Source organism: Amycolatopsis sp. NPDC049159, from assembly GCF_040648295.1.
In the GTDB taxonomy this organism is placed as follows: Bacteria; Actinomycetota; Actinomycetes; order Mycobacteriales; family Pseudonocardiaceae; genus Amycolatopsis; species Amycolatopsis pretoriensis_A.
Genome location: NZ_JBEZDL010000006.1, coordinates 1 through 53,866 on the forward strand (window position 1 = coordinate 1; position 53,866 = coordinate 53,866).

The 53,866-nt window shown below is 73.1% G+C and carries 58 protein-coding genes and 2 pseudogenes (1 of these 60 cut by a window edge); 31 read left to right on the top strand and 29 right to left on the bottom strand.

Translation table 11 applies throughout. The features are described from left to right. Positions 1–240 precede the first annotated feature (240 nt). Positions 241–1,284 (bottom strand): DUF2235 domain-containing protein, encoded by a 1,044-nt coding sequence (locus tag AB0B33_RS12910; RefSeq protein ID WP_247022894.1) that lies wholly within the window; start codon positions 1,282–1,284, stop codon positions 241–243. A gap of 133 nt (positions 1,285–1,417) precedes the next feature. Between AB0B33_RS12910 and AB0B33_RS12915 the strand changes: the two genes are divergently transcribed. Continuing rightward, positions 1,418–2,026, top strand: a complete 609-nt coding sequence (locus AB0B33_RS12915) for an NAD(P)H-binding protein (protein WP_360770406.1) — start codon at positions 1,418–1,420, stop codon at positions 2,024–2,026. On the opposite strand, the gene AB0B33_RS12920 is transcribed toward AB0B33_RS12915, so the two are convergent. Continuing rightward, positions 2,023–2,922 carry a LysR family transcriptional regulator gene (locus tag AB0B33_RS12920; protein WP_247022896.1) on the bottom strand — a complete coding sequence of 300 codons (900 nt, stop codon included), beginning with the start codon at positions 2,920–2,922 and terminating at the stop codon, positions 2,023–2,025. The two genes, AB0B33_RS12915 and AB0B33_RS12920, sit on opposite strands and share 4 nt — an antisense overlap. A gap of 27 nt (positions 2,923–2,949) precedes the next feature. Here AB0B33_RS12920 and AB0B33_RS12925 point away from each other — a divergent pair, with 27 nt between their 5' ends. Then, positions 2,950–3,720, top strand: a complete 771-nt coding sequence (locus AB0B33_RS12925) for an inositol monophosphatase (protein ID WP_360770408.1) — start codon at positions 2,950–2,952, stop codon at positions 3,718–3,720. A gap of 65 nt (positions 3,721–3,785) precedes the next feature. On the opposite strand, the gene AB0B33_RS12930 is transcribed toward AB0B33_RS12925, so the two are convergent. Both AB0B33_RS12930 and AB0B33_RS12935 read right to left on the bottom strand, forming a co-directional pair. Further along, positions 3,786–4,151, bottom strand: a complete 366-nt coding sequence (locus AB0B33_RS12930) for a hypothetical protein (protein WP_360770411.1) — start codon at positions 4,149–4,151, stop codon at positions 3,786–3,788. 29 nt (positions 4,152–4,180) lie between these two features. Beyond that, positions 4,181–5,116, bottom strand: a complete 936-nt coding sequence (locus AB0B33_RS12935; protein ID WP_360770414.1) for a helix-turn-helix domain-containing protein — start codon at positions 5,114–5,116, stop codon at positions 4,181–4,183. 72 nt (positions 5,117–5,188) lie between these two features. Between AB0B33_RS12935 and AB0B33_RS12940 the strand changes: the two genes are divergently transcribed. Continuing rightward, positions 5,189–5,524, top strand: coding sequence for a cupin domain-containing protein (locus tag AB0B33_RS12940; protein ID WP_247022900.1), 336 nt, complete (start codon positions 5,189–5,191; stop codon positions 5,522–5,524). On the opposite strand, the gene AB0B33_RS12945 is transcribed toward AB0B33_RS12940, so the two are convergent. Then, the gene (locus AB0B33_RS12945) at positions 5,521–6,981 is read right to left on the bottom strand and encodes an aldehyde dehydrogenase (RefSeq protein WP_360770416.1); all 1,461 of its coding nucleotides are present in this window, start codon (positions 6,979–6,981) and stop codon (positions 5,521–5,523) included. The genes AB0B33_RS12940 and AB0B33_RS12945 overlap by 4 nt on opposite strands. A gap of 103 nt (positions 6,982–7,084) precedes the next feature. On the opposite strand from AB0B33_RS12945, the gene AB0B33_RS12950 reads away from it, so the two are divergent. Together AB0B33_RS12950 and AB0B33_RS12955 are read left to right on the top strand one after the other, a co-directional pair. Continuing rightward, positions 7,085–8,734: a DUF6461 domain-containing protein gene (locus AB0B33_RS12950; protein ID WP_360770419.1), complete on the top strand. Its 1,650-nt coding sequence runs from the start codon at positions 7,085–7,087 to the stop codon at positions 8,732–8,734. Between the two features lie 207 nt (positions 8,735–8,941). Continuing rightward, positions 8,942–9,268, top strand: a pseudogene (locus AB0B33_RS12955) (integrase core domain-containing protein); the annotation flags it as partial. Positions 9,269–9,281: 13 nt separating this feature from the next. Here AB0B33_RS12955 and AB0B33_RS12960 read toward each other — a convergent pair. Next, entirely contained in the window at positions 9,282–9,818 is a 537-nt protein-coding gene (locus tag AB0B33_RS12960; protein ID WP_360770422.1) for a helix-turn-helix domain-containing protein, read from the bottom strand. Positions 9,819–9,886: 68 nt separating this feature from the next. Between AB0B33_RS12960 and AB0B33_RS12965 the strand changes: the two are divergent. After that, positions 9,887–10,774: pseudogene (locus AB0B33_RS12965) on the top strand (NADP-dependent oxidoreductase); the annotation flags it as partial. A gap of 395 nt (positions 10,775–11,169) precedes the next feature. Here AB0B33_RS12965 and AB0B33_RS12970 read toward each other — a convergent pair. The 3 genes from AB0B33_RS12970 to AB0B33_RS12980 are packed head-to-tail and all read right to left on the bottom strand — an operon-like array spanning position 11,170 to position 12,781. After that, positions 11,170–11,319 (bottom strand): hypothetical protein, encoded by a 150-nt coding sequence (locus AB0B33_RS12970; protein WP_360770424.1) that lies wholly within the window; start codon positions 11,317–11,319, stop codon positions 11,170–11,172. Between the two features lie 32 nt (positions 11,320–11,351). Further along, entirely contained in the window at positions 11,352–12,008 is a 657-nt protein-coding gene (locus AB0B33_RS12975; protein ID WP_360770427.1) for an alpha/beta hydrolase, read from the bottom strand. An 11-nt stretch (positions 12,009–12,019) separates the two neighbouring features. Next, positions 12,020–12,781, bottom strand: coding sequence for a GNAT family N-acetyltransferase (locus AB0B33_RS12980; protein WP_360770430.1), 762 nt, complete (start codon positions 12,779–12,781; stop codon positions 12,020–12,022). Positions 12,782–12,836: 55 nt separating this feature from the next. On the opposite strand from AB0B33_RS12980, the gene AB0B33_RS12985 reads away from it, so the two are divergent. Beyond that, on the top strand, positions 12,837–13,409 hold the full coding sequence (locus AB0B33_RS12985; protein ID WP_360770433.1) for an ABATE domain-containing protein: 573 nt from the start codon (positions 12,837–12,839) through the stop codon (positions 13,407–13,409). Between the two features lie 151 nt (positions 13,410–13,560). After that, complete coding sequence (locus AB0B33_RS12990; protein WP_360770435.1) at positions 13,561–14,046, top strand: carboxymuconolactone decarboxylase family protein; 486 nt, start codon at positions 13,561–13,563, stop codon at positions 14,044–14,046. On the opposite strand, the gene AB0B33_RS12995 is transcribed toward AB0B33_RS12990, so the two are convergent. Both AB0B33_RS12995 and AB0B33_RS13000 read right to left on the bottom strand, forming a co-directional pair. Then, a complete protein-coding gene (locus AB0B33_RS12995) occupies positions 14,010–15,392 on the bottom strand; it encodes an MDR family MFS transporter (RefSeq protein ID WP_360770438.1) in 1,383 nt (460 codons plus the stop codon). The two genes, AB0B33_RS12990 and AB0B33_RS12995, sit on opposite strands and share 37 nt — an antisense overlap. Then, complete coding sequence (locus AB0B33_RS13000; RefSeq protein WP_360770440.1) at positions 15,389–16,849, bottom strand: aldehyde dehydrogenase; 1,461 nt, start codon at positions 16,847–16,849, stop codon at positions 15,389–15,391. Before AB0B33_RS13000 ends, AB0B33_RS12995 begins: the two co-directional genes overlap by 4 nt. A 159-nt stretch (positions 16,850–17,008) precedes the next feature. On the opposite strand from AB0B33_RS13000, the gene AB0B33_RS13005 reads away from it, so the two are divergent. After that, positions 17,009–19,369, top strand: coding sequence for a BTAD domain-containing putative transcriptional regulator (locus AB0B33_RS13005; protein ID WP_360770443.1), 2,361 nt, complete (start codon positions 17,009–17,011; stop codon positions 19,367–19,369). Here AB0B33_RS13005 and AB0B33_RS13010 read toward each other — a convergent pair. After that, a complete protein-coding gene (locus AB0B33_RS13010; protein ID WP_360770445.1) occupies positions 19,348–20,913 on the bottom strand; it encodes a cytochrome c biogenesis protein DipZ in 1,566 nt (521 codons plus the stop codon). The genes AB0B33_RS13005 and AB0B33_RS13010 overlap by 22 nt on opposite strands. A 126-nt stretch (positions 20,914–21,039) precedes the next feature. Between AB0B33_RS13010 and AB0B33_RS13015 the strand changes: the two genes are divergently transcribed. From AB0B33_RS13015 to AB0B33_RS13030, 4 genes are all read left to right on the top strand, one after another. Further along, positions 21,040–21,585, top strand: coding sequence for a TetR family transcriptional regulator (locus tag AB0B33_RS13015; protein WP_360770448.1), 546 nt, complete (start codon positions 21,040–21,042; stop codon positions 21,583–21,585). Positions 21,586–21,813: 228 nt separating this feature from the next. Then, on the top strand, positions 21,814–22,752 hold the full coding sequence (locus AB0B33_RS13020; protein ID WP_360770450.1) for an alpha/beta hydrolase fold domain-containing protein: 939 nt from the start codon (positions 21,814–21,816) through the stop codon (positions 22,750–22,752). Between the two features lie 33 nt (positions 22,753–22,785). Next, positions 22,786–23,238 carry a MarR family transcriptional regulator gene (locus tag AB0B33_RS13025; protein ID WP_360770452.1) on the top strand — a complete coding sequence of 151 codons (453 nt, stop codon included), beginning with the start codon at positions 22,786–22,788 and terminating at the stop codon, positions 23,236–23,238. A 51-nt stretch (positions 23,239–23,289) separates the two neighbouring features. Continuing rightward, positions 23,290–24,636, top strand: a complete 1,347-nt coding sequence (locus AB0B33_RS13030) for an alpha/beta hydrolase (RefSeq protein WP_360770455.1) — start codon at positions 23,290–23,292, stop codon at positions 24,634–24,636. Here AB0B33_RS13030 and AB0B33_RS13035 read toward each other — a convergent pair. Next, complete coding sequence (locus AB0B33_RS13035; protein WP_360770457.1) at positions 24,620–26,293, bottom strand: alpha/beta fold hydrolase; 1,674 nt, start codon at positions 26,291–26,293, stop codon at positions 24,620–24,622. The genes AB0B33_RS13030 and AB0B33_RS13035 overlap by 17 nt on opposite strands. 139 nt (positions 26,294–26,432) lie before the next feature. Next, positions 26,433–26,900, bottom strand: a complete 468-nt coding sequence (locus tag AB0B33_RS13040; protein ID WP_247022917.1) for a hypothetical protein — start codon at positions 26,898–26,900, stop codon at positions 26,433–26,435. A 131-nt stretch (positions 26,901–27,031) separates the two neighbouring features. Between AB0B33_RS13040 and AB0B33_RS13045 the strand changes: the two genes are divergently transcribed. Then, positions 27,032–28,054, top strand: coding sequence for an LLM class flavin-dependent oxidoreductase (locus AB0B33_RS13045; RefSeq protein ID WP_247022918.1), 1,023 nt, complete (start codon positions 27,032–27,034; stop codon positions 28,052–28,054). Positions 28,055–28,091: 37 nt separating this feature from the next. Here the strand turns inward: AB0B33_RS13045 and AB0B33_RS13050 are convergent, their stop codons facing one another. Next, on the bottom strand, positions 28,092–28,856 hold the full coding sequence (locus AB0B33_RS13050) for a polysaccharide lyase family 7 protein (protein WP_360770461.1): 765 nt from the start codon (positions 28,854–28,856) through the stop codon (positions 28,092–28,094). A 243-nt stretch (positions 28,857–29,099) separates the two neighbouring features. On the opposite strand from AB0B33_RS13050, the gene AB0B33_RS13055 reads away from it, so the two are divergent. From AB0B33_RS13055 to AB0B33_RS13065, 3 genes are all read left to right on the top strand, one after another. After that, entirely contained in the window at positions 29,100–29,561 is a 462-nt protein-coding gene (locus AB0B33_RS13055) for a hypothetical protein (protein ID WP_247022921.1), read from the top strand. A gap of 25 nt (positions 29,562–29,586) precedes the next feature. Continuing rightward, positions 29,587–30,204, top strand: coding sequence for a hypothetical protein (locus AB0B33_RS13060; protein ID WP_247022922.1), 618 nt, complete (start codon positions 29,587–29,589; stop codon positions 30,202–30,204). A gap of 126 nt (positions 30,205–30,330) precedes the next feature. Then, positions 30,331–31,023 (top strand): flavin reductase family protein, encoded by a 693-nt coding sequence (locus AB0B33_RS13065; protein ID WP_360770465.1) that lies wholly within the window; start codon positions 30,331–30,333, stop codon positions 31,021–31,023. An 83-nt stretch (positions 31,024–31,106) separates the two neighbouring features. On the opposite strand, the gene AB0B33_RS13070 is transcribed toward AB0B33_RS13065, so the two are convergent. Continuing rightward, positions 31,107–31,295: a hypothetical protein gene (locus tag AB0B33_RS13070; protein ID WP_360770467.1), complete on the bottom strand. Its 189-nt coding sequence runs from the start codon at positions 31,293–31,295 to the stop codon at positions 31,107–31,109. Positions 31,296–31,501: 206 nt separating this feature from the next. Between AB0B33_RS13070 and AB0B33_RS13075 the strand changes: the two genes are divergently transcribed. The 8 genes from AB0B33_RS13075 (at position 31,502) to AB0B33_RS13110 (ending at position 38,856) form a co-directional block, all read left to right on the top strand. Then, on the top strand, positions 31,502–32,416 hold the full coding sequence (locus tag AB0B33_RS13075; protein WP_360770470.1) for a 2-dehydropantoate 2-reductase: 915 nt from the start codon (positions 31,502–31,504) through the stop codon (positions 32,414–32,416). Positions 32,417–32,569: 153 nt separating this feature from the next. After that, positions 32,570–33,412 carry an ESX secretion-associated protein EspG gene (locus tag AB0B33_RS13080; protein ID WP_247022926.1) on the top strand — a complete coding sequence of 281 codons (843 nt, stop codon included), beginning with the start codon at positions 32,570–32,572 and terminating at the stop codon, positions 33,410–33,412. Between the two features lie 20 nt (positions 33,413–33,432). Then, complete coding sequence (locus AB0B33_RS13085) at positions 33,433–33,900, top strand: hypothetical protein (RefSeq protein ID WP_247022927.1); 468 nt, start codon at positions 33,433–33,435, stop codon at positions 33,898–33,900. Between the two features lie 8 nt (positions 33,901–33,908). Then, a complete protein-coding gene (locus AB0B33_RS13090) occupies positions 33,909–35,909 on the top strand; it encodes a hypothetical protein (protein ID WP_360770473.1) in 2,001 nt (666 codons plus the stop codon). A 4-nt stretch (positions 35,910–35,913) separates the two neighbouring features. After that, entirely contained in the window at positions 35,914–36,258 is a 345-nt protein-coding gene (locus AB0B33_RS13095) for a type VII secretion target (RefSeq protein ID WP_247022929.1), read from the top strand. Next, a complete protein-coding gene (locus AB0B33_RS13100; RefSeq protein ID WP_360770475.1) occupies positions 36,255–36,809 on the top strand; it encodes a YbaB/EbfC family nucleoid-associated protein in 555 nt (184 codons plus the stop codon). The genes AB0B33_RS13095 and AB0B33_RS13100 overlap by 4 nt, the downstream gene beginning before the upstream one ends. A gap of 230 nt (positions 36,810–37,039) precedes the next feature. After that, complete coding sequence (locus AB0B33_RS13105; protein WP_247022931.1) at positions 37,040–37,582, top strand: GNAT family protein; 543 nt, start codon at positions 37,040–37,042, stop codon at positions 37,580–37,582. Continuing rightward, positions 37,579–38,856: an MFS transporter gene (locus tag AB0B33_RS13110; protein WP_360770479.1), complete on the top strand. Its 1,278-nt coding sequence runs from the start codon at positions 37,579–37,581 to the stop codon at positions 38,854–38,856. Before AB0B33_RS13105 ends, AB0B33_RS13110 begins: the two co-directional genes overlap by 4 nt. Here AB0B33_RS13110 and AB0B33_RS13115 read toward each other — a convergent pair. Both AB0B33_RS13115 and AB0B33_RS13120 read right to left on the bottom strand, forming a co-directional pair. Continuing rightward, on the bottom strand, positions 38,842–40,062 hold the full coding sequence (locus AB0B33_RS13115; RefSeq protein ID WP_360770482.1) for an SGNH/GDSL hydrolase family protein: 1,221 nt from the start codon (positions 40,060–40,062) through the stop codon (positions 38,842–38,844). The genes AB0B33_RS13110 and AB0B33_RS13115 overlap by 15 nt on opposite strands. A gap of 410 nt (positions 40,063–40,472) precedes the next feature. Further along, positions 40,473–40,736, bottom strand: a complete 264-nt coding sequence (locus AB0B33_RS13120) for a hypothetical protein (RefSeq protein WP_247022934.1) — start codon at positions 40,734–40,736, stop codon at positions 40,473–40,475. Positions 40,737–40,963: 227 nt separating this feature from the next. On the opposite strand from AB0B33_RS13120, the gene AB0B33_RS13125 reads away from it, so the two are divergent. Then, positions 40,964–43,315: an alpha-L-fucosidase gene (locus tag AB0B33_RS13125; RefSeq protein ID WP_360770485.1), complete on the top strand. Its 2,352-nt coding sequence runs from the start codon at positions 40,964–40,966 to the stop codon at positions 43,313–43,315. Here AB0B33_RS13125 and AB0B33_RS13130 read toward each other — a convergent pair. From AB0B33_RS13130 to AB0B33_RS13145, 4 genes are read right to left on the bottom strand one after another with little or no spacing between them, the layout of a single operon-like run. Continuing rightward, a complete protein-coding gene (locus tag AB0B33_RS13130) occupies positions 43,312–43,947 on the bottom strand; it encodes an FAD-dependent monooxygenase (RefSeq protein ID WP_360770487.1) in 636 nt (211 codons plus the stop codon). The genes AB0B33_RS13125 and AB0B33_RS13130 overlap by 4 nt on opposite strands. Beyond that, the gene (locus tag AB0B33_RS13135) at positions 43,944–44,270 is read right to left on the bottom strand and encodes an FAD-dependent monooxygenase (RefSeq protein ID WP_360770490.1); all 327 of its coding nucleotides are present in this window, start codon (positions 44,268–44,270) and stop codon (positions 43,944–43,946) included. Before AB0B33_RS13135 ends, AB0B33_RS13130 begins: the two co-directional genes overlap by 4 nt. A 33-nt stretch (positions 44,271–44,303) precedes the next feature. Beyond that, on the bottom strand, positions 44,304–45,800 hold the full coding sequence (locus tag AB0B33_RS13140; RefSeq protein WP_360770493.1) for a glycosyltransferase family 39 protein: 1,497 nt from the start codon (positions 45,798–45,800) through the stop codon (positions 44,304–44,306). A 41-nt stretch (positions 45,801–45,841) separates the two neighbouring features. Further along, positions 45,842–47,134, bottom strand: coding sequence for a diaminopimelate decarboxylase (locus AB0B33_RS13145; protein WP_360770495.1), 1,293 nt, complete (start codon positions 47,132–47,134; stop codon positions 45,842–45,844). 81 nt (positions 47,135–47,215) lie between these two features. On the opposite strand from AB0B33_RS13145, the gene AB0B33_RS13150 reads away from it, so the two are divergent. Next, entirely contained in the window at positions 47,216–48,121 is a 906-nt protein-coding gene (locus AB0B33_RS13150; protein WP_360770497.1) for a LysR family transcriptional regulator, read from the top strand. A gap of 10 nt (positions 48,122–48,131) precedes the next feature. Next, on the top strand, positions 48,132–48,566 hold the full coding sequence (locus tag AB0B33_RS13155; protein ID WP_247022939.1) for a VOC family protein: 435 nt from the start codon (positions 48,132–48,134) through the stop codon (positions 48,564–48,566). Between the two features lie 41 nt (positions 48,567–48,607). On the opposite strand, the gene AB0B33_RS13160 is transcribed toward AB0B33_RS13155, so the two are convergent. The 4 genes from AB0B33_RS13160 to AB0B33_RS13175 form a co-directional block, all read right to left on the bottom strand. Then, positions 48,608–49,351 carry a DUF6338 family protein gene (locus AB0B33_RS13160; protein WP_360770500.1) on the bottom strand — a complete coding sequence of 248 codons (744 nt, stop codon included), beginning with the start codon at positions 49,349–49,351 and terminating at the stop codon, positions 48,608–48,610. A 2-nt stretch (positions 49,352–49,353) separates the two neighbouring features. Continuing rightward, positions 49,354–49,563 carry a hypothetical protein gene (locus tag AB0B33_RS13165; protein WP_360770503.1) on the bottom strand — a complete coding sequence of 70 codons (210 nt, stop codon included), beginning with the start codon at positions 49,561–49,563 and terminating at the stop codon, positions 49,354–49,356. A 161-nt stretch (positions 49,564–49,724) separates the two neighbouring features. Further along, positions 49,725–50,288, bottom strand: a complete 564-nt coding sequence (locus AB0B33_RS13170) for a hypothetical protein (protein ID WP_360770506.1) — start codon at positions 50,286–50,288, stop codon at positions 49,725–49,727. Then, on the bottom strand, positions 50,272–51,573 hold the full coding sequence (locus AB0B33_RS13175; protein ID WP_360770509.1) for an NAD(P)/FAD-dependent oxidoreductase: 1,302 nt from the start codon (positions 51,571–51,573) through the stop codon (positions 50,272–50,274). The genes AB0B33_RS13170 and AB0B33_RS13175 overlap by 17 nt, the downstream gene beginning before the upstream one ends. Before the next feature lie 164 nt (positions 51,574–51,737). Between AB0B33_RS13175 and AB0B33_RS13180 the strand changes: the two genes are divergently transcribed. Beyond that, the gene (locus AB0B33_RS13180; RefSeq protein ID WP_247022943.1) at positions 51,738–52,106 is read left to right on the top strand and encodes an STAS domain-containing protein; all 369 of its coding nucleotides are present in this window, start codon (positions 51,738–51,740) and stop codon (positions 52,104–52,106) included. Positions 52,107–52,158: 52 nt separating this feature from the next. Here AB0B33_RS13180 and AB0B33_RS13185 read toward each other — a convergent pair whose 3' ends face one another. Genes AB0B33_RS13185 through AB0B33_RS13195 form a run of 3 tightly spaced genes read right to left on the bottom strand, consistent with a single transcriptional unit; the run spans position 52,159 to position 53,137 of the window. Next, positions 52,159–52,422, bottom strand: coding sequence for a DUF4235 domain-containing protein (locus AB0B33_RS13185; RefSeq protein WP_247022944.1), 264 nt, complete (start codon positions 52,420–52,422; stop codon positions 52,159–52,161). Further along, positions 52,419–52,727: a DUF3618 domain-containing protein gene (locus AB0B33_RS13190; protein WP_247022945.1), complete on the bottom strand. Its 309-nt coding sequence runs from the start codon at positions 52,725–52,727 to the stop codon at positions 52,419–52,421. The genes AB0B33_RS13185 and AB0B33_RS13190 overlap by 4 nt, the downstream gene beginning before the upstream one ends. Further along, positions 52,724–53,137, bottom strand: a complete 414-nt coding sequence (locus AB0B33_RS13195) for a phage holin family protein (RefSeq protein ID WP_247022946.1) — start codon at positions 53,135–53,137, stop codon at positions 52,724–52,726. The genes AB0B33_RS13190 and AB0B33_RS13195 overlap by 4 nt, the downstream gene beginning before the upstream one ends. 111 nt (positions 53,138–53,248) lie before the next feature. Between AB0B33_RS13195 and AB0B33_RS13200 the strand changes: the two genes are divergently transcribed. Further along, positions 53,249–53,710, top strand: a complete 462-nt coding sequence (locus tag AB0B33_RS13200; RefSeq protein ID WP_360770513.1) for an SRPBCC family protein — start codon at positions 53,249–53,251, stop codon at positions 53,708–53,710. A gap of 85 nt (positions 53,711–53,795) precedes the next feature. Further along, positions 53,796–53,866: the beginning of an aldo/keto reductase gene (locus AB0B33_RS13205; protein ID WP_360770516.1), read on the top strand. It continues 769 nt past the right edge of the window; only the first 71 of its 840 coding nucleotides appear in the window; its start codon is at positions 53,796–53,798; the stop codon falls past the right edge of the window.

The following is a 53,866-nucleotide window of genomic DNA, read 5'->3' on the forward strand; positions in this document are numbered from 1 at the left end:
GATTCGATCGCGGACTTCAGGTCGTTCGCCGACTCCAGCAGCGAGATGCCCGAGTACGCCTTGGTCGAGTCCTTGGTCTCCGCGACCAACGGGTTCCCCATGGACGACCTCCGATGACCAGGCCGGACGTTTCGTCAAACTTTCAAGCAAGGTAACAGGAGCTGAACAGTACGTGTCCGCTCCGCTACCCGAATGCCCGAAAATCCGCGAACGTCGGCCCGGCCGGGCAAGGCCGTGTGCTCACACCTCCGTGATGCGCGGCGACTCGAGGTACTTCACGAGGTTCGGGGGCGCGTAGGGCGGCGTCATGGTCTCGTGGCGGTAGCGCGCGCACGACGAGAGCGACTCCGACGGCGGGTCCACCACGCCGATTTCGCGGTGGACCGAGCCGAACCACTTGTAGAGCAGGGTCAGCGAGTCGTGCAGCACGCCGAGGTCGTCGGCGGGCGCCAGGCCGTCGAAGCCGTCCGGGGCGAAGACCAGCCCGCACTTCTCGGCCCTGCTCACCAGCCACTGCCGGGCGAGCGCCGACAGGCCCTGCTCGGGGTAGCCGCCGCCGACGTCGGAGTGCGCCCCGGCGAACCAGACCTGCTCGCGTTCCTGGCCGTTCGCGTCGGGCGAGGGCTGCCAGACGGCCGGGCGGAACGCCTTGCGGTGCTCGTCCACGGCCAGTGCCTGGAAGGCCGACTGCACGATCGACGTCAGCTGCGTGTCGTGGAACTGCCAGCGCCGGTTCAGCAGGTTGAGCAGGCGGCCGCCGCTGAGCGGGATGCCCAGCGCGCCCACGGTGTCCCAGACGCCGATGAACCGGATCGGCGTCACGTCCTCGTGCGAGAAGCTGTCGCGGAACTCCCGCGCCGCGGGGCTCGCCGGGCCGGTCGCCGGATCCCGGTCCCGGTAGAGCCGGTAGGCCTCGTCGACGCGGCTCGCGTGCCGGGGGAGGAGCACCCCGCAGTTGCGGATCATGCCCACGGCGCTGCGGGCGGTGTAGGCGCCGCGGCTGAAGCCGAAGAAGAACAGTTCGTCGCCCGGCTCGTAGTGCTCGACGACGAACCGGTAGGCGTCCCGGACGTTGGCGGACAGGCCCCAGCCGAACGCGCCGCCGGCCAGCCGGTCCCACAGCCGCTTCCCGGTCCCGACGCCCTCGTGGTAGTGCACGAGCTGCCTCGTCCCGGCCGGGTCCACCGCGGCGACGGCGTCCTTGACCTTGACGACGTTCGTCGGTGCCTTCTGGGTGAGTGAGTTCCAGGTGCCGTCACAGCAGACGACCAGTCGTTTCGCCATCGTTGCCTCCCCGGCGCCGGACATGCGTGAGTCGCCGCCGGGTAGGAGCGCGTTACTCGATTGCGTATGGGTAACTCATTCCTTGCGATACTTGCACTTGATGTCAATCGCCCACGTCCCTAGCGTCAGGGGCATGAACCTCACCGTCCTCGCGGCGTCCGGCCGGACCGGCCTCGAGCTCACCCGCGAAGCCCTCCGGCGCGGCCACACCGTCACCGCCGTCGCCCGCGACCCCGCCCGCATCGCCCTCCCCGACGGCCCCGGGCTGCGCAAAGCCGCGGCCGACGTGGCCGACCCGGCGAGCGTCGCCGCGGTCCTCGACGCGGACTCGGTCGTGCTGTCCGGACTCGGCACGGACCGCGCCGGGACGCTGCTGGCCGGGGCGGAGGCCGTGATCGCCGCCGGGCCGAAGCGGATCATCTGGCTGGGCGCGTACGGCACCGGCCCGTCCGCCGAGGTGGCGGGGGAAGCCGCCGGCGTGCTCGGGCCGCTCCTGGGCGACCGGCTCGGCGACAAGGTCGCGGCCGACACCGCCGTGCTCGCCGCCGGCGGCACGGTCTTCCACGCCGGAATGCTCGCCGACGGCCCGGAAGACCCCGAGCGGCGCACGGCGGGACTGGCCGAGGCGCCGCCGTTCGACCTCGGGGCGAAGGTCACCCGGGCGACCGTCGCCGCGGCCATGCTCGACGAGGCGGAAGAACCGCGGTTCGCCGGTGCGGTCGCGTTGCCGCTGGCCGGTTAGCCCGCGACGACCTCTTCGAGCGCCGCCGCCACCTGTTCGCGCAGCCAGGCGTGCGCCGGGTCGGAGTCGTAGCGCTGGTGCCAGGTGCAGCTGATCGGCGCCGCGGGGGCCTCCGCCGGCAGCGGGCGGGTGATCAGCCCGAACGCGTCGATCAGCGGGCGGCCGAGGAGCGCGGTGCAGGTGACCAGCACGTCGCCGCGCGCCGCGGTCTGCAGGGCCGTCGACACGGTGGCCACGGCCGCGACCACCCGGCGCTGCAGGCCTTCCGCGGCCAGCACGTCGTCGATCGGCGCGGTGAGCCGGCCGCGCCGGGAGACCAGGACGTGCGGGAACGCCGCGTAAGCGCGCAGGTCGAGGCCTTCGGCGCACGGGTGCCCGGCCCGCATCGCGACGACGAGCGTGTCGTGGCCGAGCACCTCGGACCGGAACTCGGGCAGCTCCGGGCGGCCACCGCCGAGTTCGAGGTCGACGCGGCCGTGGCGCAGGTCGTCGGTGTCGGCGGAGTTCTCGGCCAGCACCCGCAGCCGGACCCCGGGCGCCCGCTCCTGGAACCGGCCGGTGAGCACCGGGACCACGGACGCCGCCAGCGCGTCGTGGCACTGGATCGTGAAGGTGCGGTCCAGCTCCGCCAGGTCCAGCTCGCGGGACGGCGTCAGGACGTCGCGGGCCTGCCGGACCAGCCGGTGCACGTCCTCCCGGACCGCCAGCGCGTACGGCGTCGGCGCCATCGTGTGGCCGGTGCGCACGAGGATGTCGTCGCCGGTCACCTTGCGCAGCCGCCCGAGCGTGCGGCTCACCGCCGGGGACGACAGGTGCAGCCGCTCGGCGGCGCCCATCACGCTGCCCTCCTCGAGCAGCGCGTCGAAGACCGTGAGCAGGTTCAAGTCGAGGTGCACGACCGCAAGACAACCACAGGAGGAACCATGTCCCACGAACTGCTCGCCGCCGCCGTCCGCGAAGCGGGTGCCCGGATCCTGGCGCGCTACGCCGGTGACCCGCGGCCGCCCGGCCTGCCGGAGCTGCTGGCGAACCTGCACGACAACGACGCCGCCGTCGTCGACGTGCTGCGCCCGGCGCTGGCCGGCATCCGGCCGGACGCGCGCTGGCTCGACGACGAACACGGCGCCGGGCCGCTCGGACCGGGCGAGTGGTGGCTCGTCGACCCGGTCGGCGGCAACGTCAACGCGGTGCACGGGATGCCCGACTGGAACATCGGGGTCAGCCTCGTCCGCGACGGGCGCCCGGTGCTGTCGGCGGTGTACGCCCCGGTGCTCGACGAGCTGTTCACCGCGGAAGCCGGCGGCGGCGCGTTCCTGAACGGCGTGCCGCTGCGCGTCTCCGCCAAGACGTCGCTCGACGGCGCGCTCGCCGGCACCGGGCAGGCGAAACCCGGGCACGACGCCGAGTTCTTCGAGCGCATGGGCCGGTCGTTCACCGCGATGTCCGCCGCCGCGCTGTACGTGCGGATCTCGGTGCCGGTCAGCCACCAGCTCGCCCAGCTCGCGGCGGGCCGCATGGACGTGCACTGGCAGCTGGACAACGTCCGCTCGCACGCGGCGGGGGTGCTGCTGGTGCAGGAAGCCGGCGGCGTGGTGACCGACCTGGACGGCAAGCCGTGGGACCTCACGAGCGAGAGCTACCTCGCCGCCGCGCCCGGCGTGCACGCGGCGGCGCTGGCAGTCCTCACGGCGTGACGGGACCGTTGCTCGGAAGTCGTCCGGCCGCCGGTGGACCTTGGTGCGCACGTGCAGGACAGGCCTCAGGCCAGGCTGACCACGACCCCGGTCTGTCCCGACGGGACCTCGCCGTGCTGGGGGATCACCTTCCCCGCCGCATAGGTGCTGATGGTCAGCATCGGCAACCCGGGGTTGTCGACGAACGCGCACTCGTCGGCGCGGAGGTGTCCCGGCGGGGCGTACCCCGCGGCGACCACGGCGTCGATCTGCGCGCGAAGGACTTCTCCGGAATCGCCGGTCCGCAGGGTGACGACCCCCAGGCAGAGTGGTCCGTTGGCGCCGCCGCCGGAAAACGCGTCCAGCAAAACGGTGCCGGTGCGGGCCCCGACGCGATCCGCGACCGCGGAGAGGCGCGCGCGGCGTTCCCGTGACTTGCGCCAGAAGACCATGCCCGCACGTTATCCCGTCCGCGGGAGGCTCAGGGGGTCCGGAACGCCCGCCGGTACGCCCCCGGCGTAGTCCCCACCTGGTCACGGAACCGCCGGCGCAAGTTCACCGCCGACGTCAACCCGACCCGGGTCGCGATCGACTCCACCGGCAGGTCCGTGTTCTCCAGCAACGCACGGGCCTCCGTCACCCGGCGTGCCAGCAGCCACGCACCCGGGCTCGTCCCCAGCTGGTCGGTGAACCGGCGCGCCAGCGTGCGCGGGGAAACACCCGCCCGCGCGGCGAGATCACCGACCGACAACGCCGTTCCCAGGCGGTCGGCCGCCCAGTCCAAGAGGCCGTCCAACGCATCCGGGGACGCGGCCGGCGGGGCGAACTGCACCTGCCCGCCTTCGCGTTGCGGCGGCATCACCATGTGGCGCGCGACGAGAGCGGCGTGCGCCGCGCCGTGGTCCTTCCGGACCAGGTGCAGGCACAGGTCGATCCCCGCGCCCGCGCCGGCGCTCGTGGCCACGTCGCCGTGGTCCACGTACAGCACGTCCGGCTCGACGTGCACCCGCGGGAACTCGCGCCGCAGCTGGTCGGCGCGGGCCCAATGGGTCGTCGCCGACCGGCCGTCCAGCAGGCCCGTGCGGGCCAGGGCGAACACGCCCGAACAGATGGCCACCAGGCGGGCGCCGCGGGCGTGGGCGCGCAGCAGCGCACGGCGGACGCGCGCCGGCAACGGGGCTTCGAGCGGCGCCCAGCCCGGGATCAGCACGGTGTCGGCGGTGGCGAGCGCCGACAGTCCACTGGGGACGGACATCGCGTAGCCTGCCGTCGTCGGGACCGGGCCGGGGGTCTCCGCGCAGACGTCGAACTCGTAGTGCCGCGGAACGCCCGCCCGCGGCGTGCCGAAGACCTCGGCGGCGATGCCGAGCTCGAACGTCGACTGCACCGGCCGCACCAGTGCCACCACGCGATGCATGGCACGAAAGTACCCCAAGGTGTCTTCCCGGACACTGTCCACGGCCCGCCGCGGCCGGGCAGGGTGGCGGGCATGCACCCCGAGATCCTCGAGCAGGACGGCTACACCTCCGCCGCCGTCACGGAAGCCCCCGTCCGCGAACTGTTCCCCGGCATCCGCTTCCGTCCACTGTGGACCGGGAAGAACGGAGCGCACGCCGGGGTCCTGGAGATGGACGCCGGCACGGCGTGGCCGCGCCGGGACGTCCACGAACCCGGGCCCGAGGAGGTCTACGTCGTCGCGGGCACGTTCCACGACGGTGCCCGCGACCACCCCGCGGGCACCTTCCTGCACGCGCCGGCCGGGTCCTGGCACGTGCCCGCGAGCGCCACCGGCTGCACCCTGTTCCTCTTCTACCCGGAGGGCTAGAACGGGAAGTGGTTGTGCTGCCCGGCCACCGTGATCCACCGCGTGTCGGTGAAGGCTTCGACGCCCCACCGGCCGCCGAAGCGCCCGTAGCCGGTGGACTTCACGCCGCCGAACGGGGCCTGCGCTTCGTCGTCGATCGTCTGGTTGCCGACGTGGGCGATCCCGGTGCGCAGCCGCCGCGCCAGCGCCAGCCCGCGGCCCGCGTTCTCCGTGATGACGCCGGTCGTGAGCCCGTATTCGGTGTCGTTGGCGATCTCGACCGCCTCGTCGTCGCTGTCGACCGCGAGCACCGTGACGGCCGGGCCGAAGATCTCCTCGCGGAAGATCCGCATGTCCGCGGTGACGTGGTCCAGCACCGTCGGGGCGTACAGCGCGCCGGCCGCCGGACGGCCACCGGTGCGGACGCGGGCGCCCTGGGAAACCGCTTCCGCCACCAGTTCTTCGACGTGCCGGGCGCCGCGGGCGTCGATCGCAGGGCCGACGACCGTCGCCGGGTCCGCGGGATCGCCGTGCGGGAGCGCGCCGACCTTCGCGGCCAGCTTCGCCGTGAACTCCTCGGCGATCGAGCGGTGCACCAGGATCCGGTCGGTGGACATGCAGATCTGGCCGGCGTTGTGGAACGCGCCGAACGCGGCCGCGTCCACGGCGTAGCCCAGGTCGGCGTCGTCGAGCACCAGCAGCGCGTTCTTGCCGCCCAGCTCCAGCACGGCCGGCTTGAGGTGCTGCGCCGCGGTCGTGCCGATGATCCGGCCGACGCTCGTCGAGCCGGTGAAGTTGACGATCCGGACGCGGTCGTCGGCGATCAGCGCCTGCGCGACTTCGGCGGCGTCCTCGCGGGCGTTGGTGACGACGTTGAGCACGCCCGGCGGCAGCCCGGCGTCGCGCAGGAGGTCGGCGAGGAACAGCCCGCTCGCGATCGGCGCGTCCTCACTCGGCTTCAGCACGACGGTGTTGCCCACCGCCAGCGGCACCGCGATCGACCGCACACCCAGGATCAGCGGCGCGTTCCACGGCGAGAACGCCGCGACCACCCCGGCGGGCTCCCGCACGGCCAGGGACAGCTGCCCGGGCGTGTCGGTGGTCAGCACTTCGCCCAGCGGCTGGGTGATCGCGGCCGCGGCCTCGCGCAGGATGTTCGCGGCCAGGCCGGCGTTGAACCGCGCCCAGGGAGCGGCCCCGCCGACTTCGCCGGCCATCAGGGTGACGGCGTCGGCGGCGCGCGCGTCGAGGAGTTCGGCCGCCTTCAAGAAGATCGTGCGCCGTGCCGAGGGTGCGGTGGCCGCCCAGCCGGGGAACGCGCGGTGCGCGGCCTCGACGGCACGGGCGACGTCGGCGGGCCGCCCGGCGGCGACGGTCGCGTACACCTCGCCGGTGTACGGGCTGGTGTCCTCGGTGGTGCGCCCGCCCTCGGCGGGCACCTCCTTGCCGTCGATGAACAGTTCGCGGTGCAGGGTCATGCCCCGAGACTGGTGTGCGCGCGGCCGGGGCCGGGCGGGCGATTCCACTGAGCGGAAGAGTAGTTCAAGGCTCAATCAATGGCGGATCTGGCAGAGTGGCCGCATGGGGGAGAACTTCGCGGCCGCCGTGGCCGCTGCCGTGCCCGTCGTCCGAGCCGCCCTCCCGCCCGCGCCGGCCGCGGCGCTGGGCCGGCTGGCGCTCGAACCGCCACCGCGGTTCCCGGACTGGCCCGAAGCCGAGGTCGTGCGCTCGCTGCGGTCCGTGCCGTCGTGGGTCGTCGAGCGCGTGCACGGGGCGGTCGAGCTGACGCTGGCGTCGTTGACGATCCCGGCGCCCCCGGTCACCGGGGAACTCACGCCGCCGCAGTCCGGCTCGTTCGGCTTCCTCTCAAGCGACAGCGAAGCGGAAGCGGTGCGGGAAGCGCGGCTGCTGATCCAGTTCCGGCCCGACCTGATCGACCTCGTGGCGGACCTGACCGCGGCCGTCACGGCCGACGAAGCCCTCGCGCCGTTCCTGACCGCCGAAGGCGACGAAGCGGCGATCGCGGCCGCACACGGCGCTGCCCACCTTTCGATCGCGCTGGTGACGACGGCGATTGCGGCGCGCGAGGCCGGGCAGCCCGGGATCGCGGCCATCGTGGGGATCGCGCTCGGCGTGGCGGCCGGGCGGCTCCGCGCGACGCCGATGCCCGCCGGGTACGCCGCAGCCGTCCGTGAGAAGGAACGCGCCGAGTACCGGCTGCCCCGTTCCGGGACCACGTTCGTGGACGTCCGCGACCACGTGTTCGCCTTGACCGAAGGCGCTTTCCCGGCGTTCGGCGACTTCGCCGAGAACGGCCTGGCGGAAGCCGCCGCCGGGGGTGTGGTGATCCGCGCCGGCACGGAGGCGGGCTCGGTGCGCGTCGGCGTCCGCGTGCTCGCCGAGCCGCCCGCCGAAGCGGAGACGCACGGCTGGGAAGAGGTCGTGGACCTGTCCTGGCGCGCGGAGCACGGCGGGGCGGCGCTGGCGCCGTCGGCGGGGGTGGGCGTGACGACGCCGCCGTGGCCCGGCGAGTACCGCGTCCGCGTGCACGCCTACGGCCGCGACGACCCGGAGGAGGAGAGCTACGACGTCTGGGTCTGGGCGGCGCCCGCGGAACCGGCCCGGGTGCACGCCCGCGCGGACCGCCTCGGTCACCGCCTGCGCGGCGAGCCCGAACCGGCGCTCGTGGACCGGCCGGAGGTGCGCTACCGCTGGATCCGGCGCTCCAACCTGGCGGTGGCGGCGACGGTCACGGTGGTCACCGGCCTGCCCGTCGCCGAGGTGGTGCGCGGCTTCGGCGCGGACCCGGACCGGCCGGAAGCCTTGGCCGAGCTGAGGCCGGCGTACGCCGACCCGTGGCTGGCGGCGCTGGACCTCGGCGGCGTCGTGCTGGTGATCGAGGAGAACGGTTACCTCGGTTCGCACGAAGAGGTCCTGACGGCGGTGTCGAGGACGGGCCGGGCGGCGAGCATGTTCTGGAACGTCAACGCGGTGACGAGGCTGTCCTTCGCCCGCGGCGGCGAGGTGCTGGCGTCGTTCGAGCCGGGACTGGGGGAGCCGGCCGCCGACCCGGAGGTGACGGCGGCGCTCGCGGGCCTCGACCTGGCGGACTACCGCGACCTCGACGAGAAGGGCCTCGTGGCGGTGGAACGGTTCACCGGCCGCGGACTCCACGCCGAAGACCTGGAGGACATCGAGCGGGCCGGGGTGGCGTACCGGATCCCGGGCTAGGCCGGTCGCCCGCCGCGGCAGCAGCGCACCGTGAACCCACCATCGCCCGGCCCGGCTCGATACAGGCCCTAGGTGTATTTGGCCAGGACGTTGGTAGCGGAAGCTCTGGTTGATGTGAGGAGAGCCTCCGGCTGAGGTGTGGCTTGTCTAGGACCCACGCCAACCGGAGGCTCTCCTGTCTCACCGTAACGCCCGGACCACACCCACGCGATCGCCTAATTCGCCGGCTGCGGCATCACCCGGATCGAACGGCTGATGACCGACAACGCCTGGGCCTACAGGTGGTCGTTGCGTGAAGTCTGCGCCGAACACGGCATTCGGCAGAAGTTCATCAAGCCTCACTGCCTCTGGCAGAACGGCAAGGTCGAACGTCTCAACCGCACGCTGCAAACCGAGTGGGCCTACCGCCGGGTCTTCGCCAGCAACACCGAACGCACGGCAGCTCTTGCACCCTGGCTCGAGCACTACAACACTCAACGCCGCCACAGCGCACCCGGAGGTCACCCACCCATCAGCCGACTGCCACCAACCTGATGGCCGAATACACCTAGGCGAGCAGGCCCGTCAGCAACACCCCGGTCAACCGCCGGGCCGCCGGCAGCGCGCGTGCCGACGTGATCGCCATCAGCGCCACCCGGACGTCGTCGACCGAGACTCGCGGCCGGAGGACTCCCTCGGCGCCGGCTCGCTCGACCAGCCGCGCGAACGCTTCGGCGTGGTCGCGGCGCCGCTCGGCGAAGGCCGCGCCGCCCAGTGCGCCGACGAGTCCGCGCTCCGCGACCTGCCATTCGCCGAAGCGGTGGAACGTCCGGGTCAGCGCGCGGCGGCTGTCGGGGTCGGCGAGCGCCGCTCGCAGCTGCCGCTCGCACCGCCGCACCTGGCCGTCGAGCACGGCCGCGAGGAGATCGTCGCGCGACGGGAAGTGCCGGTGGACCGTCGCCGGCGCGAGGCCGGCGCGCCGGGCGATCTCGCGCACCGGCAGGTCCACGCCGTCCCGCGCGAACGCCGTGTGCGCCACCGACACCAGGTGCCGCCGGTTGTGCTCGGCGTCCGCCCGGCGCTTGTGCGTCAGTTCGTCCCGCACGGCTCTCACTTCCCGTTCGTCACCGGTGATCACTTCTACCGTAGGCGCATCCGAGGTGAGGAGCGCTCGTGTTCGCAGTCCGGTTCGAACGGTTCGGCCCGCCCGAAGTCCTGTCCCTCGGCTCCCTGCCGGAGCCGCACGCCGGCCCGGGTGAGGTCCGGATCCGCGTGCGGGCGGCCGGGGTCTCGCCGGTCGACCTGGCGATCCGCGCCGGGGAGTCGCGCTCGCCGATCGCGTTGCCGCACATCCCCGGCGTCGACGCGGCGGGCGTGGTCGACGAGGCGAACGCCGACGGCGTCGCGGTGGGCGACGAGGTCTTCGGCGCGGTCGACGTCGCCCGGCTCGGCGGGGCGAGCGCCGAGTTCGCCGTCCTCGCGTTCTGGACGGCGAAACCGCCGTCGATGTCCTGGGAGCAGGCCGGTGGCGCCGCGTCCGGCGTCGAGACGGCGACCCGCGCCCTCGACCTGCTCGACGTCCGCGCCGGCTCGACCCTGCTCGTCGACGGCGCGTCCGGCGGGGTCGGCAGCCTCGCCGTCCTCCTGGCGCTGGCTCGCGGCGCCCGCGTGGTCGGCACGGCCGCGCCGGCCGGCCAGGACTTCCTCGCCGAGCTGGGGGCGAGCCCCGTCCCCTACGGCCCCGGCCTGCGCGGACGTGTCCCGGGGCGGGTCGACGCGGCCCTCGACGTCGCCGGCCGGGGTTCGCTGCCGGAGCTGGTCGAGCTGACGGGGACGCCGTCGAAGGTGGTCACGCTGGCCGACTTCAGCGGCCCGGAGCACGGCGTCCGCGTTTCCGTCGGTGCGCTGGGCGGCCAGCCGGACGGGCGCCACGGCCTCCCGCACGCCGCCGCGCTCTTCGAGGAAGGCCGGTTCTCCGTGCCGCTGCAGGCCGTCTTCCCCTTGGCGGAAGCCGCCGCGGCCCACGCCGTCACCGGGCCGCGGCGGGGCAAGATCGTGCTCCGGGTCCAGGCGGGCGCGGAAATCGGTTCGAGCAGCAGCCGCGAGCGGTTCATCTCCGTGGAGACCGGGTCGCTGGGCGCCGACGCCGGTTCGTAGCCCGGGTCCGGCTCGATGCGCAGCTCCGGCACCGGGACGAGGGCCCGCGTTCCCCGCGGCGGTTCTCCGCGTCCAGGCGGACTCGGCGCCCAGCGCAGCAGGGCACGCAGCGCCGGTCACCGGGCGGGGCCCGCTCGGTCAGCCGGTAGGCCCTGGCGTCGTCGCGGCCGAGCACGCCTTCCCGCACCAGGGTCCGGCGCGTCACCCGGGCCGGTCGCGGCGATCGGCGGCACGGGAACCGTGAGCCACCCGGAGATCGCCGCGACGCTCGAGCGCGCGCCCGGCCGGCCGGTCCGCTCTCAACCGGCCGGCGCGGCGGCGTGGCAGCGGGAGCCGGAGGGGTCCGCGAACCCGGTGAGCACGCGGGAGGTGAGGGTCCGCATCCCGGCGGTGGCGGCGACCGCCGGGCCGACGATGCCCGTCGAGCCCGGCGGCTTCGAACGCCTCACCGGCCGGTCACCGCGGCTCGCACGGGCAGCCGTCAGCGCGCGATCTCGTCGACCAACGCCGCGAGCTCGGCCGGCCGCGCCAGGAACGGGGAGTGTCCGCCGGGCAGGTGCCGGACCACCTTCACCCGCCCGCCCTCGATGGCGCGTTCGATGATCACCCCGGGCAGGCTCCGGTCGTCGTCGCAGACGATCAAAGCCGACGGGATGTCCCGCCAGGCCGCCCGGGTCAGCTCCTCGGTGAACGCCTTCGCGCTCTGCGGCCGCAGCCGGGCCACCGCTTCGCGCGCCCGATCCGCCGGGACGTCGTGGTAGTACGCCTCCGAAGGCTCGCCGCCCGGTGCGAAGTCCGCGTCCGGTGGGAACCACGGCCCGCCCAGGGGCGAGACCACCGATTCGCCCTCTTCGAGCACGTGCGCCGCGAGGTAGACGAGCTGCCGGACGTTCGGGCCCGCGGCCTCGGTGGCCGGGACGCCGCCGTAGGAGTGCGCGAGCAGCGTCACCGGGCCGTCGAGCTCCGCCAGGTGCGCCCGCACGGCGTCGGCGTCGGCGTGCATCCCGGCCGCCGGGTCGCCGGACGTGCTCGGGAGGTCCACTGTGGACACCGTCCAGCCGCGGTTCTGCAGCTCGGGGACGAGCAGCTCCCAGCACCAGGGTCCGTGCCAGGCGCCGTGGACGAGCACGAGGTTCATGGTTTCCTCTTTCATGCGGTGAACAACGACCAGTTCTCGGCGTGGGCGAAGCCCATGTCCGCGTAGAGGGGCACGCCCAGCGGGCTGGCGTGCAGGAACGCCGTCCGCGCGCCGACGGTGTACGCCTCGCGCAGCACGGCGGCGGTCGCGGCCCGGCCGTAGCCGCGGCGGCGGTAGCGGGGCGGGACGCCGATGTTGAACACGCCCACCATGTCACCCACCAGCACGCCGAACGACGTCGCCACCGGGGTGCCGTCGAGCTCGGCGACGTAGCCGCGCATGGTCGGGTGGTCGAGCACCGACGGCCGGGCGAAGACGGCGAACAGCGCGTCCGGGCCTTCGTACCCGGCGGCCATCGTGGTCCGGTAGCTGTCACTGTCCACACCGGACACGGGCCGCACCTCGAGGCCGTCGGGATCGGTGCCGTGGCCGGCGTCGATGTCCTTCACCATGAAGGGCAGCAGCGACCGCTGGTTCAGGCCGTGGGCGGCCGCGGTGGCGACGATCCGGTCGTCGACCCGCTCGCCGCGCACCTGGACGCTCCACGCCGCGCCCGCCAGCCGCGGTGAGTCCGCGAATTCGGCGATTTCGGCCGGGTCCGGTTCGGCGGCGACGCTGATGACGCCGTTGAGCAGGGGCATCGGCGCCCCCGAAACCAGCTCGGCGGTCCCTGCCGCGCCCTCGCGGAAGGAGCCGCCCGGCTGGGTCCCGGCGAACAGCGCCATGGCGCCGATCCAGGCCCGTGCGGCCCGGTCGGTCGTGCCGTTTTCCATCGTTTTCCTTTTCTCTCGCGGTGACGCCTGATGCGTAACCTGCCAAACTGGTCACATGGAGCACGCGTTCCCCTGCGGCCACCTCGCGCTCGACTTCGCGGGCACGCTGAAGGCGCGGCGCACCGCCGTGCCGCGGGAAGCGCTGCGCACGCCCCGCGACCTCGACGCCTGGTTCACCGGGTCCGGCGTCGCCGATCGCGCCCCGGGCTGCCGTCCCGCCGACCTCGCCGCCGCGGTCGCCCTGCGCGAGGCCGGCTACGCCCTGGTCCGCGCCCGTCTCCTCCGCGAACCCGGCCCCACCGCCGCGATCGGGGTGCTCAACGCGGCGGCGGCGCGGCCACCCGCCGTCCCGCGGCTGGGCCGGCGCGGGCGGACGGTGTCGGCGACGCCGGAGCAGGCGCTGTCCACCGTGGCCCGCGCCGCCGTCGACCTCCTCGGCGGCCCGGAAGCCGAGCTGCTGCGGGAATGCGGCCGTCCCGAGTGCACCCAGGTCTACCTGGACACTTCGCGCGGCGCGCGCCGCGAGTGGTGCGCGATGGCCACCTGCGGCAACAAGATGAAGGCGCTGGCCCACCGCGCCCGGCAGCGCGGCAACCCGCCGTTGAGCCCGGCGCGCCTGGGTGCGTAGGTCATGCCCTCACGCTAGGGCTGCGGTGTGGACGTTCGATCTACGCCGCGGCGGCGGCGTAAACCGCACGTACACACCGCGGGCTGTCACACGGCGCGCCCCACCGGTGTCTTGAGGGCGTCCACCCGACGACACCAGTGAGGACCAAGCCATGGAAACCCGCCTCGACCTGTTCACCACCGAAACCGGCGCCCGGCTCGGCAAGCGGTTCGCCGCGCTCGGCCAGGTGATCGAGCGGTCGCCGCTGCCGGCGGCCACCCGGGAGCTGGTCAGCCTCCGGGCCAGCCAGATCAACGGGTGCGGCTGGTGCATCGACATGCACACCAAGGAAGCGGCGGCCGCGGGGGAGACGGCCGTCCGGCTCAACCTCGTCGCCGCGTGGCGGGAGTCGACCGTGTTCACCGAAGCCGAGCGGGCCGCGCTCGCCGTGGCCGAGGAGGGCACCCGCCTCGCGGACGCCTGCGAAGGCGTGTCCGACGGAACCTGGGCGCGGATGCGCGAGCACTACGACGACGAGCAGGCCGCCGCGCTGGTCGCGTTGGTCGCCCTGATCAACGCGGCCAACCGGCTGGCCGTGCTCGTGCACCAGAAGGGCGGATCCTACGAACCGGGGATGTTCGCCGCGTTCGGTGAGTGACGCTTCAGCAGCGTGGCGAGGACGGTGCCGACCACGACCACGGGGACGATCGCGAGGAACGCCCCGCCGATGTGGCCGGCCACGTCGTCGCCCAGCAGGGTGCCGAAGACGGCCACCCCGAAGGCCGCGCCGATCGACCGGGCGAACGTGACCACCGCGCTGGCGGCCCCGATGTCCGCTGACGGCACCGCGTTCTGCGCCGCCGTCAGCGCGACCATCGGGACCATGCCGATGCCGATCCCGGTGACGAGGAAGTAGCCGAGCACGGCGAGCTGCGCGGTGCCGGGCGCCAGCGTGCTCAGCAGCAGGAGCCCGGCGACGTTCAGCGCGAGCCCGGTCACCAGGACCGGCCGCACCCGCGCCGGGTCCGCCACCCACCGCCCGGCGAAGGACTGGCTGACGACCAGCCCGAGCACCAGCGGCAGCAGGTGCACGCCGGACAGGGTCGCCGACACGCCGTCGACGACCTGCAGGTACGTCGGCAGGTACACCAGGACGCTGAACATCGCGACGTTGGCGATGAACCCGACGAGTGCGGCGATGACGACCGTCCGCGAGGCGAACATCGCCGGCGGCAGCACGGGGGCCGCGGCCCGGCGTTCGACCGGGATCACCAGGGCCACCAAGGCGATCGCCGCGACGACGAGCACCAGGGTGCCCGGCGCGGTCCAGCCCCACCGGGGCCCGAAGGAGGTGATGAGGACCAGCGCGGTGGCCGCGCCGGCCAGCAGCAGCGCGCCGGGGTAGTCGATGCGGGCCGTGGACTTCTTCCGCGCGGGGGCGGGCAGGGCGCGCGCGGCGAGGACCACGGCCACCAGCCCGACCGGCACGTTGACCAGGAACGCCCACCGCCACGAGAGGTGGTCGGTGAACAGGCCGCCCAGCAGCGGGCCGGCGATGCTGGCGACGCCGTAGACCGAGCCGAACCGGCCCTGGTACCGGCCGCGTTCGGCGGGCTCGACGATGTCGCCGACGAGCGCGAAGGTCAAGACGATCATCCCGCCGCCCGCGAGGCCCTGCAGGGCGCGGGCGGCGACGAGCTGCGGCAGGTCCTGGGCCAGGCCGCAGAGCGCGGAGGCGAGCAGGAACGCCGTCGTGGCGACGAGGTACAGGCGCTTGCGCCCGAGCATGTCGCCGAGCTTGCCCCACAGCGGCGTGGCGGCGGTCGAGGCGAGCAGGTAGGACGCGGTGATCCAGGCGATGTCGCGGAACCCGCCGAGGTCGGCGGCGATCTTGGGCAGGGCGGTGGCCACGATGGTCTGGTCCAGCGCGGCCAGCAGGACGGCGAGGAAGAGGGCCGCCACGGCCGGGCGCACTGCGGGTCTGGCGGGGGTGTCGACGCTCATCGGTCTTTCTTTTCCGGAACGGTGATGGTCTTGTATTCGGTGTAGGTGCCGAGCCCGACAGCGCCGTATTCGCGGCCGAGGCCACTGGCCTTGAAGCCGCCGAACGGGCCGTCGAAGCCGATCGGCGCGCCGTTGACGGTGACGGTGCCGGTCCGGATGCGGCGCGCGAAGGCCAGCGCGTGCGCCGGGTCGGCCGACCACACCCCGCCGGAGAGGCCGTATTCGGAGTCGTTCGCGATGCGGACCGCGTCGTCCTCGTCGTCGTAGGGGAGGACGACCAGGACCGGGCCGAAGATCTCCTCCTGCGCGATGCGCATCGACGGGTCGACGTCGGCGAACAGCGTGGGCGTCACGTAGTTGCCCGCTTCCAGCCCGGCCGGGACCTCGGCGCCGCCGGTGACGAGCCGGGCGCCCTCCTCGACGCCGGTGCGGACGTAGTCGAGCACGCGCTGCTGCTGGTCCCGGCGGATCATCGGCCCGATGAACGTCTTTTCGTCGGCGGGGTCGCCGACCGGAAGCGATTCGATCAGGTCCTTCAACCCGGCGACCACCTCTTCGTAGCGGCTGCGCGGCGCGAGGACGCGCGTCTGCGCGATGCACGATTCGCCGTTGTTGAGCAGGGAACCGAACTTGACGCCCTGGATCGCCGCGCCGAGGTCGGCGTCGGGCAGGAACACGACGGCGGACTTGCCGCCGAGTTCGAGGCTGACCCGCTTGAGCTGCTCGCCGGCCAGCGACGCGATGCGGCGGCCGGCGCGGGTCGACCCGGTGAACGCGATTTTGTCGATGTCCGGGTGCTTCACCAGGTGCTCGCTGGTTTCGCGGTCCGCGGGCAGCACGCTGACGACGCCCTCGGGCAGCCCGGCGTCCGCCAGCAGGTCCGCGAGCAGGCTCATGCTGAGCGTGTTCTCGGGCGAAACCTTGAGGACGACGGTGTTCCCGGCGAGCAGCGCGGGGATGATCTTGGCCAGCGCCGAGGAGAACGGCGAGTTCCACGGGATGACCGCGGCCACCACGCCGACCGCCTCCCGCCGCACGACCGACCGGAACGGCGCGGCGGGGTCCGACGGCTCGAGCGTCTGCTCCCAGCCGAACTCCTCGGCCGCCTTGAGGTAGGCGTTGGCCTGCCGGGTCAGCCCGGGCTGACCGGCCTGGGTGAACCACAGCGCCGAGCCGTTCTCCGCGGAGATGAGCGCCGCGATTTCGGCGGCGCGCTGCTCGCGCAGGGCGGTCAGCCGCCGGATCACGGCGATCCGTTCCGCGGGCGCGGTTCGCGGCCACGGGCCTTCGTCGAAGGCCAGCCGGGCGGCCGCGACGGCCCGGTCGACGTCGGCGGGCAGCGCCTGCACCGCGCGGCCGAGCACCGAGTTGTCGTGCGGCGAAACGATGTCGAGCGGCTCGGTGCTGCTCGGGGTGGTCCACGCGCCGCCGACGAAGAGCTGGTTCCGGGTGATCACTGGCTTCCTCCTGTGCCGTCTTCTGTCTCAACAATGTAGCACTTAACTCGGCGAAGCAGCGCACGTGTGAGACGGTGCACAGACGTACCCGGGTGACGTACACGCACGGCGTCACCCGACGCTCGCGAGCGCGCGCGGCACCGGCTTAACCTCCCGCCCATGCACCGCCGGGCACCCGTGGCCGAACCGAAAGCGCGGCTCACCGTCCTCGGGCCGCCCGGCGCCGTCGACGGGGACGGCACCGGGCTGGACCTCGGTTCCCCGCAACAGCAAGCCGTGCTGCTGGCGCTGCTCGCCGGCGGCGGCCGGTTCGTGCCGACCGGCGAGCTGATCGACGGCCTCTGGGGCGAGCGCGCGCCGGCCACCGGGGAGGCGGTCGTCCGCACGTACATCTCACGGCTCCGGCGCGTGCTCGCCGGGCACGGCCTCGGTGCGGCGATCCACTCCCGGGCCGGCGGCTACCTGCTCGACCCGGCGGCGTTCGCGGTCGACGCCACCGAGTTCACGCGGCTGGCCGAGGCGGCCCGCCGGGACCGCGCGGCCGGGAACGCGGCCGCGGCGGCGGAGCGGCTGGAGGAGGCGCTCGCGCTCTGGACCGGCACCGCGCTGGCCGGGGTCCCCGGCGAGGCGGCCGAACGGGAGCGGGCACGCCTGGAACGGCTCAAGCTGCTCGCCACCCAGGACCTGCTCCGGCTGCGCCTCGACCTGGGCCGGCACGCCGAAGTGGTGGCCGAGGTGCCCGCGCTCATCGAGCTCAACCGGCTCGAAGAACCGCTGTACGAGATCCACCTGCTCGCCCTCGACCGCGGCGGCCGGCGGGCCGAGGCGCTGGCTGTCTACCGCGCGGTCCACGACCTGTTCGGCCGGGAGCTGGGCATCGCGCCCGGACCCCGGCTGCGCGAGATCCACGAAGGGATCCTGCGGGCCGGGGAACCGCGGCGGGCCCCGGCCGGGCGGGCGCGGTGGTTCGTCGGCCGGGACGCCGAGCGCGCCGCCTTCGCCGCCGTGCTGAACCGCGGCGGGACGCTCTTCCTCCGCGGTCCCGCGGGGATCGGCAAGTCGACCCTGCTGCGCCGGTTCGCCGACGACGCCGCGGCCGCCGGGCGCCCGGCGTGGCTGCTCCACGGCCTGACGACCGCCGAACTGCGGAGCCGGCTCGAGCAGGTCGCCCTGGACGCGCCGAGCCCGGTCCTGCTCGTCGACTCGTTCGAGCGGCACCGCGAACTCGAACCCTGGCTGCGCGAGGACTACCTCCCCGGGCTGCCGGGCGACGCCGTAGTCGTCGTGGCCGGGCGGCACGGACCCGGTGTCGCCTGGCGGACGGACCCGGCGTTCGCCGGCACGCTGACCGTCCGGCACCTGGAAGCCCTCGGCCCGGCGGAATCGGCGGCACTGCTGGAAGCCCGGGGGATCGCGCCCGGGCTCGGTGTGTCCATTGTGGACTTCGCCGCGGGGCACCCGCTCGTGCTCGCGCTGGCCGCCGAGGTCGGCCGGGACCTGACGGGCACCGGGCAGCCGGCCCGGCGTGAGGCCGTGCGGTACGTCGTCGACACCGTGCTGGAGGTCCTGCTCGACGACGTGCCCACTGCCCGCCACTGGCAGGCCCTGTACGTGTGCGCGCACGCCCGCTACACGACCGAAGACCTGCTGCGCGTGGCGATTCCGGACGGCGACGCCGCCGAGCTGTTCGACTGGCTGCGGGCACAGCCCTGCGTCGGGACGCCGGGCCACGGCCTGGACGTCGACGGGGTGCTGCGGGCCGCCTTGGACGCGCACCTGCGCTGGCGCGACCCGGCCGGCTACGCGCGGATGCACCGGCGGATCCGCGACCACGCCTTCACGACGCTCCTGCGTGAGGTCACCGAACCGGAGGCGGCCGTGGCCGTCGTGCGGACCCTCGGTCACCTGTGCGGCGGAGTCCTGCGCCGGTCGGTCTCGGTGGCCGGGGAAGCGGGCGTGCGGGCCTCCGTCGTGACGCCGGCCGAGCACGACGAGCTCGTCGCGCTGGCCCGCGACACCCACGGCGAGGCCGCCGCCGCGTCCGTCCGGCGCTGGCTCGACCGCCGTCCCGAAGCGTTCACGGTCCTGCGCGGGGACGGCCGCGTGCGGGCGTTCCTGAGCCGGCTGACGTTCGGCGATCTCGACGAACTGGCCGGCGACCCGGTGCTCGCGGCGATCCGGCGGGACGCGGACTTGCCGGCGGGCAAGCACCTCGCCGTCACGCGGCACCTGATCGGCCCGGCCGGCCCCGGCCCGGTCACCGACGTCCTGCTGGCGCGGTTGCTGCGCGACTGGCTCCACGACCCCGGGCTGGCGGCCTCGTACGTCGTCGTGCGACGGGAGTGGTGGGAACCGCTGCTGGAGTACCTGGGCCACGGCGAGATCGGCCCGCCGCACGCGGAGTTCGCCGTCTACGGGTACGACTGGCTCGCCGACCCGCCCGCTCGCTGGCTGGAGCGCCACGTCGAGGACGAGCTGCGGGACCGCGTGAACCTCTTTCAGCCGAACGTGAAGGAGTAGGCCTGCGTGCCGGGGCTGAGCGACAACGTCAGCTCGCCGGGCCCGGCCTGCTTGTCCAGCACGGTGTACAGCGTCGGCGGGCCGTCGACCGCGATGGTGCGCGTGCCGTCCACGGTCACCGTTCCCGTCCCGCCGAGGACGAGGTGGACGGACGTCGCGCGGAAGGACAGCCGCAGCCGGGCGCCGGGACCTGCGGTCAGGTGCTCGGGATCCGCCGTCCACGTGCCGTCGAGCGCGAAGGTGTCGCGGTCGACGGCCGCGGGGAAGGTGTAGCCGCGGGTCTGCCCGGTCGCGACGAGGCTGCCGCTGGTCGCGAGGGGAGCGTGTGCGGCGCCGAGGTACGTCTCGGGGGTCAGCGCGCCGGCCGGGGTCGTGTCGGGGACGTCGGTGGGCCGGGGGAGCGAGGGCGTTCCGGCGTCGGTGAGCGCGGCGCGGATCTGCTCTTCGAAACCGGCGTACCCGCCTTCGCCGAAGCTGGTGCGCCGGACCTGCCCGGTCGCGTCGACGAGGTAGGCGGCGGGCCAGTACTGGTTGCCGTAGGCGGTCCAGGTGGCGTAGTCGTCGTCGATCGCGACCGGGTAGGTGACGCCGAGGGCTTTCGCCTGGTCGGCGACGTTGGCGGGGTCGTGCTCGAAGGCGAACTCCGGGGTGTGCACGCCGACGACCGTCAGCCCGGCGTCGCGGTAGGCGTCGGACCACCGTTCGAGGTGCGGGAGGGCGCGCTGGCAGTTGATGCAGCTGTAGGTCCAGAAGCTGACCACCACGACCTTCCCGCGCAGCGCCCGCAGTGACACGGGTTGCCCGCCGGGGGTGTTGAGCCAGGTGGTGATGCCGGTGAACTCCGGGGCGTGGGTCAGCCGGTCGAGCTGCTCGGTGCCGACGGCCCGCTGCGCGGCGGCCGTGTAGTCGGGCACGGCGCGCTGCAGCGGCGCGGCGAGGTCGAACGCGGTGACGGCGGCGACCAGCAGCAGAGCGGCCCCGGTGGCGGCGCGCAGCCCGCGCGCGTGCGCCCGCAGGAACCGCGCGCGGCGGGCGAGCGCACCACCGGAGGCGGCGAGCACGAGCAGCGGAATCCCCGTGCCCACACCGAAGGCGGCGGTCAGCAGCAGGCTGTCGAACCCGATCCGGTGCGTCGCCCCGACGACGGCGATGGTGGCCAGCACCGGTCCCGCGCACGGCACGTACACGAGACCCAGCGCGAGACCGGTGGCAAACCCGCCCCGGCCGGGCGCGGCGGCCCGCCCGCGCAGCCGCGCGAACGGCCGTTCCAGCAGCTCGCCGGCGCGTGGGACGAGCAGCCCGATCCCCAGCAGCACCAGCGCCGCGATCCCGGCGTCCCGCACCAGCCCGGTGGGCAACCCGAGTGCGGCGAGCACGAGCGAACCGAAGAGCGTCGTGAGGCTGAAGCTGGTCACCAGCCCGCCGACGACACCCCAAGGCCGGCGCGCACCGGCGGTCAGCACGACGGGCAGGACGGGCAGCACGCACGGCGAGACGCTGGTGACGATCCCGGCGAGCAGGCCGGCGAGCACGAGGGTGGGCACGAGCCGAACTTAGCCGTGTTCGTAACCGGTCTGGCTGGTTACGAATCGACGGTAAGGCTTTCGTCATGGTCTCAGCGGTGTGACGGTTGTCCGTTGGAGGGCGACAGCGGAGAGTATGTTGAGGGGGTGAGAGCCGACGCCGCGCGCAACCTCGAACTCCTCCTGACCACAGGCGCCCGCATGCTCGCCGACGACCCGGCCACGAGCATCGCGGCCATCGCCACGGCGGCGGGCGTGGACCGCCGCACGGTGTACCGCCGTTTCACCGGCCGCGAAGAACTCCTGACGGCGGTGTACGAGGCCCGGTTGGACGCGATCGAGACGGCCATCGAGGCGGCCAGGCTCGAGGAGGCCCCGGTGGCGGTGGCCCTGCACCGGTACGTCGAGGAGATCGTGGGCGTCAACCGCAAGTGGCCGGCGGAGCTGGCGACGATGCGCACGGACCCGGCGATCTGGGAGCGCCGGCTTCGGTCGGTCGAGGCAGTGGACCGGTTCCTGCAGCGGGCGACCGAGGAGGGGTTGATCCGGGGTGGGGTGCCGGAGCGGTGGCCGGGGAACGTGCTCGGCCAGCTGGTGCACCTGGCGACGCGGGAGATGCCGGGGTTGAGCGACGCTCAGGCGGCGGACGTCATCGTGGACACGTTCCTGCGGGCGTTCGGAACGGAGAGGTAGCCGGCCGCGGCCGAACACCCGCCGGCTCGGTGCATTGGCGGCCGTACTCGGCCAACTCATGTGCTTGGCCGACCTGCCCGCTGCCCGCTTCGCCGGCCTGGCCGGCCCCCTTGGCTCATTTCCCGCCCGCCGCCCCGCCGCCCCGCCCGGTCGGCTCCCGCGACCCCCAAAAAACCCCACCCCAGCGCGTATACCGACTATCGGCACCCTCTCCCTAAACTCCACCGGATGCCCGACCCCACCTACGATCCCGAACTCGCCGCCCTCCTCCCCGCCCTCTCCGGCCAAGTCCCCGTAGGCATGACCGCCGACCAGCTCGCCCACTACCGCGCACTCCCGTTCCCCACCATCGACGAGCAGATCGGCGACCGCCCGGTCACCTGGGCCGACCACACCATCCCCGGGTACGGCGGCGCCGGCATCACCGTCTCCGTCATCGAACGCGCGGACGGCCGCCGCAGTGGGCTCGGGATCTACCACGCCCACGGCGGAGGGATGGTGATGGCCGACCGGTTCGCCTCCGTCCACCCGCTGATCGACTGGGTTCTGGAGCACGACGCCGTCGCCGTCACCGTCGAGTACCGGCGTGCGCCCGAACACCCCGATCCCGTGCCCGTCGAGGACTGCTACGCCGGTCTGAAGTGGACGGCCGCGCTCGGGTTCGGACGGCTTGTCGTCTTCGGTGGCAGCGGGGGAGCCGGGCTCGCCGCCGGTACGGCCCTGCTCGCGCGGGATCGCGGGGGCCCCGCGATCACCGGCCTGCTGCTCCAGTGCCCGATGCTCGACGACCGGAACGAGACCGTCTCCGCGCGCCAGTACGACGGCGTCGGTGTCTGGGACCGGACCAGCAACCTGACCGCCTGGACGATGGTCCTCGGCGACCGCCGCGGGACCGGCGACGTCTCGCCGTACGCGGCTCCGGCCCGGGCGACTGACCTCGGTGGACTGCCGCCGGTGTTCGTCGACGCCGGGGCCGTCGAGGTGTTCCGGGACGAGGCCGTCGCCTTCGCGAGCGCGGTCTGGGCCGCCGGGGGCGAGGCCGAACTGCACGTCTGGGGCGGTGCGTTCCACGGCTTCCACGACATCGCCCCGGAATCGGCCGTCGCCGAGGCGTGCGTGGCCGCGCGGGAGTCGTGGCTGCGGCGGCTGCTCGCGCGGCCCGCCTGAGCGCCGGGGCCGCCGGTCGGTCACCATGGTGCGGTGTCCGAAACCCCCGCGGGCCGGCCCGGGCCCGGCCTGCTGTACCTGGTGAAACAGCTCGAGCTCGTCGTCCGGGCCCGGCTGGACGAGGTGCTGCGCCCGGTCGCGCTCACGCCGTTGCAGTACACCGCGCTCACCGTGCTGGAGCGGCGCTCGGGCCTCACGACGGCGGAGCTGGCGCGCAACTCGTTCGTCACCGATCAGGCGATGGCCGACATGGTGGTCGCGCTCGAACGGCAGGGCTTCCTCGCGCGGGACGGCGACCCGCGCGACCGGCGCCGCCGCGTGCTCCGGCTGACCGGCCCCGGTGCCGACGTCCTCGACCGCGTCCGCGACGACGTGGCCGCGGTCGAAGAACGGATGCTTTCCAAGCTGGACGCCGGTGACGCCACCCGGTTCCGGGACTACGTCGTCGCCTGCCATTCGGCGCTGTCGGACCGGCCGTCCCACTGAATAAGTACAGGAAACCTGTACATCCCCGCGTCGTCGTGGCACCCTGCCCGCATGAGCATGCGCAGGTGGTACGGCCGCGTGATCGCACTGGCCGCTTCGATCGTGACGGCGCTCGGCCTGACCGCGGGAGCCGCCGCCGCGGCCGGGCACCACACCGGACAGCTGCCGGACGGCGCCACCTGGGTGGCCGACGTCCCGGCCGCCTGGAACGGCACGACCATCCTGTACAGCCACGGGTTCGGCCCGCTCAGCGCGCAGGACGCACCCGACGACGCCACCCGTGACGCGCTCCTCGCCCGCGGGTACGCCCTGGTCGGGTCGTCCTACAGCGGCGCGTCGTGGTGGGCGCTCGCCTCCGCCGTCGACGACCAGTTCGGCGCGCTGGCGGCGCTCGAGCGGGTGACCGGCCACCCCCGGCGCACTCTCGGGTGGGGCACGTCCATGGGCGGGCTCGTCAGCGCGCTCGAAGCCGAAACCCCGCGCCTCGACGGCGTGCTGAGCACGTGCGGTCTCGTCGCCGGTGCGCTCAACCTGAACGCCTACCAGCTGCACGGCGAATACGCGCTCGCCCGGCTGCTCGCGCCGGAGCAGGACGTCAAGCTGGTCCGGTTCGCCGACGCGGCCGAAGCGAGCGCGTCGGCCGCCGCCCTGACCAAGCTGGCGACCGACGGCCAGGCCACCCCGGCGGGCCGCGCGCGGATCGCGCTGGCCGCCGCGTTCCTCAACGAGGCGGGCTGGTTCACCGGCCCGACCCCGCCGGCGCCGACCGACTACCCGGGCCAGGAAGTCCAGCAGCAGCAGGAACTCGCGCAGTTCGTGCTCGGCTTCGTGGTGAGCGGCCGCTACCAGGTCGAGCTGGCCGCGGGCGGCAACAGCGCGGCCACCGCGGGCGTCGACTACCGGGCCCTGCTGGCCGGCAGCAGCCACGCCCGCCAGGTCCGTGCCCTGTACCGGACGGCCGGTCTCGACCTCGACGCCGACCTGGCGGCGCTCACCCGCGACGCGGACATCCGCCCGGACCCGCAGGCGGTCCGCACCCTCGCGCGCACGTCGATGGCGACCGGCCGGCTGCGCGTCCCGACGCTGGACATCCACACCACGGCCGACCAGCTGGTACCGGTCGAGCAGGAGGACTGGTACGCCGGTCAGGTCCACCGGGCCGGGCGCGGGGCGTTGCTGCGCCAGGCGTACGTCGGGGCGACCGGCCACTGCGCGTTCCGGCCGGCCGAGAGCATCGCGGCCTTGCAGGCGCTCGAATCCCGCGTCGAGTCCGGGCGCTGGGGCGACGTCGCGGAACCGGGTCGCCTGAACGCGGCCGCCGTCGCGCTGGGGGAGGACGGGCGGTACGTCCGGTTCGACCCGCCGCGGCTGACCGGCGGGCTCAGCGCCCGCGGTTGACCGCGCTGATCGTGTCCTGGAGTCGTTGCCGCGCGGTCGAAAGGCCGTCACGCGGGGCCGCCGCCGGTGCGGCTTCCGGCTCACCCGCCGGACCCGGGACGGGGAAGACCGCCTTCTCCCCGGGCAGCGGGACACCCGGGCAGATGGTCGCCGCCGGGCGGGCGGCGCCGAGGTAGAACCCGTTCACCAGATCGTCCACACAGGAATTGCCGCTCACCGCGTACTGGCCGTGGAACGGCGAATCGGCTACCGAGACCATCGGGACGCCGGCCGCCCGCGCCGCCGACTCGGCCTGTTCGTAGCCCGTCTGCGGGTCGAACTCGCCCTGGACGACCAGGACGTTCTTCGCCGCGCTCGGCGGCAGCTTCGGCAGCTCGTGGCGGGGGAGCTCGGACCAGTACCCGCACGGCTCGCTGAGGCCGTACGCCCAGCCGAACAGCGGGTACGTCGGCCCCTGCAGGTCGCTGAGCAGCTTGTACCAGCCCGACGTCCGCGACGGCTGGTCCGCGCACGCTACCGCCAGCCGGGTGCCGGGGACGTCGGCGTAGTCCGGTTCGGGCTCCGCCAGCGTCCGCACCACGCCCGCGGGGGTCAACGACGCGGCCGGCACCCCGAACACCGCGCGCGAGACGTCGTCGAGGTCCTCCTCCAGCGCCGCGGGCGGCGGGGCGGCCGGGGTGCCGTCGAGCGCGGCCGCGCCCTTGGTGAGGATCAGCGCGCCGGTCAGCCACTGGCGGGTGCTGCCGTTGCCGACGAAGACGTGGTCGAAGATGTCCGGCGACAGCCCTTCGCGCTTGAAGAACGCGCGCAGCCGTTCCCACTTCGCCCGGACCTGGCCGGCGGTCTTGCCGAGCTGCTCGGGGTAGCGGCGGGCCAGCCAGGGCGCGTAGACGTCGTCGAACTGGCGCTGGTCGATCTTCGGGAACGCCTCGAACGCGGCCTGGAGGCGGCCTTCGAAGTTCACGCTGGAGTCGAGCACGAACTTGCCGGTGCGGTCCGGGAACAGCGACGCGTACTTCGCGCCCAGCCAGGTGCCGTAGGAGAAGCCGAGGTAGTTGAGCCGGTCGTCCTTCAGCAGCGCGCGGATCAGGTCCATGTCGTGGGCGGTCTGCCAGGTGGTGACGTAGGGCGCGACCGCGTCGCTCTGGCACGCCTCGGCCACCGCCCGCGGCGCGCGCTGGTGCTGCGCGATGCTGGCGGCCGAGCGGTCGCGGGCGTCGAGGTCGTCCTCCTCCGGCAGCCGCCCGGTCGGCACGCGGCAGACGAACCCGGCGTCGTCGCCGCCTTCCTGGCCGGTGCCGCGGGGGTCCATGCCGACGACGTCGAAGTGCTCGTTCAACGCCGGTTCCAGCCCGGCCAGCGCGCCGGCGAGCGAGGTGCCCCGGCCACCGGGCCCGCCGGGGTTGACCAGGATCGCTCCGCGCCGGCTCCCGGTGGCCGCGGCCCGGCTGATCGCCACCTCGAGGTCGGTGCCGGCGCCGGGCGCCGCCCAGTCCCGCGGGACGGTGATCCGCGCGCACTGCGCGGGCTGCGCTTCGATCCGCTTGGCGAACGGGCAGCTGCCCCACGCCACCTGCTGCGTCAGGTACGGCGCGAGCGGATCGGGCGTGGTCGCGGCCGCGGGCGCGGTCGTCACCACCAGCACCGAGACGGCCACCGCCAACCCTGCTCGGGACGTTCGCACCGCAGTTCCCTTCGTCGCGCTCCGGCCGGGGAATCCAAGCACGCCGGACCGGGGCGGAGCAGCGCGAAGACCGCGATTCACCGGGCCGGGGTTCCCCGATCCGGTGAACCGCTCAGGTGCGGTACGGCCCGTGGTGCCCGAGGTCGGGGCTGACCTCCGGGTGCGGGCCGTCCTGGCCGGGCACCGGGGTGACCGTGGTCCGCCCCGGCTGCTCGACGACCACCTCGGGGGCATCGCGGTCCTGGAAGCGGGTCTCGACGATCCGGTCCTGGCGGCGGCGGGCCAGCACGGTGAGCGTGAGCACGTGGACGACGGCGAGCAGCAGCAGGAAGACGCCGAGCCTGCCGACCAGCGCGGCCGTCGAGCCCGACCACTGCGGGCCGACCACCGAGAGCAGGGCCAGGACGCCGAACGCGACCAGGTGGAAGACGGTCACCACCAGCCACGCCATCGACCCGGTGCCGTCGCCGTCGTCCGGCCCGCTCAGGTAGCGGCGGCCGCCCCGGTAGAGCACCTGGCCGTCGGCCACCACGATGACCAGTCCGATGATCAGGAAGCCGGTGAGGTCGTTGTCGGGCATGCGCTCCTCCTCGTTTCCGCATCGAGTACCCGCGCCGGACGGCCACCGGCGGCGGTTCACCGGAACGAGCGACCCCGGTCGGCCTGCTCACACCCGGGAATCAATCCCGGCCGCCGGACGCTGGGAAGGGCGTGAAGAACATCGGTTTCCTGTCGTTCGGCCACTGGTCGCCGGGGGCGCACTCCGAGACCCGGTCGGCCGCGGACTTCCTGCACCAGTCGATCGACCTCGCGGTCGCCGCCGAGGAGCTCGGCGTGGACGGCGCCTACTTCCGCGTGCACCACTTCGCGCGGCAGGCCGGCAGCCCGTTCCCGCTGCTGTCCGCGATCGGCGCGCGCACCTCGAAGATCGAGATCGGCACCGGCGTGATCGACATGCGCTACGAGAACCCCCTGTACATGGCCGAGGAGGCCGGCGCCGCCGACCTCATCTCCGCCGGCCGGCTCCAGCTCGGCATCAGCCGGGGATCCCCCGAGCAGGTCATCGACGGCTGGCGCTACTTCGGCTACGCCCCGGCCGAGGGCGAGACCGACGCCGACATGGCCCGCCGCCGCACCGAGCTGTTCCTCGAGGTGCTCGGCGGCGAAGGCTTCGCGGAGCCGAACCCGCGCCCGATGTTCGCCAACCCGCCCGGACTGCTGCGCGTCGAGCCGCACTCGGAGGGGCTGCGCGAGCGCATCTGGTGGGGGTCGGGCTCGAACGCGACCGGCGTCTGGGCCGCGAAGCTGGGCATGAACCTGCAGAGCTCCACGCTCAAGGACGACGAGACGGGCGAGCCGCTGCACGTCCAGCAGCGCAAGCAGATCGAGGCCTACCGCGAGGCGTGGAAGGAAGCGGGCCACACCCGCGAGCCGCGCGTGTCGGTGAGCCGCAGCATCTTCGCGCTGACCACCGACCTCGACCGCGCGTACTTCGGCCGCGACCGCCAGTCGCGCGACCAGGTCGGCATGATCGACGAGAACACCCGAGCGATCTTCGGCCGCTCGTACGCGGCGGAGCCGGACGAACTGGTGCGGCTGCTCAAGGAGGACGAGGCCGTCGAGGCCGCGGACACCCTGCTGCTGACGGTCCCGAACCAGCTCGGCGTCGACTACAACGCCCACGTGCTGGAGGACATCCTCACCCACGTGGCGCCGGAGCTGGGCTGGCGCTGACACGCGAGCGGCCCGGTGGCGGCCGGGCCGTTCGTCGTCAGCCGTGGGTGACCTTCAAGCCGTAGAACGCGACCCTAGCGCCCTTCGTCGTGCTGTCCGAAGAGGACTGGTTGTACGAGCCCGCCTTGAAGTACTGCTTGTACGCCTTGAACGACGACGGGATGCTGTAGTGCGTGGTGGTGCCGTTGACCGTCAGGTCGATCGTGGTGCCGCCGGAAATGCCGATCGTGTACGTCCACGTCTTGCCGAGCGAGACGTGGCCGACGGTGTGCGGCGTCTGCCCGCCGTCGGGTGAGTTCTCCGTGCCCAGCACGATGTCGCCGCTCGCGCGGTAGTACAGCTCCAGCAGCGGTTTCGTGGACGACCCGCCGGTGCCGAGGTGCACCTGGCCGACGCACACGTTCGACGTCACCGACACCACCCGCAGGGTCGCGTTGAGCTTGTGCGACCCGCTCAGGGACCAGTTCGCCGCGGAGCCGTCGCGGTTCATCTCGCGCAGCTCCGAGCGCGCGTAGTTCGAATTCGGCGTGGTGACGCCCTTTTCCGGCGCCCAGAAGGTCATCGCGCCGTCACGGGTGTCGGTGTAGAAGTAGCTGTCCTGGAAGCCGTTCGCCCCCTGCAGCCGGGACGAGGAGATCGTGGTCGGGCTCCCGGGGGAGCCGACCGGCTCCTGCAGCTGCCAGACCGACAGGTCGAAGTTGCCGCCCGGGGCCACGGAGGGATCCGCCGCCACGGCGGGCAACGCGGTGGCCGCGGCCAGGGCCGGAACCGCCAGCAGGACGAACAAGGCACGCACGCGCATCGTGGTGTCCTTTCGCGATGAAAACGCTTAACCAGTCGTTCACGGACGTGAATGAATGGTCTGGACAACCCGGCGGCGTGGACCCACGGTAGGTCCGCACTCGCCGGTTGTCAAGATCCGCCGCCCGTTTTCGAAGGGATCAGGCAGACCCGGCGGTGCCGCCGGGCAACGCGACGGCGAGCGCGTCAGCCTGGAGTTACGTTCGACCCGTCGGACCGGAGCTCACCGGAAGGAGCAAGGAAAATGGGGAACTGGACCAGAAAAGCCGCGGCGACGGTGTCCGCGGCGGCCGCGCTGACTTCGCTCGGGGTGGCACCGGCGAACGCGGCGGCAGTGCCGAAACACTGCGTGCTGAACGTCGGAACCGGTGTGCAGCACTGCTCTTCGAGCCGCACGGCACTGACCGCGCGGGCCGACGGCGACGTCGTGCAGGGCACTTTCTTCGACGGCCCCGACTACACGGGGAACTCGCTCACGATCACCGGGCCGGAACTGTGCAAGAAGGACGGCTGGGTGAACTGGCAGTTCGACCTCGGCGACGACTGGAAGAACAAGATCTCCTCGGTGCAGCCGTGGGGGAACTGCTGGATCTGGCTCTACCCGGAGCCGAACCTCAGCGGCGACCGCGACGGCCCGTTCAAGGAGAACACCGGCAACGTCGGGTCCTTCATGGACGACCGGACCCAGTCCATCGGCTTCAGCTGAGCCACCCGCGAAAGGGAGTGACCGCATGACCAGCAAGCGCACCACGTGGGTGGCGACGGGCGTCGGCCTGCTGACCGCCGCCGGCCTCGTGCTCACCGCACCGGCCGCGTCCGCCGAAGACCAGCCCACCGCCCGGGAACTGCTCGACAAGTGCGACAACGGCACGGACTCGTGCGTGTTCCACCCGGCGGGCCCGCCGGAGGAGCACACCGGCGCCGGCCACCAGGTCGGCGAGGCGGCCTACAACTGCACACCGGACCTGCAGCGCAGCACGGTGAACTGGTCCGACACGACGGGCGAGTCGAACAGCTTCGGCGTGTCCCTGTCGGCCGAATACGGCTTCTCGGAAGTGTTCAAGGTGTCCATCGAGACGTCGTACCAGCACACCTGGGAGTCGTCGCACACCGAAGGGCAGGCGACCAACGTCGACGTCCGCCCGGGGGAGAAGGGCTGGGTGGAGCGGGCGCCGAAGATGCAGAAGGTGCACGGCACGTACGAGATGCACTTCGGCGACCGCTACTACGGCCACTACATCTGGTACCAGGACTTCGACGCGGACGGCCCGGTTCCCGGTGCGACCGGCGACATCACGCAGCACACCGCGCCGATGACCGACCAGGAACGCACCGAACACTGCGGCTGACGAAGGCGTGAAGGCCACATCCACGGACCGAGTGTCCGTGGATGTGGCCTTCACGGCCCCACGCCGGGACCGAGACGGCCGATTCCCGCCAGCGGTGCGTCCCCCGTGGACGGCAGGATCGAACCCGTGAAGACGGAAACCCTTGCGCACAAGGCCATCGAGCCCGGCATCCTCTACTTCGGCACCCCGGTCGTCCTCATCTCCAGCACCAACGAAGACGGCTCCGCCAACCTCGCCCCGATGTCCTCGGCCTTCTGGCTCGGCTGGCGGGCGATGCTCGGGCTCGGTGCCCGCTCGAAGACCACCCAGAACGTCCTGCGCACCGGCGAATGCGTGCTCAACCTGCCCTCCGACGCGCTCGCCGCGGCCGTCGACCGGCTCGCGCTGACCACCGGGTCCGACCCCGTTCCGGACGGCAAGCGCAAGCGCGGGTACTTCCACGTGGCGGAAAAGTTCGCCCGCGCCGGGCTCACCCCGGTGGACTCCGAAACCGTCGCGCCGCCCCGGGTCGCCGAGTGCCCGGTCGCCATGGAGGCCGTCGTCGAGGCCGTGCACCCGCTGGCCGAGGACGACGAGCGGCAGCGCGGCGGGATCGTCGCGATCGAGGTGCGCGTGCAGCGCGTGTTCGTGCACGACGACATCCGCGCGGCCGGCAGCGACGACCACGTCGACCCGGACCGCTGGCGGCCGCTCATCATGAGTTTCCAGAAGCTCTACGGCCTCGGCCCGCAGGTCCACCCCTCGACCCTCGCCCGCATCCCCGAGCGGCTCTACCGCGGCCCGGACATCGACCGCGCCCGCGGGGTCGCGTCGCGTTGAGCCGCGTGAGCGGGGGAGCGAGCGTTTTGGCCCCGCGGTCACGGCCGCTCGCCCCTGGGTCGAGGCAATCGACGGCTGCTGCGTCAGCAGCACCACCGCCATGACATCCCGCTCAGGCTGTCGGGTATGCCGAAGTGCTGGTCCCAGCCGTCGTCGGCCGGGTTCCGCGCGTTGCCCGGCGCCGCGAGGATCGGCCGCGCGACCTCGTCGGGCACGGTATCTTCCCGGTACGGGTAGATCGCCGGCACGTCGCTCGCGCTCGTCCGGGTCACGCCCCACTGCGCCGGGGCGGGATCGCGGTGCGGCCGCCCGCCGCGACCAGCACCCCGGCCGTCAGCACCCCGGCCGTGAGCCTCGCGCTCGCGAGCGTCCACCGCATCCGTGCTCCCATGCCCGTCCCACGGGCCCCGGCCCGGATCGATCTCTCCGCGGGGGAATACCGTGGCCGCCGCGCGGCGTACGTCATGGGGTGAGCGACTTGCGGATTCTGGTGGTGGGCGCCGGTGCGACCGGCGGGTACTTCGGCGGGCGGCTGCTGCAGGCGGGCCGGGACGTCACGTTCCTCGTCCGGCCCGGCCGGGCGAAGGTGCTGAGGGACACCGGCTTGCGGATCGTCGGGCTGGGGGAGGAGACGGTGCTGGAACCGCCCCTGGTCGAGACCGGAACGCTTCGGGAGACCTACGGCCTCGTGCTGCTGGCGGTCAAGGCCACCGGCCTCGCCCCGGCCATCGACGATTTCGCCCCCGCCGTCGGCCCGGGCACGCTGGTCCTGCCGTTCCTCAACGGCCTCGCCCACATCGACGCCCTCGACGCGCGGTTCGGCGCGGACGCCGTGCTCGGCGGTGTCGCGAAGGTGCTGACCACCCTCGACGAAGACGGCGCGATCCGGCGGCTCGGACCGCTGCAGCAGCTGACCTACGGTGCCCGCACCGAGCCCGTCCCGCCCCGGCTGGCCGACGTCGACGCGGCGCTGAGCGGCGCCGGGTTCCCGGCCGCACTCAGCGGGCGGATCACCGAGGCGATGTGGGCGAAATGGGTGTTCATCGCCGCGATCGGCGCGGTCAACAGCCTGCTGCGCGGCACGATCGGCGAGGTCGTCGCGGTGCCGGGCGGCGAGGAGTTCGCCGAAGCCGTCGTGGCCGAAGCGGCGTCGGTCGCCGGAGCGGCCGGGTTCCCGGTGCCGCCGGCCGACCTCGAAGCGACGCGGAAGACCGTGACGGACCCCGCGATGGGGGGATCTTCGCTGTACCGCGACCTGCTCGGCGGTCACCCGGTCGAGGGGGAGCAGATCTTCGGCGATCTCACCGCGCGTGCCCGGCGGCTGGGCGTCGCCACGCCGCTGCTCGACCTCGTCAGCCTGCAGTTGCGCGTCCACCAGCACCGCATCGGGTGAACCGGTCACCGAGGGCGCTTTGCCCGCGCAGTCCAGGGGATCGTGGTCTTTCGGGCATCGGCGTGGCGGTGCCGTCACGGCCTCTTCCGGCACTGCTACTGTTCGTAAGGGAACTTGCTTGAAGGTTTGACGACGGAGAATCGGCGAGGGGAAATGGCGGAGCGGTTCGAGTTCGTCCTCGAGGTCGTCGAAGCTCTCATAGTGGGCCAAGCGACCGGTGGTGACGTCCGGCGGTACCCGCTGCGAGCGGGCAACCTCCCGGCCGACCCGGTGCGGTTCGTGCGGGTCGCGCGCCAGGTCTACGACGCGCTCGAGGAGCGGCGGCTGTCGGTCTCCGGTGAGCTGCACCCCGGTGTGCGCACGGCGTTCGAGCTGCTCGCCGACCCCCGGGTTTCGGTTGCGGTGAGCGGGATCGACGGCCTCGGCGCCGACGTCGCCGTGCTCGTGGTCACCGACGGCGCCCAGGCGCTCGGGATCACGCAGGCGGCGGACAGCGACGACCTGCTGTTCTCGCTGTTCGCGGACGAGGACCTCGTCGAGGTCGTGACGGGCGTGCTGCCGCCCGCCCCGGCCGCGACCACGGGCAAACACGTCGTGCACCGCGCCGCCGGGCGCGAAGTCTCGGCCATGGCGGCGAAGCGCATCGCCGACGCCGAGTTCGAGGAAGAGGAAACCGACGCCTTCGGCATGATCGAGGTCAAGGCCGTGGTGCGGCCCGGCCGCCGCCCGCCGGCGCGCAAGACCTCGGACGTCGCCGTCCTCGAGCGGGTGCTCGCCGAACCCCGGCTGGGCGGCGGCCACATCGCCGTCAGCGCGCAGGGGCGCCGCGGCGAGCGGGTCGCGGGTGAGCCGCTGAGCTGGCTCGACACCGCCGACGGCCGCTACCTCGTGCACACGACGAGCGGCGAGGCCGGCGAGCTGACAGCGGAATACGTACCGGCCGGGCGGGCCGACCTCGCCCGCGCGATCCGCGACGCCATCGCCGCGGTGTACTGACCGGAAAGGGAACAGTCCTGATGACGGAAGAGACCCAGGCGGTTGCCCAGGCTCTCCAGGCGACGGCGCAGATGCAGACCGCGACCGAACCCGCGCAGAAGGCAATGGCCGCGGTGCGTGTCGGGCTCGCCGGCGCCCAGCTGAAGCGGCTCGCGCAGACCGGCGGCTTCGCCATCGACGACACCACGGGCAACCGGCTGATCGAGGCCCTCGAAGGCGTGCTCGAGTCGCTCGAGCAGCGCTGGGCGAACCTGCAGCGGCTGCACGACGCGCCGGCGATGAGCCGCACCGCGACCGGCCAGTGGGTTTCCGCGCACATGGTGAGCACCGCCGCCGACGAGCACGGCCTCGTCACGCAGCTGCAGGCCGCGCGGCAGGAGTTCCCGACCTACATCGAAGCCATCAAGCTGGCCAAGCAGAACTACAAGTCCCGGGAAGAGACCACGCGCGCGACGCTGACCTCCCTCCCGACCGCCGACCAGAGCTGAGGGAGACCGTGGCACCCACCGCCGAGTCCGTCTCGGACCCGTCGTCCCCGGACTACAACCCGCGCAGTCCCTTGTACGACGTGACGGCCGATTCGTCGTCGAAGTACTTCGTCGGGCCGCTGACCACGGACAAGTCGCCGTCGGGCGACGAAATCCGCGAGATGGCGACCAGGCAGGTCGACGACGAGATCCGGCGCGGCTGGCTCGGCCCGGTCGTCGACCCGGTCCTGCGTGACAAGAAGATCCAGGAGCTGTACCAGCAGCACCTCGACGACGCCAAGCACGGCCTCGACGAGGGCCTCACCATGCGGGAAAACGGTGGTGCCCCGAAGACGCTCTGGGCCAACGCGACCCACGAGCAGATGAACGAGGCCATCACGCAGGACGCCAACCCGGCGACCGTCGCGGAGACGTCGGAGGAGTGGGTGCGGGTCGGCAACGACCTGGGCACGCACCAGAAGACCCTGGCCGACGCGATCAACGCGAGCACCAGCAACTGGCAGGGCGGCGCCGGTGACGCGGTCCGCGAGCACCTCGCCGGCGTCGGCAAGTGGCTGGGCGCGACCGCGCAGGGCGCGACGCTCGCCGGCCGCCAGCAGGAGATCCACTCCCAGGCGCTCAACGAGACCCAGCGGCAGATGGTCGCGAACCCGCCGGTCCAATTCGACCTGCAGAGCACCAACCAGAAGCTGATGTCGATGACGGACCCGGTGCAGTACGCCGCGGCCGCCGGCGAGGCGATGCAGACCTACCGGGCCCAGACGGCCGCGCGCGACCACGCCGCGCAGATCATGTCCCAGTACGACGAGACCATCGGCGCGGCGGTCGCCACGCCGCGGTTCCCGGCCCCGCCGAAGCTGCCGACCGCCACCGCGACGCGTCAGCTGGCCGGCACCCGGCCCGACGGCAGCGCCGGCGCGGGCGGTGCGCAGCCGCTCATGGCGCGCGACGCGATGGACCAGAACACCGCGGACTGGAAGCCGGCCTCCTTCGACGGCGCCGAGATCGACCCCGCGGGCGGCCCCGGCGGCAGCGGTGCGGGCGGCAGCGGTGCCGGTGGTAGCGGCTTCGGCGGCGCGGGCATCCCGGGCGGCGGCGCGGGCTCGGAAGGTTCCGGCTTCTCCGGCAGCGGTATCCCCGGTGGCGGCAGTGGCAGCGGTGTCCCCGGCGGCGGGGCCGGCGGCTCCGGCTTCTCCGGCGCCGGCATCCCGGCGGCCAGTGGCGGCGGCGCGGGCTTCAACCCGGGGTCGATCCCCGAGATCCCGGGCGGCAGCTTCTCCGGCTCCGGCATCCCCGGCTCGTCGGTCCCCGGTTTCGACGACTCGACGACGTCGTCGGGCTTCTCGCCCTCCGGGATCCCGTCGAGCGGCGGCCCGGGCGGGAGCGGCTTCACCCCGGGGTCGATCCCGAACATCCCGGACATCCCCGGCGGCGGCACCACCACCGGCCGCGGCGTCGGCCCGATCCCCGGATTCACCCCGCCCGGCATCGACCCGATCACCGGCCTGCCCACCGGCACCGGCCCGGGTGGCATCCCCGGCGGCGGTACCGGCAAGATGCCGACCATCGGCCGCGGCGGCGGCATCAACGGCGAGAGCATCGCCAGCCGCCTCGGCGGCATCGGCGGAATCGGTGGCGGCGGCGCCGGGGGCGGGTCCCTCGGCGGAATCGGTGGCGGCTCGGGTGCGGGCGGCGGTGGCGTCGGTGGTGGCGTCGGTGGTGGCGTGCGCGGCACGGGTGCGGGCCTGGGCGGCGGAGCCGCGTCCGGTGCGGCCGCGGAGGCCGAAGCCGCGGCGGCGCGCAACGCCGGCATGGCGGGCAAGGCCGGCGCGGCCGGTTCCCCCGGCATGGGCGGCATGGGCGCCGGAGCCAAGGGCGGCAAGGGCGACAACGACAAGGAACACAAGGCGGCCGACTACCTCGAGAGCGACGACCCGAACTTCTTCGCGGGTGAGCAGGTCGTCGCCCCGCCGGTGATCGGCGACTGGAAGAACCAGGATTGGAAGTGAACGCATGACGGCCGCCGGCTTCGAGGTCGAACCGGACGAACTGGTCGCGCACTCGAGTCACGTCGAGAGCCTGGTCGACCGGCTCAACACCGCGTCCGCGGCCGCCGACACAGCGATGTCGGACCACGCCTACGGACTGCTGTGCGCGTTCCTCCCGCCGATCATCCGGCCGACGGGGGAGAAGGCGAAGGAGGCGCTGACCGCGTCGATGGACGGCGTGCGCGGGCTCGCGGACAACGTCAAGACGGCCGCGCAGTCCTACCGCGACGGTGAAGAGGCCAACGCGCAGCCGTTCGAGAAGCAGCTCACGGCGTCGGCGCGCACAGCGGAAACGAGGACGAAGGCATGACCGGCCCGAACGGGCTCGGGGACCTGATGCGGGACCCCGACGAGGCGATCCGCCGCATGGACGACTGGGCGGCCGGCTTCGCGGCCAAGGCCGAGCGCTACCAGGCGGCCCAGGAGGAGACCGAACGGCTCCGGCTGACGGCGACCAGCTCCGACGGCGCGGTCAGCGTGACCGTCGGCGCGGACGGCACGGTCACCGACCTGACGTTCTCCAACAAGGTCAAGTCGTTCCCGCTGGAGGAGCTGTCCCGGCAGATCCTGACGACCATGCGCCGCGCGCAGTCCGGCATCGCCGAGCGCGTCGCGGGCGTGATGTCGGAGCGCCTCGGCGACGAGGACCGCGAGACCCGCACGGCACTGCTCGACACGCTGCGCGGCCGGTTCCCCGACCCGGACGAACCGGACGAGCCGGCCCCGCCGGCCCCGCCGGCCCCGGTCCCGCCCGCTCCGTCGGGCGGCGCGGCGGTCCCACCGTCCCCGTCGGCCCCGCAGGCCTCACCGCCCCCACGGCGCCGGCCGGACCCGGTCGAGGACGACAACAACCCCTGGTGACGCGGGCCGGGTCGGCCGTCGCGTGGCGGCTGACCGGCCCCGCGCCCGCGTGGGCCGGCTCGGCGTGCGCTGCGGCGGGCTGATCGCACGGCGGCCGGGTGGCGGTGACCCGACCCGGCCGGGAACGGTGACATCCCCTGGTGACGTGGGCCGGCGAAACCGCCGAAAGTACTGCTGACCGGCCCCGTTCGGGGCTCGACACCGGACGGCGGGGCGGCGACACTAAGCCGATGACCGGCCTTATCACCGGTAGCCGTGTCCGGCTGCGGCCCGCCGCCGCCCCGGACGCCGCCCGGTTCGAGGAGATCCTGTCGCACCCCGAAGTCGCCCGCTGGTGGGCCGACGCCGAGGAGCCGGTGGCCGCCCAGGTGTCCTACCTGCTGGACCCCGATGAAGGCACCACGACCTACGCCATCGAACACGACGACGTCGTCGTGGGCATCGAGCTCGCGTTCGAGGAAGCGGATCCCCAGTACCGGCACGCCGGCATCGACATCGCCGTGCACCCGGACTGGCAGGGCCGCGGCCTCGGCTCGGCCGCCATCCGCGTGCTGGCCGAGCACCTGTTCACCGTGCGCGGGCACCACCGGGTGGTGATCGACCCCGCGGCGGACAACGAAGCGGCGATCAAGCTCTACCGCTCCCTCGGCTTCCGGCCGGTCGGCCGGATGCGCTCTTACGAACGCGGCCCGGACGGCAGCTGGCACGACGGGCTGCTGATGGATCTCCTGGCCGAAGACCTTGTCCCGACGGCCGCACTCGCCGGGTCGTGAGTACCCCGGCGGTCGCGGCCCGGCAGTTGCGCCGGGTCGCCGTGGCGAGCGCCGTGGGGACCACGATCGAGTGGTACGACTACTTCATCTACAGCACGGCGACGGCCCTCGTGTTCGGCAAGCTCTTCTTCACGACGCTGTCACCCGCTTCCGGTACCCTCGCCGCGTTCGCGACGCTCGGGGTCGGCTTCCTGGCCCGCCCGGTCGGCGGGATCCTCTGGGGCCACTTCGGCGACCGCGTCGGGCGCAAGGCGATGCTGGTGCTGTCGCTGCTCCTGATGGGCGTGGCGACGGTCGGCGTCGGGCTGCTGCCGACGTACTCCGCCATCGGGGTCTGGGCGCCGATCCTGCTGCTGGTCCTGCGGCTCCTGCAGGGCCTGAGCGCGGGCGGTGAGTGGGGCGGCGCCGCGCTGATGGCGGTCGAGCACGCCCCGGAGGGGCACCGCGGGCGCTACGGCGCCTTCTCGCAGATCGGCGTCCCGGCCGGGCTGATCCTGGCGCAGCTGATGTTCTTCGTCCTCGGCCGTTCGCTGACCGACGCGCAGTTCGCGGCGTGGGGCTGGCGGGTGCCGTTCCTGGCGAGCATCGTGCTGGTCGCCGTCGGGCTGGTGATCCGGCTGCGGATCGAGGAGAGCCCGGTGTTCGCGCGGCTGCGGGCCGCGGAAGCGCGCAGCAGCCGTCCGATGGCCGACGTCCTGCGCGAGCGGCCGCGGGCGCTGCTCGTGGCCTCCGGCAGCTTCATCGCCAACACCGCGATCGGCTACATCTTCCTGGCGTACCTGCTGTCCTACGGCACTTCGGTGCTGAAGATCGACCGGACCACGCTGCTCGTCGTGGTGATCGCCGGCAGTGTGACGTGGCTGGTGAGCATCCTCGTCACGGCCGCGTGGTCGGACCGCGTGGGCCGCAAACCGGTGTACCTGGCCGGGTCGGTGCTGCTGGTGGTCTGGCCGATCCCGTTCTTCCTGCTGGTCGACACGCGCGCCACCGTGTGGCTGCTGGTGGCGGTGGTGGTGCTCAACGTCGGCCTCGGCGCGACGTACGGGCCGCAGTCGGCGTTGTTCGCGGAGCTGTTCGAGCCGCGCTACCGCTACAGCGGGGCGTCGTTCTCCTACGCGGTCGGCGCGGTGCTGGGCGGCGGCTTCGCGCCGCTGATCGCGACGGCGCTGCAGACGTCCACGGGGACTTCGCTTTCGGTGTCGCTCTACCTGGTGGGGGTGGCGGTGCTGAGCCTCGTCGCGGTGCTGTTCATCCCGCGCTCACAGCCGGTCTAGGCGGACGGCGGCGGCCATCCGCTCGTAGCCCGCGTCGCCGGGGTGCAGGTGGTCGCCGGAGTCGTAGGCCGGCAGCAGGGTGAGCGGGTCGGCCGGGTTGCGCACCGCCGCGTCGAAGTCGGCGACGGCGTCGAAGACCCCGCTGGTGCGGATGAACGCGTTCACCGCCTGGCGGGTCGCCTCGAGCGTGTCGTCGTAGACGCGCCAGCCCTTGAACGGCGTGAGCGTGGCGCCGACGACCCGGATGCCGCGCGCGTGCGCCTGCGCCACGAGCTGGCGGTACGCCGAGGTGATGGCGTCCGGGTCGGTCTGGTGCGGGTCCTGCTGGATGTCGTTGATGCCTTCCAGCACGATCAGCGTCCGCACGCCGCCGACGCCGAGGACGTCGCGGTCGAACCGGGAAAGCGCGTTCTGGCCGGCGCCGGAGCCGGGGACGTCGAGCAGCAGCCGGTTGGCGCTGATGCCCGCGTTCAGCACGCCGAACCGGCCGTGCAGCCGGTCGGCGAGGTAGTCCGGCCAGCGGTGGTTCGCGCCGGCCTGCGAGCCGACGCCGTCGGTGATCGAATCGCCGAGCGCGACGATCGAGGCCTCGGCGCCGCCCTGGACGTCGACGCCGGAAACGTAGTGCCACACGGAAGTCTGCTCGGTGTAGGGCGCGCCGGACTCGCTGCCGGCGAAGTCGCCGGCCCGGGTGAAGTACGACGTCTGCGCCGCGGCCGGGTGGTAGGTGACGGGCCCGGACTTCGTCGGCACGTAGGTCGTCACGAGCAGGTTGGCGTCGGCGGGCACCCGCAGTTCGGCCGGGTCGCTGAGCGCTTCGGCGCCCGCGGGCACGACCACGCTCGGCGCCCCGCCGAACGTGAGGGTCCGCAGCGAGCCCGGCACCGCGTCCGGGCCGGTGCCCTGCACCGCGATGGTGACGTGCCCGAAGGTGAGGGGCGTGGCCCCGAAGGCGTTGGAGAGGTGGACGCGGGCCCGCCCGCCGCCGGCGCTGCTGTGCACGACGTTGCGGATCGAGAAGCCGGGGTAGCCGTCCGGCGTGTTCGCGACGGCGGACGCGGGCGCCGCGGCCCAGGTCCCGACCCAGCCGCCGACGGCGTGCTGCGCGAGGTTCGGGAGAGCGCTTTCCGGATTCGCGCTGCCCGCCGATGTGAGGAGTCCGAACCCCGCCAGGATCGCCGCGCTCACGGCCAGAAAGCGTCGCATGCACTCACGGTGTCGCCACTGCGCCGAGCCAGGGACCGCTGATCAGGTGAGTGCACCGGACAAGATCCCGGACAGCGAGGGGCGGGCCCGTCCGGGATTCTGGGGATGCCGGACGGGCCCGCGCGAGGTGGCCGTTGCCGCGACGGCCGCTCGCCGGGGTGACCCGGTCCCGATCGGGCGGAGGCTGGCCCGGATCGTTGCATCGTGGCAACCCCGGAGGGCGGTGCGAGACGCCCTCACCCCAAGCACGGCCCCCGGCCCCGCGCGGTTCACCCCGCCCGCCGATTTCTCGCACCGCGCCGCCGGTCCCCGCCGCCGCCCGCTGCCCGGAACGCCGTGAAGGCCACCTTCAGGAACTTTCCCGTTCCTCAAGGTGGCCTTCACGAAGTACGCGCGGGAGCGGTCGAAGCTCAAGCGGCGGCGGGAAAGCCGCCGAGGGCGTGGTGACCGGCGTCGGTCAGTTCCGCCGGGGCCCACTGGCCGGGCGACGGCGTGCCGACCGCGCGGACCAGTCCGGCGTGGGACAGGTCGTGGGCGGTGTTCTGGTCGCAGCACGGCAAACCGTCCACGCGGAGGTCGGGTTCGCAGCTGCAGCGGAGCTCGGCGCGGCCCTGGGCGATCGCCTTGAGCATGGCGATCGCGCGGTGGCTCAGCGCGTTCGGGTAGGGGGACATCGGTCTGGCCTTTCGATGCGGCTGGGTCTCGGCGCGAGTGCTGCAGCTCGTCACTGAGGACTACGCGCCGGACGTGAGCCAGGTTCAGTTCGATCGCCTCTTGACACCGGGAGACCCAGCGAGCAGGGTCAGTCATCGGATGAATCAGCTTCGCCAACGACAGATCGGCCAACCAGGGGCGAACTCTGTCGCAATTCCGCCGTAGTCATCCGATCCCTGGAGGTTCAGTGACGACCTTCCCCCGCCGGCACGCCCTCGGCATCGCCCTGGGTGGTGCCGTGGCCCTGAGTGCCGCCGGCCTGACCCCGGCCGGTGCCGCGATCCCCGTGGACGCCGCACCCGACCGGCCGGACACCCCGATCGTCCCGCCGCCGCCCCCCGTTCCCGTCGCGCTCGACGCGTGGTTCACCAACGACGGCATCGACAGCGCGTCGGCCGCCGGTGGCGACTTCGACGGGTCCGGCTACACCTTTCCGGCCGAGCACGTGCCCGCCGGGCAGACCGCCACCGTCGGCGGGGTGCCGTTCAAGCTCGGCTCCGCGGCCGCCGGCGCGAAGAACAACATCGCCGCCACCGGTCAGCGGCTCGACCTGCCGAAGGGCCGCTACTTCGTCGCGTACTTCCTGGTCGCGGCCAGCTACGGCACCACCGGCGGCACGGCGACCGTGCACTACGCCGACGGCACCACGAGCACCGGCTCCCTCTCCGGCCCCGACTGGTACACCGGCAGCGGCGCGCTCGTCTCGCCGTTCCGCTACGCACCCGGCGGGGTCGTCGACAACAACCCCGTATCGCTCGCTACCGGCCAGGTCTGGGTCGACCCGGCCCGCGAAGCCGTCGCGCTCACGCTGCCCACGACCGCCGACCCCGCCCCGAACGTCGCCAGCCTGCACGTCTTCGCGCTCACCCTGCAGCCGGTCGCCGTGGGCCGCTCGGCCCTCGTCCTCGACGGCCGGTCGAGCGCGAACCTCCTCACCGACGGCGGCCCGCAAGCCGCCGAAGCGACCATCGTCAACGCCGGCACAGTCTGGCTCGGTGCGCGCGACGACGTCACCGTCACCGTCGACGTCCCCGGCGGCCGGACCACCGTGCCGGCGACCATCCGCGCGCTGGCGCCGGGCGAGCAGGCGACGGTCCGGCTCGGCCTCGCGCCGAACCCGTCCGTGCCACCCGGCACGACGACCCACGGCCAGATCCGCGTCACCGCCGGCCGCGGCACCCTCGCGACGCAGCAGGTCCCGATCACCCTCGGCGTCCCGGACTTCCGGCCGACCGACGCCTCCCTCGCCACCCACCGGGCGCCGTACTGGTTCAACGACAGCAAGTTCGGCATCTTCATCCACTGGGGCGTCTACGCCGTGCCTGCCTGGGCGCCGGTCGGCCAGCAGTACGCCGAGTGGTACTGGCAGAACCAGCAGGACCCGAACGGCGCGACCTACGCCTACCACCGGGAGAAGTACGGCGAGAACTTCGCCTACGACGACTTCATCCCGATGTTCACCGCGGCGAAGTTCGACCCGCGCACGTGGCTGAACCTGATCGCCGACGCGGGCGCCGAGTACTACGTCCTGACGTCGAAGCACCACGACGGCTTCGCGTTGTGGGACACCAAGGTCAGCGACCGCAATTCCGTGAAGCTCGGCCCGAAGCGCAACATCATCGACGAGCTCTTCACCGCCTCTCGGAAGTACACCCCGCAGCTGCGCAACGGCCTGTACTTCTCGCTGCCCGAGTGGTTCAACCCGGACAACCCGTGGATGGGTCACGCACCGCGCAACCCGTACACCGGCGCGGCGCTGCCCTACACCGGGTACACCGCGGGCAAGGACTTCGTCCGCGACTACCAGGCGCCGCAGGTGCTCGAGCTGATCTCGGAGTTCGACCCGGACGTGCTCTGGTTCGACATCGGCGGCGTCAACGACAGCCGGGCCGTGCTCACCGAGTACTTCAACCGCGCGAAGAACCGCAAGCGCCCCAAGGACGTCACCTACAACGACCGCGGCGGCATCCCGGATCACGACTTCACGACGCCTGAGTACACGACGTACCCGAACACCGTGGTCGCGAAGTGGGAAGCCAGCCGCGGCCTCGACCCGTTCTCCTACGGCTACAACCGCGCGACGCCGGACGACCGGTACATGACGGCGGCGGAGGTCGTCCGCACGCTCGTCGACATCGTGTCGAAGAACGGCAACTTCCTGCTCGACATCGGTCCCGACTTCGACGGCACCATCCCGGCCGTGATGCAGAAGCACCTGCGTGACGCGGGCGCGTGGCTGAAGGTCAACGGCGAAGCCATCTACGGGACGACGTACTGGTCGCGGATGGCCCAGCTCGGCGACCTGCGGTTCACGGTCAAGCAGAACGAGGCGTTCTACGTCCATTCCCTCGCGGCGCCGGCCAGCAGGCTGGTGGTCGGCGCGCCGGTCCCGATCCGCACCGGCGACCGGGTGACGCTGCTCGGCTACCGCGGGAACCTGCACTGGACGGTGGAAAACGGCTCGCTGGTGATCGACGTCCCGGCCGCGGCGCGGCAGGCCGGCCGCTACGCCTGGGTGTTCAAGATCGCCTGGAGCTAGAGGTCGGCGTTCTTGCCGGTGTACAGCTCCGCGAACGCCGCGGCCGCGGCCGGGGAACCCAGCAGGCGACGCATCCGGGCTTCCGCGATGCGCGCCGGGAACGGGTTCTCCGCCGCGGCCGCGGTGTGGTGGAAGATGTCCGACAGGCACAGCGAGAACTCCTGGTACTGCCACACCAGCGGCAGGCACGCGGCGGAATACCCGGCCAGCGGCGCGGAATCGCCCGCGTAGTACGCCTGGAAGGCCTCCGCGAGCAGGAAAGCGTCGTGCAGGGCCAGGTTCATGCCCTTGGCCGCGATCGGCGCGACCAGCCGCGCCTGCAGTTCTCGCCGGACGCGTTCGTCGGGCCAGTCCGCTTCCGGCTCGCCCGCGGCCGTCTGGAGGGAGAACCGGGTGACGCCGGGCGTGCGGGCCGTGTGCGCGCCGAAGCCGCGCGGGTGGATGCCGGACAGCGCGCCGTCGGCGAGCAGCGCCGGCCAGCCGATTCCGTAGTCGTGGTGGGCTTTCACCGTCGATTCCGCCGGCAGGTACCCCTGGGTGACGCCGCGGGCGCCGTCGCAGCCGGCGACGAAGTCGCACTCGATCCGGTGCTCACCGCCCGCGCCGGCGTACTGGGCGAGCAGATCGGTCACCAGGAGCTTTTGCGGGTAAACGAAATGCCGCTGCCCGGTGACGTCGCCGTAGCGGAAGGCGTGCCGCTGCCCGGCGAGCGGAATTCGAACTCCGCGTGCCGCGGCGCTCTCGCGACGAGCCGTTCGCCCAGGCCGCGCCGCTCGAGGAGCCCGCGGACCGCCCGCTCCTCGATGAACCCGGCCCGCGGCCGCTTCTCGACGAACGCCCGGCTTTCCCGCTCCAGCAGCACATCGGCGATCCCCGCGCGCCGCAGCAGGTTCGCCACCGTGAGTCCGGCCGGGCCCGCCCCCACCACAGCCACCGCCGTGCGCCTCGCCGCCATGCGCCCGAGGGTCGCGCGAACCGGACGAACCGTTCAGTAGAACTGGCGCAGGGCCGGCCACGCCGTCGACCACGGCTCGGTCAGGGTGCTGCACAGCGAGAGCACGACGCCGTTCTCGTCGTTGTCCACCCCGTCGTCGGTGAAGTGCTTGGCCACCGGGCGGCACCCGGTGATCAGCCGTGACGCGGGCGAACCGCGTTCGAAGCCGCCGACGAGCAGCACCGGGCCGACCAGTCGGTCCGGCGGTGGCCTCCAATCCGCGTAGGACATGTGCGGGGAGTACGGCTGCGGCAGCCCGAGCCCGGGACCGTAGCGTTCGAGGGCCCCGGCTTCCCCGTAGTTCCCGGTGACGATCACCGCCGTGTCCCGCTCGGCGGCCGGGATCCGCTGCCACGCGACCGCCACGCTGTTCGCGAAACCCGGCCAGCCGACCTGCTCGCCGGGTTCCTTGTTCAGCGCCAGCAGGACGCCGTTCAACGCCGGCGGCGGCACCACCGGGAGTCCGATGAGGACGGACACGACCACGCACACCGCGGTGGCCGCGCCGGTGAGCGCCCGCCGGGTCACCCGGCCCCGGCCCAGCCACCGCAGCACCGGCTCCGCGCCGAGCGCGACCAGCGGCAGCAGCAGCGGGATCGAGTAGTACGGCTTCCCGCCCGCCGCCAGCAGTTCGAGGCAGACCACGGGGTACGCGATCGCGAGGGCGCGGGCCCAGCGCAGTGCGGGGTCGCGCCACGGCCGGAGGAGCCCGGCGACCCAGACCGGCACCAGCACCGGCGACAGCAGGACCAGTTGCATCGGCACGAACAGCACGCGGTTCTCGGCGCCGTCGTCCGCGCTGATCCCGCCGGCGACGGTCAGCATCGGCCAGCCGTGCGCGGCCTGCCAAGCGACGACGGGCGCGGCGAGCACGACGGCGATCCCGATCCCGGCCGCCAGCCACCAGGTCCGGAACACCCGGCGCGGCCCGGCGACGGCCGCGCCGGCACCGAGCCCGGAGAGCAGGAGCAGCACCAGCCACTTGTTCGCCAGACCGAGCCCGGCGGCGGTGCCGACCGCGAGCCACCACCGGCCGTCGCCGGTGCGCAGCAGCTTCACGCCGGACAGCGCGATCAGCGACCACAGCAGCAGGTCCGCGGAGTTGGTGGCCAGCATGTGCGACACGACCAGGACGTACGACGACAACGCCGTGGCGAGCGCGGTGAACAGCTGGACCCCGCGGCCGGCGCCGAACTCGCGGGCGAGGAGCGCGGCCACGACGACGGTCGCCACGCCCAGCAGGGTCGCGATGACCCGGAGACCGGTGGGCGTCTCGCCGAACAACGCGGTCGACGCGCGGGCGAGCCACGGCGTGATCGGCGGGTTGTCGACGTACCCCCAGTCCGGGCGGCGGCCCGCCGCGACGAAGTACAGCTCGTCGCGGTGGAAGCCGTACCGGCCGGACAGCACGGTCAAGACGACCGCCTGGACGGCGACGACGACCCCCACCGGCAGCGCGGCGAACCGCGGCAGCTCCCGACCGGCCCCCATGGCAGCCTCCCCTCGGCGTGCCGGGGATCGTACGCCGGAGATCACGCGGCCGGGAGCGCTCCGACGTACTCGACGCCGGCGTCCGCGACCAGCTCGGTCAGGGTCTGCGCGCGGCGGATCGGCGTGAAGCGGACCTCGCCGTGCTCGGACACCGTGAAGCCGTGCACGGCCGGGCGGGGGAGCGTGTTGTAGGCGTAGTGCGCGCCGAAGTAGTACGCGCCGGTGTCGTGGGCGACGACCAGGTCGCCGGGTTCGAGCAGCGGCAGCGGCCGTTCGCGCGCCAGGAGGTCGCCCGCGAAGCACAACGGCCCGGCGACGTCCTGCGGCACCCCGGGGCCGGTCTTGGGCGTGCCGTCGGCGTGGTGCGCGGTCAGCCGCAGCGGCCAGTGCTCCGGCTGCAGCACCGTGCGGGCCGCCACCTGCGCGCCGGCGTGCGTCACGGCGATGGGCCGCCCGCCCGCGACCTTCGTGTACTCGACGGCGCTGACCAGGAACCCGCTTCTCGCCAGCAGGGACCGGCCGAACTCGGTGACGAAGCCGTAGCGCCCGTCGGCGAGGGCCGGGACCCGCGCCAGCAGCGTCGAGACGTAATCGGCGTAGGTCGGCCCCGGTTCGTCGGAGGTGAAGTTCACCGGCAGCCCGCCGCCGAGGTCGAGGCTGGTGACCTGCCGGAACCCGGCCCGGTCGTTGATCTCTTCGGCCAGCGCGTGCACGGCGGCCACGCCCTCGGCCATCAGCTCGGGCGGGCAGCCCTGCGAGCCGACGTGGACGTGCAGCCGCGTCAGCCACGGGCGCGCGGCGAACGCCTCTTCGATGCGGGCCCGGTTCTCCCGCAGGGGGATGCCGAACTTCGACGTCGAGGTCGCGGTGCTGGTGTCGCCGATCCGGCCCGCGCCGACCTGCGGGTTGATCCGCAGGCCGAGCACCGAGCGCGGGGCGGTGCCGACCAGGGTGTCGAGCCGGGCCAGCTCCTGGAAGTTGTCCGCGTTGACCGCGGTGCCTTCGGCGAGGGCGTGCGCGAGCTCGGCGGTGGTCTTGGCGGGGGAGTCGAGGACCAGCCGCGGGCCGCGGATCCCGGCGGCTTCGGCGACCGCCGTCTCACCGGGGCTCGCGACCTCGGCGTCGACCCCGAGGTCACCGAGGTAGCGCAGCAGCGGCGCGAGGCCGCACGCTTTGGCGGCGACCGTGTGCTGGACGCGGCCGAGGGGCGCGAAGGCCTTCGTCAGGTCTTCGACGGCTTCGCGGATCGCGGCGAGGTCGACGAACCCGGCCATCGGGTCGACGAGGCGGCCGCCGGCGGCGAGGGCACGGAGCTTGCGTTCGGTGCGGTTCACGTTCCCAGGACAGCGCGACCGGGTGGGGCCGGTCCAAGACTTCGTCCGACTGGAGTCATAGGCCGGTCCTATAGTGGCTGGGTGGACCTGCGCCGATGGCACTACTTCGCCGTGCTTGCCGAGGAGATGCACTTCACGCGGGCGGCGGCTCGGCTGTTCGTGTCGCAGCCGTCGCTGAGCCAGCAGATCCGCGCGTTCGAAGCGGAGCTGGGGGTGGCGCTGCTCGACCGGTCGGGCCCCCGCTTCGCGCTGACGGAGGCGGGCCGGGTCGCGGCGGCGGAGGCCCGCGACCTGCTCGACCGCCTGGACCGCGCCCGCGGCGTGATCACGGCGACCGGCCGCGGCGACACGGGCCGGCTGCGGATCGCCTACACGCGCTCGGCTCCGGGCCCCTTGGCGGGCGACCTGGTGGCGGCGTACCGCGCGCGGTACCCGGACGTCTCCCTGGCCCTGGAGACGGGCTGGACGAGCCTGAACCTGGCCCGGCTGCTCGCGGGCGAGATCGACCTGGGGTTCGTGCGGCCCCCGGTGGACGCGCCGGGCATCGAGGTCACGGTGGTCGGCTCGGAGGAGGTGCTGATCGCCCTGCCGTCGGAGCACGCGCTGGCCCGCCGCCGCGGCCGCCTGCGGCGGGAGTGGATCGCGGCGGAGCCGGTGGTGTTCTGGCCGCGCGACAACGGCCCCGGCCAGTACGACGCGATCAGCGGCCAGGTCTGGCCGGGCGGCCTGCCGCCGATCGTGCGCGAGGAACCGGAGGACGAGCAGCTGATCCGCGCGGTCGCGGAGGGCGCGGGCATCGCGGCGGTCCCGGAACACCGGGCACGCGCGCTGAGGCGGCGAGGGGTGGTCCTGCGTCGGCTGACGGACCCGGCCCCCCGGATCGACCTGGGGCTCGCCCGGCGGGCGGGCGCGGTCCCGGCGGTGGTGCGGGAGTTCGTGGCGCTGGCCGGCGAGCCCGTCGCGGAAAGCCGTGGACGCCGTGGTTAGGGTGAGTCGCATGGGGACGATCAGGCAGGTGCAGATCACCTTCGACTGCGCGGAACCCGAGCGCGTCGCGCGGTTCTGGTGCGAGGTGCTGGGCTACGTGGTCCCGCCGCCTCCGCCGGGCTTCGACAGCTGGGCCGACTTCGACCGTTCGCTCCCACCGGAGCGCCAGGGCGCGGCGTTCGCCTGCGCCGACCCGACCGGCGCGGGCCCGCGGCTGTTCTTCCAGCGCGTCCCGGAAGGCAAGGTCGTCAAGAACCGCGTCCACGTCGACGTCCGAGCGGGCACGGGGCTGAAGGGCGCGGAGCGGCTGGCCGCCCTGGAGGCCGAGCGCGACCGGCTGATCGCGCTCGGCGCATCGCACTTCCAGACGCTGTACGCCGACGAGTACAACGAGTCGTGCATCGTGATGCAGGACGTCGAGGGCAACGAGTTCTGCCTGGACTGAACGGATCAGCGGGCGTCGATCGACGCCCGCTCACCCCTCTGTCAGCGCGCTCCCATTCTCTTTTCCCGCGCTGCCATGAGCATGTCCAGGTAATCCGCTTTGGCCGTCGACGACATCGGGACGGACGCCATCCACCGGATCCGGCTCTCGTTGATCACGATTTTGTTGAACTCGACCTCCGTGGGGGAACCGTCTCCCTCGGCCGGCCGGCTGACCACGGGGTAGTCGAGTACCACGCCCCGGCGTCCCTCCGTGCCGGGCTCGTCGGTGAACGAGCCGAGCAGACCTTCCACCACCGACTCGTCCTCGAGTACGGCTTTGATGAAGATCGCCGGCCTGCCGTCATCCCCCGTCGGACCACCGGCCGGGGTGACCGGCAGGTCCACGTCGTAGTCGACGAGCGTGAACCAGTCGGAGCGGTGACGATGCTCCCCCTGGCCTTCCGGCGATGGGAACCACCGCAACGCCACGCCCCAGGCGGCGGCGATCGCGACGATCATCGCCACACCCACGGTCACCAGCACCTGAACGGGCTGCGCACGCAAGGCGACCGCTTGGTCGGCGATCAGCAACCCCGTGTTCAAATGCCAGGCAAGCCCGGACAGCGCTATCGCGGCCGTGAGGAAAGGCAGGTGGAACACCACGCTGACCACGGCGAGATCCGCCAGTTCACGAAGCGTCGACCTCGACCGTGGCGGGGAACGCCGCTCGCGCACTCGAACCCAGGCCAGGCCAGGGCCGATGACGAGCAGGAACAGCACGAACGGCAGTGGTGACGTCGGCACGGTCAGTGGTCCTGCCGAACCCGTGATTCGTCGCCGGGCTCATCCGAGGGCGCCGGATCGGCATCCTCCACGTCCAAGATGCGGCTGACCCCGGAAGGTGGTGAATCCCGTCTGCTGCCGAACCCGCCGTAATTCGTGATGGCGTGCTCTCCACCCCAGCCCGCGAAGTCCGGCTGCGCCAGGTCGGTCTGATCGCTCTCGTGCTCGGCCATCCGTCAATTGTGCCTCAAGGGCCGTACCGGCCCGGCGGTCATCGACGTCGATATCCGCGGACGCACTCGGCAGCAACGCACTTGGATCGATCATGCCTCCGTAGGAGATAGCGGTCTTGCCGAACCGTTGAACAGCATTCGACGATGGTGCGGCGTCGGTCCTAGGCGTCGCCGAGGGCGTGGCGGACCGCCGTCACCACCTGCGGGTGGCCCAGTGGGAGCGGCGGCGGTACCCGGTCCTCCTCGGTATCGCTGCTCGACCCCACCACCCGCACGACCGTCCCGGCCTCCCGCAGCTTCGCGATGACGCCCTCGTGCTCGGACAGCCACGCTTCGTTCGCCGCCATCGCGTCGGCGGACGGGAGGAACGCGTCCGAGGCCGGGTCGACCAGGAGGAGCTGGGACGCTGCGCCCGGGTGGCGTTCCACCAGCTGGAGGGCCTCCGCCGCGAACGGGCCGCTCGCCACGACCGTGATGTCCGGGTCGGCCGGGCCCTGGTCGCCGAGGAGGTCGTCGGCTTCGGTGAGGGCGCCGCCGGCCGGGAGGCGGCACCAGAAGATCGCGCGCTGGTCCGACAGGGGCCGCCAGCTGCCCGGCAGCTCGTCGTGCCGCCCGGCACCCGCGGGGTCGAGGAGATCACCTTGGCGCCCGAAGGGTCGCCGGCGAGCACGACGGACGGGCCTTCGGAACGCGAGAGTTCGGCGGGCATCAGGAATCCTTTCCACGGCGGGGGAGTTCCGGCGAGTCGGTGTCGAGCGGCACGGACCCCGACCGGACGAGTCCCAATTGGACGGTCTGGCGGCCGGTCAGCCGCTCCAGGAGCCAGTCGGCGGCCGTGCGGACCCGGTTCCCCGGCATCGCCATCAGGTGGTACGCGCGCGTCACGGCCTTCGCCGGGAGGCCGGACAAGGGAATGTGCAACGGGTTCGCCGCGGCCGCGCCGGCGCCGAGGTCGACGACGAAGCCGAGGTCGTGGTGCCGGTAGGTGCCGGCGCGGCCGTAGCCGAGCGACGCCGCCACGTTGCGCCCGGCCAGCTTGCCCTGCCGTTCGGCGTGCTGCGCGGTCATCGCGGTGTACTCGCCGGGGCGGGTGAGGTCGGGGACGGCGGCCGCGTCGCCGCAGGCGAACACGTCGTCGCGGCCCGGGACGTTCAGCCGCTCGGTGACGACCAGCCTGCCCTTAGCCGTCTCGAGGCCGATTCCGGCCACCAGCGGGTCGGGCCGCACGCCGACGCACCACACGAGCGTTCGGGTGGGCACCGACTCCCCGTTCGTCAGCGTCACGCCCTTGGCGTCGGCGTTGTCCACCGACGTCTTCATCAGCACTTCGACGTCGCGGGCGCGCAGCACCTGGTCGGCGGTCCGCCCGAGCCGCCGGTCCAGCTCGGGCAGCACCCGCTCGGCGACATCAAGCAGCAGCCAGCGGATCCGCTGCCCGGTGAGCTCGGGGTGGCGCGCGGCGAGCGCGGCGGTGAACGCCGGGCCCTGCGCGGCCACCTCGGTGCCGGTGTAGCCCGCGCCCACCACCACGAACGTGCAGCGTGCGTCGCGCTCGGCCGGGTCTTCCGCAGCCGCGGCGAGCTCGATCTGCCGCGTGATGTGGTCACGCAGGTACAGCGCTTCGGGCACCCCGCGGAAGCCGTGCGCGTATTCGGGGACGCCGGGGATCGGCAGGAGCTTGTTCACGCTGCCCGCGGCCAGCACCAGCCGGTCGTAGCGGATCCGGTGCTCGCCGTCCTCCGGGTCGGTGTAGGCGACCGTGCGGTCGTCGAAGTCGACGCCGGTCGCGGTCCCCAGCACCAGGCGCACCCCGGCCAGGGTCTCGGGGATCGACACCGCGACCCGCCGGGGGTCGAGGATCCCGGCGGCCACCTCGGGCAGCAGCGGCAGGTAGAGGAAGTAGTCCGTCGGGTTGAGCAAGACGACTTCGACGTCTTCGCCGGCTTCCTTCCGGAGGCTCTTCGCCGCGTTGTACCCGGCGAAACCGCCGCCGACGATCACGACACGCATGGATCCCCTTTCTTCGCCCGGATTTCGTCCTTCGTCGATTACCCGAGGCCGGAGCGGGGAAACCCGCGGGGTTGACCTCCCGGCCCAGGGGCGTACGGTCAGGGGGTTGGCTGTTGTTCAGACACGTGCTCCGGTCAGCGCCCCAAGCTGCGAAAGGGAGCGCCATGCACGACATCTTCCGAACCGTTCACGAACCCGGCGGCTTGACCGCCACCATGACCGAGCGCCCGGGCGGGGTCCGCGTCGTCACCCTGGTGGGCGACATCGACGCCGCCACGGTCCACACCCTCGACGAAGCACTGGCCACCGGCGAGCGGGTCGTCGTCGACCTGACCCGGGTGGCGTTCCTCAGCTGCGCCGGCGTCCGTTCGCTGCTGCAGGCGAACGACCGCACCGACCTCGCCCTCGTCGTCGGCGGCCACGCTGTGACGCGTTCGCTGGAAGCGACCGGCGCCGACCTGGTGCTGAAGGTCCACCCCCGCGTGGGGGCCGCGCTCGTCGGCCTCACCCCCGAAGCCGGCCGGGAGGCGTGACCGCCGGGCGGCCACCCCTCCCGCACTCCACTGTGGACTCGGCCGGGACGGGTCAGTCGTCCGGCCATTCGCCGGTCGCCTTGCGGTAGCCGACGGCACCCGCTCGTTCCGTGGCCGCCTTGACGGCGGCGAAGATCGCGCCCTGCACCGCCGCCGCGATGATCACCTGCTGCCAGGTGTAGTCGCGGTCGGTGGCGTCGGGCGCGTCTTCTTCGCCCGCCACGCGCTTCCAGACCTGCTTGAACGCCTGGCCGGCGAGAACGCCGCCGAGCGCGCCGACCATCCAGCTCAGCGGCTTGTACAGCACCTTGTTCACGAGTCGTTCCTCCGTCGCAGGATCAGGCGGATCACGATCACCAGGCCGAGCACGCCGGCGAACACCGGCACCGGGTTGGCGCGGACCGCGTCGGCACCCCGGCGGAACTTGACGGCGGTCGGCGCGTTCGTCACGTCGGCGACCTTCGCGGTCGCCACGTCGAGCTTCTCGTCGACGTTTTCCTTGACCCGGCTCTTGACGTCGAGCTTGTGCCCGAGCGCTTCCAGCGTTTCGGTGAGCTCTTCCCGGGTGGTGTCCCGGTCGAGCCGCGCCTCTTCGGCGTTCTTCGGGAAGTCGCCGCTCATGCCCGCACCCCCTGCTTCACGGTGTCCACGTCTTCGCGGACGCCGGTGATCGCTTCTTCGGGCACCGGCGGCACCGCCTGCGTCACTTCCTTCTTGCCCACCAGCGCGGCGATCCCGGCGATCACGAACAGCGCGACCGCGACGATCACCGCCGCGAGCCAGCCGGGCACGACCAGCGCGAGCGCCAGCACCGCGGCCGCGACCAGCGTGCCGGCGCCGAACAACGCGAACAGGCCCGCCGCGCCGAACAACCCGGCGCCGACCCCCATTTTCTTGCCCTTGCGCTGCAGTTCGAAGACCGCGAGCCGCATTTCGTCCCGGACCAGCCGCTTGACCTCATCGGTCAGGTCCGTCACCAGCTGCCCGACGGAACGGTCGGCCGCCGGTTCCTTGTTCACTTCTTCGATCACGGAACACCTCCTTACCCGTGTACCCGGCCCCGCGCCGGATCAACCACGCCGGGTTTGACCGCGCGAGTGCCGGGTAGCCGATTCGTACCGACCACCGACCAGGAGGAGTGCATGAGCACGATCACCGAAATCGTGGACGTGGAAGTCCCCGTTTCCACCGCCTACAACCAGTGGACGCAGTTCGAGGAATTCCCGCGGTTCATGGAAGGCGTCGAAGAGATCCGCCAGCTCGACGCCACGCACACCCACTGGGTGACGCGGTTCGGTGGCGTGACGCGCGAATTCGACGCGACGATCACCGAACAGCACCCCGACGAGCGGGTCGCGTGGACGTCGGACTCCGGTCCGGACCACGCGGGCGTCATCACGTTCCACCGCTTGGGAGACGCGCACACGCGGGTGACCGCGCAGATGGACATCGACCCGGAGGGCTTCGCCGAGAACGTCGCCGACAAGCTGGGCGTCCTCGACCGCCGGGTGAAGGGCGACCTCAAGCGGTTCAAGGAGTACGTCGAGCAGCACGGCCGGGAGACCGGCGGCTGGCGCGGTGACGTGGAGCGCCCGGGTACGTAACCCGATCGGGGCGAATCACCCGGCGGGGCGGTGCAGTACCGCCCCGCCGCGTTTCGCGTCCGGGAACGACGGGTAGGCCGCCTCCATGACGACCACCACCGCCGACGTTCCCACCGTCGAACTGAACAACGGCGTGCGGATCCCGCAGTTCGGGTT

Coding starts and splice junctions, on each gene's coding strand:
- AB0B33_RS12910 (WP_247022894.1), bottom strand. CDS start 1,284: ATGGCGAAACGACTGGTCGTCTGCTGTGACGGCACCTGGAACTCACTC.
- AB0B33_RS12915 (WP_360770406.1), top strand. CDS start 1,418: ATGAACCTCACCGTCCTCGCGGCGTCCGGCCGGACCGGCCTCGAGCTC.
- AB0B33_RS12925 (WP_360770408.1), top strand. CDS start 2,950: ATGTCCCACGAACTGCTCGCCGCCGCCGTCCGCGAAGCGGGTGCCCGG.
- AB0B33_RS12930 (WP_360770411.1), bottom strand. CDS start 4,151: ATGGTCTTCTGGCGCAAGTCACGGGAACGCCGCGCGCGCCTCTCCGCG.
- AB0B33_RS12935 (WP_360770414.1), bottom strand. CDS start 5,116: ATGCATCGCGTGGTGGCACTGGTGCGGCCGGTGCAGTCGACGTTCGAG.
- AB0B33_RS12940 (WP_247022900.1), top strand. CDS start 5,189: ATGCACCCCGAGATCCTCGAGCAGGACGGCTACACCTCCGCCGCCGTC.
- AB0B33_RS12945 (WP_360770416.1), bottom strand. CDS start 6,981: ATGACCCTGCACCGCGAACTGTTCATCGACGGCAAGGAGGTGCCCGCC.
- AB0B33_RS12950 (WP_360770419.1), top strand. CDS start 7,085: ATGGGGGAGAACTTCGCGGCCGCCGTGGCCGCTGCCGTGCCCGTCGTC.
- AB0B33_RS12975 (WP_360770427.1), bottom strand. CDS start 12,008: ATGAACCTCGTGCTCGTCCACGGCGCCTGGCACGGACCCTGGTGCTGG.
- AB0B33_RS12980 (WP_360770430.1), bottom strand. CDS start 12,781: ATGGAAAACGGCACGACCGACCGGGCCGCACGGGCCTGGATCGGCGCC.
- AB0B33_RS12985 (WP_360770433.1), top strand. CDS start 12,837: ATGGAGCACGCGTTCCCCTGCGGCCACCTCGCGCTCGACTTCGCGGGC.
- AB0B33_RS12990 (WP_360770435.1), top strand. CDS start 13,561: ATGGAAACCCGCCTCGACCTGTTCACCACCGAAACCGGCGCCCGGCTC.
- AB0B33_RS12995 (WP_360770438.1), bottom strand. CDS start 15,392: ATGAGCGTCGACACCCCCGCCAGACCCGCAGTGCGCCCGGCCGTGGCG.
- AB0B33_RS13005 (WP_360770443.1), top strand. CDS start 17,009: ATGCACCGCCGGGCACCCGTGGCCGAACCGAAAGCGCGGCTCACCGTC.
- AB0B33_RS13020 (WP_360770450.1), top strand. CDS start 21,814: ATGCCCGACCCCACCTACGATCCCGAACTCGCCGCCCTCCTCCCCGCC.
- AB0B33_RS13030 (WP_360770455.1), top strand. CDS start 23,290: ATGAGCATGCGCAGGTGGTACGGCCGCGTGATCGCACTGGCCGCTTCG.
- AB0B33_RS13040 (WP_247022917.1), bottom strand. CDS start 26,900: ATGCCCGACAACGACCTCACCGGCTTCCTGATCATCGGACTGGTCATC.
- AB0B33_RS13050 (WP_360770461.1), bottom strand. CDS start 28,856: ATGCGCGTGCGTGCCTTGTTCGTCCTGCTGGCGGTTCCGGCCCTGGCC.
- AB0B33_RS13055 (WP_247022921.1), top strand. CDS start 29,100: ATGGGGAACTGGACCAGAAAAGCCGCGGCGACGGTGTCCGCGGCGGCC.
- AB0B33_RS13060 (WP_247022922.1), top strand. CDS start 29,587: ATGACCAGCAAGCGCACCACGTGGGTGGCGACGGGCGTCGGCCTGCTG.
- AB0B33_RS13080 (WP_247022926.1), top strand. CDS start 32,570: ATGGCGGAGCGGTTCGAGTTCGTCCTCGAGGTCGTCGAAGCTCTCATA.
- AB0B33_RS13085 (WP_247022927.1), top strand. CDS start 33,433: ATGACGGAAGAGACCCAGGCGGTTGCCCAGGCTCTCCAGGCGACGGCG.
- AB0B33_RS13095 (WP_247022929.1), top strand. CDS start 35,914: ATGACGGCCGCCGGCTTCGAGGTCGAACCGGACGAACTGGTCGCGCAC.
- AB0B33_RS13100 (WP_360770475.1), top strand. CDS start 36,255: ATGACCGGCCCGAACGGGCTCGGGGACCTGATGCGGGACCCCGACGAG.
- AB0B33_RS13105 (WP_247022931.1), top strand. CDS start 37,040: ATGACCGGCCTTATCACCGGTAGCCGTGTCCGGCTGCGGCCCGCCGCC.
- AB0B33_RS13115 (WP_360770482.1), bottom strand. CDS start 40,062: ATGCGACGCTTTCTGGCCGTGAGCGCGGCGATCCTGGCGGGGTTCGGA.
- AB0B33_RS13120 (WP_247022934.1), bottom strand. CDS start 40,736: ATGTCCCCCTACCCGAACGCGCTGAGCCACCGCGCGATCGCCATGCTC.
- AB0B33_RS13135 (WP_360770490.1), bottom strand. CDS start 44,270: ATGGCGGCGAGGCGCACGGCGGTGGCTGTGGTGGGGGCGGGCCCGGCC.
- AB0B33_RS13140 (WP_360770493.1), bottom strand. CDS start 45,800: ATGGGGGCCGGTCGGGAGCTGCCGCGGTTCGCCGCGCTGCCGGTGGGG.
- AB0B33_RS13155 (WP_247022939.1), top strand. CDS start 48,132: ATGGGGACGATCAGGCAGGTGCAGATCACCTTCGACTGCGCGGAACCC.
- AB0B33_RS13165 (WP_360770503.1), bottom strand. CDS start 49,563: ATGGCCGAGCACGAGAGCGATCAGACCGACCTGGCGCAGCCGGACTTC.
- AB0B33_RS13175 (WP_360770509.1), bottom strand. CDS start 51,573: ATGCGTGTCGTGATCGTCGGCGGCGGTTTCGCCGGGTACAACGCGGCG.
- AB0B33_RS13180 (WP_247022943.1), top strand. CDS start 51,738: ATGCACGACATCTTCCGAACCGTTCACGAACCCGGCGGCTTGACCGCC.
- AB0B33_RS13190 (WP_247022945.1), bottom strand. CDS start 52,727: ATGAGCGGCGACTTCCCGAAGAACGCCGAAGAGGCGCGGCTCGACCGG.
- AB0B33_RS13200 (WP_360770513.1), top strand. CDS start 53,249: ATGAGCACGATCACCGAAATCGTGGACGTGGAAGTCCCCGTTTCCACC.